Source organism: Brucella oryzae (assembly GCF_041929965.1).
Taxonomy (GTDB): domain Bacteria; phylum Pseudomonadota; class Alphaproteobacteria; order Rhizobiales; family Rhizobiaceae; genus Brucella; species Brucella oryzae.
In genome coordinates, this window is the sequence record NZ_JBHEEO010000003.1 from 114706 (window position 1) to 172376 (window position 57671).

Genomic DNA, 57671 nt, shown 5'->3' on the forward strand with positions numbered 1-57671 from the left:
CGAAGGACTGATGACGATCATCGTCAACGATCCGTCCAACCCGTACTGGTACACGGAAGGCGAGATCGCCAAGAAGACTGCTGAAGGTCTCGGCTACAAGGCTGTTGTCGGCGGCCACAAGGGCGACACCAACACCGAAAGCAACCTGATCGACACGGCTATCACCAACAAGTCGGTCGCCATCATTCTCGATCCGGCCAATGCGGACGGTTCGGTCGGTGCGGTCAAGCGTGCAATCGCCGCCAACATCCCGGTTTTCCTCGTCAACGCGGAAATCAACCAGGAAGGTCTGGCCAAGGCACAGCTCGTTTCCAACAACGCACAGGGTGCCGCTCTTGGTGCCACCCAGTGGGTCGAAAGCGTTGGCGACAAGGGCAAATATGTCGAGCTGTTCGGTTCACCATCGGACAACAACGCCGCAACGCGCTCGAACGGCTATGAAACCGTTCTATCGCAATATCCCGATCTGGTGAAGGCCGGTCAGGACGTTGCCAACTGGGACCGCACCCAGGGCCATGACAAGATGCAGGCTCTGCTTCAGGCCAATCCGGACATCATCGGCGTCATCTCCGGTAATGACGAAATGGCTCTGGGCGCAATTGCTGCTCTGAAGAAAGCTGGCAAGCTGGATCAGGTGAAGGTCGGTGGTTTCGACGGTTCGCCGGATGCGGTTGCAGCCATCAAGGCGGGTGAACTGCAGTACACCGTTCTGCAGCCGGTTGCCGTGTTCTCGGAAGCTGCCGTCAAGCAGGCCGACAACTTCATCAAGACCGGCAAGACCGGTGTGGATCATGAAAAGCAGCTCTTCGACTGCATTCTGATCACCAAGGACAATGTCGACAAGTACACCTCGCCGTTCGTTCTCGAACAGTAAGGTTTGAAAAGACGCATCCCGGAAGCCAATAGCGCTTTCGGGATGCGTATTCTGGAAGTCCCTCTCCTCAATAAAGTCCCATGCAATCACTCGCTGGATTTTGGGGCTGAAGACCGCGCAATATAAAGCCTATCAGGCGATTCCGAAGCTTTCGGAACGCGCAAGCAAGGGGACAAGTGACAGGCATGGCAGTGAGCAACAAAGCAAGCATTGACAAGCTGATGACGAATGGCCTCACGACGGGGCAGGTGCCGAACGATAGCCGGCATGCGCGTCAGCTGATCCGGCGCCAGCAGATTGCGGAAACTGTAATGGCCGAAGGCTCGATGCGTATCGAGGACCTCACCGAACGGTTCGGCATCAGCCTGATGACAGCGCATCGCGATGTCGATGAACTGGTAAGCCGTGGCTTGTTTCGCAAGTCGCGCGGCATCGTGTCGGCTGCGCCCACAAGCCTGATCGAGGCAAGCGATCTTTATCGCGTCACCCGCCAGTCGGAAGAAAAGAAACTGATCGCTGAAGCTGCAATGCAGTTCGTTGAGCCGGGACAGGCCATTTTCTTCGACGATTCCACCACTGTCCTGCAAATGGTGCCGCATCTGCCGGGCAAGGGACCGCTCACAGTTATTACCAACTCGCTGATCCTGATGAATGAGGTACGTGACATCAAGGATGTGACGCTGCTCGGTCTTGGCGGTCAGCTCTATAACTGGTGCAACGCATTCGTCGGCGGCATGACGATCCATGAAATTCGTCGTCTTCGCGCCGATGTGGCCTTCATTTCGATTGCTGCGATCACTGACGATCTTCTGTTCCACCAGTCGCCGGAAATGGTGGAGACCAAGCGCGCCATGCTGGACTGTGCCGCCAGGCGTATTCTTCTGGCCGATCACACAAAATTCGAGCGCCGGGCGCTGCACAATTTCGGTGCGCTCAGCGACTTCGATGTCGTGATTGTCGACGAAAAAACGCCCTTCGCGCATATCGAGCGCATGGAAGCGCAAGGCATCAACGTGGTGGTTGCCCGCGCTGGAACAGGCGGAAAGCAAGAATAGCCCGCGCATACTTATCAGGAATACGATACATGCCTTCTCTGCTCGGAATCGACAGCGGACTGACCGTCACCAAAGCCGTATTGTTCGATGTTGACGGAACCACCCTTGCCGTTGCCCGCCGCCGCGTGGCGCAATCGCTGCCGCGCCCGCGCCATGTCGAACGCGACATGGATGAATTCTGGAGTGCGACCGCCGATGCGATTGCGGAAGTCATCGCCAAAAGCGGGCGGCCTGCCTCCGATATTCTGGCAATCGCCACCACAGCGCATGGTGATGGCATCTACATGCTCGACAAGGATCGCCGTCCGCTTGGCGCAGGCATATTGTCGCTCGACAGCCGCGCTGTCGATGTTGCGGAGCGCTGGGTCAATAGTCCCGTTGCAGAGCAGGCCATAACCATCACCGGCCAGCTTCCCCATGCATCGGCACCATCGGCCATTCTGGCATGGGTGAAGGAAAACGAACCGGAACGCTATGGCCGCATTGCGCATGTGATCGCCTGCAAGGACTGGCTGCGCTTTTGCCTGACCGGCGATGTCGGCACGGATCGCACGGAAGCCTCGACCTCCTTCACCGATGTCAACACGCAGGAATATTCGAAAGAAGCGCTCGCCCTTTTCGGGCTCGATGCGCTTTGGGATGCCCTACCGCCCATGTCGCGTTCCGATGAAATCGTCGGCAGCGTCTCGGCTGAATGCGCGGAACGTACCGGCCTTATCGCCGGAACGCCGGTTGTTGGCGGCTTGCACGATGTCACCGCTTCAGCGCTTGGCGTCGGCGGGCTTGGCATCGGGACCGTTGCCGTGGTTGCCGGGACCTATTCCATCAACGAAACACTGTCTTCCGAACCGCGTGTCGACAAAAGCTGGTTCTGCCGCAACGGCATTGCGCCGGGCGAATGGAACAATATGTCGATCTCGCCCGCATCGACGGCCAATTATGACTGGTTCCTCGACAGGCTCTGCCCGGCAGAACGGCGCGAGGCGGAAGAAACAGGGCGCTCGATCCATGATATGCTGCGCCCGGAAATCGATGCGGCATTGGCGAAGCCTTCGACAGCGATGTTCCATCCTTATCTTTTCGGATCGCCCTATGGAGCGATGGCAAGCGGCGCCTTCTTCGGTCTGCGCGGCTGGCAGGACCGGGGCGACATGCTGCGCGCCGTATGGGAAGGCATTGCCTTCAATCATCGCATTCATGTCGATTACCTGAAGGACGGGTTTGCAATCTCCGCCGCGCGCCTCACCGGCGGCGTGTCGCGTAGCCCGGCTTTCGCGCAGATGTTTGCCAATGTCCTCGGTATGCCCGTTACCGTCACGGATACGGACGAGGCGGCGGCGTGGGGGGCTGCACTTTGCGCTGGCAAGGGGGCCGGTGTCTTTGCCGATGTCTACAGCGATCCGCGCGATCTCGACGCCATAGGCCGCACCTATGAACCGGATGCAGCGCGAAGCGCGCTTTATGAAAAGCGCTATCAGCTTTTCAAGGAGATCGCATCTGCGCTTGGGCCGGTCTGGCCAAAGATCGAAGCTCTTGCGGATTGAAGGACAAGGCGCGATGCGCCACAGACATAAAGACAGTAAGATGAATGACTTCGCAGGCAAAGCCGGAATGAAAAGCCGCATCGGACAACTGGAAGCCGAGGGCGTGGATGTGCTCATCCTTGGCGCTGGTGTTAATGGTGCGGGGCTTTATCGCGATCTTTGCGAGCAGGGCATAAGCTGCCTCATCGTCGACAAGGCGGATTTCGGTTCCGGCACAAGTGCTGCCCCGTCGCGGCTTATCCATGGCGGCCTGAAATATCTGGAAACCGGCGAGTTCGGGCTTGTGGCCCAGTCCACGCTGGAGCGCAATCTGCTTCTGAAAAATGCGCCGCACAATGTCGAGCCGCTGCCGACTTTCATTCCTGTCTTTTCGTGGACCAAGGGCATCACGGCGGCGCTGCGCACCCTGTTCGGCTCGACGACCGCGCCACGCAGCCGTGGCGCCGTGCTGATCAAGATCGGTCTGGCACTTTACGATTATTTTGGTGCGCGCGAGCGCGTCATGCCGCGTCACCGTTTTCTGCTGAAGGAGACGGCGACGAAGGAAATGCCCTATATCACGCCCGCAATCGTGGCGGGCGGCATCTATCATGATGCGAAGGTCAGCCAGCCGGAACGTCTGGTCTATGAACTTGTTAGCGACGGCTTGCGCGCTAATCCGAAAAGCGCTGCCGCCAATTTCACGACACTGGTTTCCGCTGATAACGGCGTGATCGGTTTTGAAGGACCGGACGGGGAGAAATTCTCGGTCAGGCCGAAGCTCGTCATTAATGCCTCGGGACCTTGGATCGACCGGGTCAATGCCGCGCTCGGCAAGCCGACAAAGATGATCGGCGGCACCAAGGGCTCGCATATCCTCATCGACCATCCCAAGCTGGTGGAAAGCCTGAATGGGCGCATGATCTATTTCGAGGCCGACGACGGACGCATCTGCCTCGTCTACGATTATCACGGTCTGGTGCTGGTGGGGTCCACCGATATTCCATCGGATGATCCGGACAATGTGCGCTGCGACGATCCTGAAACCGATTATTTCATCGACAGTCTGCGTTCGCTGCTGCCCAGCCTGCAATTCGACCGCAGCCAGATTGTCTACACCTATAGCGGCATCCGCCCGCTTCCGGCTTCCAATGCGTCCGAACCGGGCCTCATCAGCCGCGACCATTCCGCGCCCGTCATCGAGGCGGATAGCGAACGGCCATTCGCCATTATTTCACTTGTGGGCGGCAAGTGGACCACATTCCGCGGCTTTGCCGAAGAAGTGGCCGACAAGGTTATGGGCCGTTTCGACAAGACCCGGCGGGTATCGACGCGCAACCTTGCCATTGGCGGCGGTCGGGATTATCCGGCGGATGACCGCGCCCGCAAGGCCTGGGTGACGAAATATGCCACCGAGACACGGCTGCCCGCCGCTCGGGTTGAAACCCTCTTGAAGCGCTATGGCAGCACGGCTCTGCCGATCCTTCGCGCGGAAGCGGGTACGTCAGTCACGATGCTGCCGGATACCGACACGGTCAGCACGACGGAAATCGCATGGATCGCGCGCAACGAGCTTGTCGTGCATCTGGCGGATGTCGTTTTACGGCGCACCACGCTTGCAATCGATGGGGCGCTGACGACCGGAAATCTTGCTGCAATCGCCGATATTCTGGCGCGGGAGCTTGGCTGGGATGATGCGCGCAAGGCGCAGGAAATCGAGGCGGTCAAAACCGAGCTTGAGAAGCGGCATAATGTGATTTTGCAGGCGCGGCCCGCCAAAAGACGCTGACCCCTTGGTGGAGTTGATCTATGGTGCCTTGCCTGCGAACAGGAAAGGAAACGCGCCATGGATATCAAGCGAAACGGAACCGATCCTTCGGGAAAAGGCCCAGCCGACTGGTTTACGGGCAATGTCCGTATCGATCCGCTGTTTTCTCCCAATAATGCCCGGCGCGCTGCAGCTGCGACGGTGACATTCGAGCCCGGCGCCCGCACGGCCTGGCACACGCATCCGCTTGGCCAGACCCTGATTGTGACCGCAGGCCTTGGCCTTGTGCAGCGCGAGGGCGGGCCGATTGAGGAAATCCGGCCCGGCGATGTGGTCTGGTTCGAGCCGGGCGAAAAACACTGGCACGGCGCATCGCCCAATAATGCCATGACCCATATCGCTATTCAGGAACAGCTTGACGGCAAGGTGGTGGATTGGATGGAGCATGTCAGCGACATGCAATATGGCGGGGCGAAGTAAAATCCGCTCCGGTTTTGCGCAGCTTTCAGAAACCGGCACGCGCGATCAATGGTCCAGTCTTGCGCAAAACGCAAAGATGATTGCGCATATTGCGAAGAGATGTTTCCCGTTTCCCCTATCATGTTGTTTCCAATAAAAACAATGGGGAGAAGAGAATGAAGCACCTACTTCTTTTGCTTGCAGCAAGTGTCGCCAGCCTTGCCAGCGTGCATGCGCATGCCGCCGAAAGCGAAACCTGCAAGGCACCCAAATTTTCCGATGTCGGCTGGACCGACATTACTGCGACGACGGCGCTTGCCTCGCTACTGCTTGAAAAAGCCGGATACGAGCCGCAAACGACCATTCTTTCCGTGCCGGTCACTTTCCAGTCGCTGGAAAACGGGCAGATCGATATCTTCCTCGGCAACTGGATGCCGCTTCAGGAAGAAGCGCGCAAACCCTATCTGGACAGAAAGGCGTTTGAGCCGGCAGGCGTCAATCTGGAAGGCGCGAAAATCGGCCTTGCCGCAACGGGCAAGGATCTCGGCATCAGGAACTATGCCGATATCGCCAAGTTCAAGGACGAGCTTGGCGGCAAGATCTACGGTATCGAGGCCGGCAGCAGTGCCAATGCCACGATCCAGTCTATGGTTGAGAAGGACACGTTCGGCCTGAAGGATTTCCAGCTTGCCGAATCCAGCGAGCAGGCCATGCTCTCGCAGGTTCAAAATGCGGTGCGCAAGGACGAACCTATCGTGTTCTTCGCCTGGACGCCGCATCCGATGAATATTCGCTACAAGATTACCTATCTGGAGAATGGCGACAATCTGTTCGGCCCGGATGATGGTGCGGCAACCGTCGAAACTTTGACCCGCAAGGACTATGCAACCGACTGCCCCAATGTCTCTCGCTTTCTGTCGAACCTGAAGTTCAACACGGAGATGGAAAGCACGATGATGAACATGATCCTGAATGACGGCATGGAAGCCAGGGACGCCGTCACGAAATGGATCAAGGAAAACCCGGCGCAGCTTGATGCATGGCTCGATGGCGTGACCACTTTCGACGGCAAACCGGCACTTGCCGTGGTGAAGTCGGGTCTGGGCCTATAAGCTGATTGTTACTGCCGCAGCTTGCTCGGCGATTGACCGAAATGCCGCTTGAAAGCGCGCGACAGCGAACTGATCGACGAAAAACCGGTCTGTTCCGCTGTGTCCGCCATGGAAAGATGTGTATCGAGGATCAACCGCCGGGCCGCTTTGAGCCGGAGCGACAGATAGTAATTGCCTGGAGACTGCCCGATCACATTGGCGAACAGCAATTCAAGGCTGCGCGTCGAAAGGCCGAGCCTGCGGGCGATGCTCGTCACGGGGATCGGGCGGTCGATATGGGTTTCCATGATTTTTATGGCGTCCGCCAGCCGGGGTTCGCGGTTGAGCAGACGGCCAAGGGAAACGAGCGGCTGGGCATCGGAAGCCTGTTTCACCTCATCGTATATATAGAGGCTCGCCACATCCAGCGCGATGGAATAGCCATGGCGGGCGCGAATGAGTGCCAGCATCATGTCGAGCGCTGGCGCCGCCCCTCCGGTCGTCAGAAATGCCCCGTCCCGCACCCAGCGGTCCGATTGCATTTCGATTTCCGGGAAGCCCTGTGAAAATGCTTCCATATCCTCCCAATGTGTGGTCGCTTTGCGTCCGTTGAGCAGTCCCGCCTTTGCCAGCACCCATGATCCGGCCTCCACGCCGACGATAAGCCTCGACTGTCTGGCGGCGTGGCGCAACATGGCGAGAAGCTTCGGCGTCGCATGTTCCAATGCATGAAAGGCGCTGACAATGATCAGAATGTCCTGCGCGCCAGCCTCGAAACGGCCATTGGCCGCAACCTTGAGACCGCTCGATGTAACAGGATCGCTGCCGTCCGGCGACACCACCCGCCAGCGATAAAGCGAGCGACCCGTTACGCGATTGGCGCCGCGCATCGGGTCCAGCGTTGCAGCCAGCGACATCAGCGAACAATCCGGCAGGACCAGCAGGGTAACGCTCAGTTCTTCATCGGAAGGTTCAAAGATCATGCACTTCGCTCTTCGCCAAATCAATTTCGTAAAATGATAATCCCGGCATTTCGCGACCTGTCAAGCTTGGTGAAAATTGAGGGAAACGATCATGCCTTTAAAGCCTGCCCGCGAAATATTCATCACTGCTGCCGTCACCGGTGCCGGAGCCACCACGCACCGCTCGAACAAGGTGCCGATCACGCCGCGCCAGATCGCGGATGCGGCCATTGAAAGTGCCGAAGCAGGTGCCGCCGTCGCGCATATTCATGTGCGCGATCCGGAAACGGGTGAACCATCGCGCAAGCTTGAGCTTTTCCGCGAGGTTGTGGACCACATCCGGGCGTCCGGTGTCGATATCGTGCTGAACCTGACGGCAGGTGTCGGCGGCGATCTGGTCTTTGGATCGGCGGAAGCACCGCTGCCGCCCGATGCCGCCAAGACCGATATGGCGGGCGCGACGGAGCGGCTTGCCCATGTCGCTGAACTCTTGCCGGAAATCTGCACGCTGGATTGCGGCACGATGAATTTCGGTGAAGGCGATTATGTGATGACCAACACGCCCGCCATGCTCAGGGAAATGGCCGGGCAGATACAGCGGCTTGGCGTGCGCCCGGAGATCGAGATTTTCGACACCGGCCATCTGCCGCTTGCCCAATGGCTGCAGCAGCAGGGCCTGCTTGACGATCCGGTTCTGGTGCAATTGTGCATGGGTATTCCATGGGGCGCGCCCGACGATCTGGCGACACTGGTTTCGATCCTCCACAACCTGCCGGATAACTGGATTTTCTCGGCGTTCTCCATCGGCCGCAATCAGTTGCCCTATGCAGCGCTTGCCGTGCTGGCAGGTGGCAATATCCGCGTTGGGCTGGAAGACAACATCTGGCTGGACAAGGGCGTGCTGGCGTCGAATGGCGATCTGGTCGAGCGGGCCAAAGCCATCGCCGTCAATATGGGGACGAAGGTTCTGACGCCTGCCGAAGTCCGCGAAAAACTCAAGCTTACAAAGCGCTGGTGATATCCATGAACAGCCATCCTCCCAAGATTGCCTGTATCGGCAGCGGTGTCATCGGCAGCGGCTGGGCCGCGCGCTTTCTGCTCAACGGTTTCGATGTGGCCGTTTATGATCCGTCGCCCGATGCAAAGGCGACGACCGAACACATTCTCGACAATGCGCGCAAGGCGCTGGCGGCGCTGACCACCGTGCGCCTTCCGCAGGAGGGGCGACTGTCCTTTTCCGCTTCGCTGGCAGAGGCAGTGGCAGGCGCGGTGCTCATTCAGGAAAGCGTGCCTGAACGCCTCGACCTGAAGCTTGCCGTGATGGCGGAGATTGAAGCAGCCTGTGCAGACGATGCGCTGATCGCCTCGTCCACTTCCGGCTTTCTTCCAAGCAAGTTGCAGGCGGGGCTACGCCATCCGGAGCGCCTGCTGATCGCGCATCCCTACAATCCCGTTTACCTGTTGCCGCTGGTTGAACTGGTGCCGGGAGGCAAGACTTCCGTATCGATAATCGAAAGTGCGTCCGCGCTCTACCGCCAGACCGGGATGGAGCCGGTCGTGCTTGAGAAGGAGATCGACGCCTTTGTCGGTGACCGGCTTCTGGAAGCGCTGTGGCGCGAGGCCTTGTGGCTCGTGCGCGACGGTATCGCCACGGTCGAGCAGATCGACGATATCATCCGCTATTCGTTCGGGCTTCGCTGGGCGCAGATGGGGCTGTTCCAGACCTATCGCATTGCCGGTGGTCCGGCAGGCATGCGGCACTTCCTGGCCCAGTTCGGGCCTGCGCTGCAATGGCCATGGACGAAGCTGACAGATGTGCCCGATCTCGATGACAGCCTCATCAACCGTATCGCGGACCAGTCGGACGCGCAGAATGAAGGGCTTTCCATCCGCGATCTGGAGCGGATTCGCGATGAAAATCTGGTCGCCATCATCCGCGCGCTTGCGCAACAGCAAAACGGCAAGGGCTGGGGCGCGGGCGCACTTCTCAATGCCTATACAGCACGGCTCGATGCGGCTGCGGAGCCTTCCGAGGCGGGTTCCGGCCCATTGCGCCTTCTGGACGTGCGCGTGATCCCGGAATGGATCGACTATAACGGCCATATGACCGAACATCGTTATCTCGATGTATTCGGCCAGGCGACGGACAGGTTTCTGGCGCATATCGGTGTGGACGAAGCCTATCTGAAATCCGGTCACAGCTATTATACGGTCGAAACCCACATCATGCATCGCGGCGAGGCCAAGGCAGGCGATGCGCTGCATGTCGAAACGCAGTTGCTCTCCTTCGACGAGAAGCGCGCACATGTCTTTCACAGCCTCCGGCGTGGCGATACGGAAATCGCGAGTGCCGAGCAGATGCTGCTGCATGTCGATAGCAAGGCGGGCAAGGCGGTCGCCGCGAAGGCCGAAATTCTTGCCGCACTTGAGGGGCTTTCCCGCACGCATCGGGAGATGCCGACGCCGATTGCCGTCGGGCGGCATGTCGGCAGACGCGGCTGAACGGTTTCCGGTTCTTTCTCCGAAAATGAAGCGTCGGTTCCCGATCGGCGCTTTTTCTGTCCTTGCTTGACATTTAATCAATCGATTGATTAAATCTTGAAATGAGTACAACGAAACATAACCGCCAGGAGCCGCCATCGGTCGATCAGACACGAATGGCGCTGATCCATGCGGCCTTGCAGCTTTTCGGCTCAAAGGGATTTGACGCCACGTCGACCCGCGAGATTGCCGGTCTGGCCAAGGCGAATATCGGTTCCATTGCCTATCATTTCGGCAATAAGGAAGGGCTGCGACTGGCGGCAGCAGATTATATTGTTGAAACGATACAGGGCATTGCAGGGCAGGCGCTCGGACACCACGGTGTGATCAGTGCACCTGCCGAAACGAAGGAAACTGCCCGTGAGCAACTTGGTCTGGCGCTGGAGCGGATGACCTATTTCATCGTCGCACAGCCGCAATCAGGCGAGATCGTGCAGTTCCTTATGCGGGAACTCGCGCATCCGACGGCGGCGCTCGACCGCATCTATTCCGGGGTATTCGAGCCGACGCATAAAAGGCTTTGTGCCATATGGGAGGTCGCGACGGGTGAACCTGCCGAGAGTGAGGCCACGCGGCTTCTCGTCTTCACCCTGCTGGGGCAGGTTGTTTATTTCCGCATCGGTCGGGAGGCGGTGAAACGGCGCATGGGCTGGCCGACGATGGGCGAGGATGAGGCGGCTGCGGTCGCAGCAATCGCACGCCAGAATCTCATGGCTATTCTTGCAGTGAAGGACGCCGCCAAAGACGGCGAGGTGTTGGCATGAGCATTCTCTGCATTCTTCCTTTCGCCTCTTATCTTTTCGCTGCGTGCAGCGCCCAGCCCCTTGCGGTTGGCTATGTCGAGGGCGAATTCGTGCAGCTTGCACCACTGGAAGTGGCGCAGGTCCAGTCCGTGGCTGTCCGACGTGGTGATCGCGTCGAACCGGGCAAGCCGATAGCAAGGACGGAAGATGCGGATGCGAAGATCGCGGTCGCGCAGGCTGAGGCCGCACTGGCGCAGGCGCGAGCGCAACTGGCGGATTTGCAGGTTGGCAAGCGCCCCGATGAAATTGCCGTTCTGGAAGCGGCCGTCAGGACAGCCAATGCGCAGGCAGACGATGCCCGGCGAACGCTTTTGCGCACGCAGGACCTGACCAGGCGCGGGGTGATGACACAGGCACAGCTCGATGATGCCGCCACCAAGGTCGAAGTGGCTGAGGCCTCGATCAATCAGGCCACAGCCAATCTGGCGGTTGGTCGCTTGCCCGCGCGCCCGGAAGAGATCAAGGCGGCGGAAAATGCCGTCAAGAGCGCCCAAGCGCAGCTGGATTCCGCACGCTGGCATCTGACCAAGCGAACGATTGAAGCACCCGCACCGGGCCGGATCACCGATGTCATCCGCAATCCGGGAGATATTGCGGGTCCGTCCGCACCGGTGCTGACCATGCTGCCGGACGGTGCGGTCAAGCTGAAGGTCTACATACCGGAGGACAAGTTCTCGGCGGTGCGGGTCGGCGATATGCTGTCGGTGCGCTGCGATGGCTGTGCGCCCGGCCTGCAAGCCCGTGTGAGCTATGTTTCGCCCGATCCGGAGTTTACGCCGCCCGTCATCTATTCGCTCGAAACGCGCCAGAAACTTGTCTATCTCGTCGAGGCCCATCCGGTCGATCCCGCATCGCCTCTACAACCCGGCCAGATCGTGGATGTCGATCTGGCTGCGGATTGAGCGGGGGCGGCGATGGTCAACGTCATCGACGTCAAAGGTCTGGTCAAGCGGTTCGGCGATGCTACGGTCGTCGATCATGTGAGCATGTCGGTGGCCGAGGGCGAGATTGTCGGCTTTCTGGGGCCGAACGGTTCGGGCAAGACGACCACCATCCGCATGATGTGCGGGCTGTTGACGCCCGACGAGGGGGAAGGGCAGGTGCTTGGTTTCGATCTTCGCACCGAAGGGCTGAAGATCAAGCGAGAAGTCGGCTACATGACGCAGCGCTTTTCATTCTATGAAGACCTGACCATTGCCGAAAACCTTGAATTCGTTGCACGCCTCTACCGGCTGAAGCCGGTGAAGGAGCATGTGGCGCGCACGCTTGAGGAACTGGGCCTGACGTCACGCGGAGACCAACTGGCGGGCACGCTTTCCGGCGGCTGGAAGCAGCGGCTGGCACTGGCGGCCTGCATCATGCACAAGCCGAAGCTTCTGCTGCTGGATGAGCCGACCGCCGGGGTCGATCCGAAGGCGCGGCGTGATTTCTGGGACGAGATACATCGTCTGGCGGATGGCGGGCTGACTGTGCTCGTCTCAACCCACTACATGGATGAAGCCGAACGGTGCCACCGCATCAGCTATATTTCCTATGGCAAGCTATTGGCGACGGGAACCGTCCGCGATGTCATTGATAAGGCCGGGCTGACGACCTTCATCGTCAACGGTCCAAGGCTTGGCGAAGTGGCGCGGGAACTGGAGAGTGAAGCAGGTGTCGAGCAGGTTGCGCCTTTCGGCGCGACGCTGCATGTCGTGGGGTCGGACAGGAAGAAGCTTGAGGCGGCTCTGGAAAAGATCAGGCATCGTGGGGGCATTACCGTCGAGGCGGGTGAAACCAGCCTTGAGGATGTGTTCATCCAGTTCATGGCCAATGCCCAGGACAATATGTCGAAAGGCAGAAATTCCGGGAGCGGCAAGCCATGAACGGCTGGTTCTCATTCGGGCGTCTAGGCGCAATGCTGGTGAAGGAATTCATCCAGATGCGGCGCGATCGCATCACCTTCGCCATGATGCTGGTCGTTCCGCTGATGCAGCTTTTGCTCTTTGGTTTTGCCATCAACAACGATCCGAAGAGCCTGCCAAGCGCGCTGGTTGTGACCAGTCAGGACCACTATACGCGCGCCATGATTTCCGCGCTGGAAACAACAGGCTATTACCGCTTCGACCATGTGGTGCAAAGTGCGGCGGAAGCCGAGGCGCTGATCGCCAATGGCACGGTTTCCTTCGTGGTGACGATCCCGTCGGATTTTGCAAGGCGTGTCGATGCGGGCGAACAGCCGCAGATACTGATCGAGGCGGATGCGACCGATCCGTCGGTGGCAAGCGGCGCCATTTCCACGCTTGGAACCGTCGCAAGTCAGGCGCTCCTGCGTGAACAGGGCAAGCAGGCTGAGGCTGCAGATGCCGCGCGAAGCCAGCTAGAGGTCATCGTGCATCGGCGTTACAACCCGGAAGGCGTGTCGCAATACAATATCGTTCCCGGTCTTTTGGGTGTCATCCTGCAAATGACGATGGTGATGATGACGGCCATGGCACTGACCCGTGAGACCGAACGCGGCACGATGGAAAACCTGCTTGCTATGCCCGCCACGCCTGCTGAAATCATGCTGGGCAAGGTTCTGCCATTTCTGGTCGTCGGCGGTGTTCAGGTTGTGGTCGTGCTGGTCGCGGCCAAGCTTCTGTTCGGCGTGCCCTTTGTGGGGTCGCTGGCGCTTCTCCTGACTTGCGTGCTGATCTTCGTCCTGTCGCTAGTCCTGCTCGGCTACACGATCTCGACGGCGTCGCGCACGCAGATGCAGGCCATGCAGCTTACCTTCTTCTTCTTCCTGCCATCGCTGATGTTGTCCGGTTTCATGTTCCCGTTTCGGGGTATGCCCGATTGGGCGCAGACGCTGGGCGAGATTTTTCCGCTCACGCATTTTCTGCGGATCGTCCGTGCTGTCATGCTTAAGGGCGCCCACCTCTCCGACATTGCCGGAGAAGTGAACGCCCTCATATTCTTCGTGTTCCTGTTTGCGTCGCTGGCGCTTCTGCGCTTCAGGAGAACGTTGGATTAGCAGGCTGATGGAGCCAGCGCTGTTTTCGGGCGGCGAGACAGCGTGAACAACAGTCCTGCCGCTGCCAGAAGGCCGCCTGCGACCGGAATCGCTGCATAGCCATAGCCTGCGCTGATGACGCCGCCGCCAAGGGCCGCGCCCACCGCATTGCCGAGGTTGAACGCGCCGATATTGATCGATGATGCCAGCCCCGGCGCTTCCGATGCAGCCTGCATCACGCGGGTTTGAACTGGGGGAACGATTGCGAAAGCCGCCGCACCCCAGGCGAGCAGGCCGATTGCCGCACCGATATGGCTTCCCAGCAGAAACGGCAATGCCAGACTGATGATGGCAAGCGCTGCAAGAAATATCCGCGTTGCTCCATTGAGTGACCAGTCTGCGAGGCGCCCGCCGAGCGCGTTGCCAATGGTGAAGCCCACGCCAATGAGAATGAGCGCCAGCGTCACGAAACTTTCCGAAGCGCTGGTAAGGTCTGCCAGTACGGGTGCCACATAGGTGTAGAGCGTGAACATCGCGCCAGCGCCCATGACGGTCGTTGCGAGCGACATCAGCACGGTCGGGCGCATCAGGACGCCAAGCTCACGACGGATGTCGGGCATCTTGCCTGCCTCGCCACGCGGCAGCGAAAGCCAGAGCGCCGAGATGGCGAGCAGGCCCAGAACAGCAGTACCGGCAAATGACATGCGCCAGCCGATCTGCTGGCCAATCCATGTCGCTGCCGGGACGCCGCCGATATTGGCAATCGTCAGGCCCATGAACATGGTGGCAACGGCGCTTGCCCGCTTTTCAGGCGGCACGACACTGGCTGCAACAATGGAACCGAGGCCGAAAAATGCACCGTGATTGAGGCTCGTTACCAAGCGCGCTGCAAGCAGCGTCCAGTAATCCGGTGCGAGAGCCGACAGGATGTTGCCGAGCGTGAATATGCCCATCAGCAGCATCAGGGCCGTGCGTTTGCCGAACCGCCCGAAGGCAAGCGTCATGATCGGTGCGCCGACCATCACGCCGATAGCATAGGCGCTGACCAGAAGACCAGCTGTCGGGATGGAAACGTCAACGCCGTCGGCAATGACCGGCAGCAGACCCATCGGCGCGAATTCTGTGGTGCCGATACCGAAGGCACCGATTGCAAGCGCCAGAAGCGGCCAGTTGAAACCGGCCGCCTTCGTTGCGCTGTCATGAGACTTCATCGTGCTCATCATAGTCTCCGTTATTTGTCCCAGACTGGAGCCAGACCTTCAGGGCTGACCAGTCGTCCATCGGGGCGGGCGAGTCTGGAAATCGCGGTCATGTCTTCTGCGCTGAGCTCAAAGTCGAATATGTCGAAATTTTCAGCGACACGCTCGGGCTTGGCCGTCTTGGAAAGGGCGATAAAGCCACGTTCGATCAGCCAGCGCAGACCGACCTGAGCGGCCGTCTTGCCGTATCGAGCGCCAATGGCCTGCAAGATGGGGTCGCGCGGCACTGCGCCATCAGCCATGCCGTAATAGGCGGTGATGGCAACACCTGCTGCCCTTGCGGCGTCGGCTACGGCGTTCTGGTCGAGATAGGGGTGGACTTCGATCTGGTTGGTGACGATAGGTGCTGCACTGCGAAGGACAGACTCTTTCATCTGCGCGACATTCTGATTGCTCACGCCGATGAAGCGCGTCTTGCCTGCCGCTTGCACAGCGTTCAGCATGTCTATCTGGTCGGCAATAGCCACCTTGTCGGCAGGCCAGTGCAGAAGCAGGAGGTCGACCCGATCCACTTTCAGCTTGTCCAGGCTTTCGTCGACGGATGTACTGAATTTTTCGGGGCTATAATTATCGACCCAGACTTTCGTGGTGAGAAACAGGTCTTCGCGTCGTGCGCCTGCCTTTTCCAGTGCGCGCCCGAGAGCAGCCTCGTTCTGGTAGATCTGCGCTGTGTCGAAATGGCGGAAGCCAGCTTCCAGCGCCGCTGGAACAACGTTTTCCACTTCCGCATCCATCATGCGGAAAACACCGAAGCCGAGCGCGGGTATGGTCGCGCCGTGTGCGTTCACGATTTTCATATTATCTCCTGTCGATTGGCCTTCGGCGTTTCGCGTGAGGAGCGCGAGCTTGGGAGGCTCATGCTTCGGGCCGTCATTTTGTTGATCCTGTACCAAGCAGCTTTCGGTCAGGTTTGATTTCGTGAAGCAGAAATAGGATAATCGCGCGGACTTGAAAATCCGCTCGGAATCCACATTATCTGTGAAACGATTTCACAGATGGAGCGGGCAATGGATAATCGCGTTGGCGAAATGCAGGTTTTTATGCGGGTTGTTGAAACGGGTAGTTTCTCCGAAGCCGCCCGTCTTCTGCGTATGAACCCTTCGACCATCAGCAAGCTCATATCCCGTATCGAAGCAAGGCTCGGCGTGCGGCTTCTGGAACGCTCGTCCCGCCGCCTGTCGCTGACGACCGAGGGACAGATTTATTATGAGCGTAGTCAGGGACTGCTGCGCGATTTCGAGGCAGTCGAACGCGAGCTTTCGCAGGGCTCTGCGAGCACGGGCGGTACTGTGCGCGTCAACGCTTCTGTGGCACTGGGCACGCTGGCTCTGGAACCTTTGCTGCCGGAATTCCTGTCGGCCTATCCGAATATCGTGATCGACTTGTCTCTGTCTGATGAGCTGGTCGACCTTTATCTTGATCGCACCGATGTGGCTTTCCGTATCGGCACCTTGCCCAATTCCAGCATGATGGCGCGCAAGCTTGGTACGGCGCGGCGCAAGATCGTGGCGGCTCCCGCCTATCTGGAACGTTGCGGTACGCCGTTGACCATAGACGACCTTGCCGATCACAATTGCATCGGTTTCAATTTCCGCCGCGCCGCACCCGTCTGGCCGCTGAAGGAAAGCGGTCGCATCGTGGATCGCGCGGTCTACGGTTCACTGCTGGCCAATAACGGGGAAACGGTCCGGCGTATGGCGGTAGCTGGGCTGGGGCTCGCCCGGATTGGCGATTATCACGCGCGGAACGATCTCGCTTCTGGCGCTTTGGTGGAGGTTTTGGCCGAGGCGGTCGAGAACGACATAGAGGAAGTACACGCCGTGTTTCTTGGCGGCGCGCGACTGCCGCAACGAGTCCGTGTTTTCCTTGATTTTGTAGTGCCGCGTCTGCAGGCTTATCTTGCGACTTAATCGGGCCGATTTACTCGAATCATCGGCGATGATCCCCGGAAACGTCGAATTTCCGGCGCAAAACACGTGCTTCATCCAAAATAATTAGGTTTCCGATAGCCTAACGATTTCAGCTCGTTGCTGATATGCGCCCCTATGATCACGGGTTAGTGCTCCGCTTTTGTGTTGACTATTAACATTTCGTTAACCACAGTTTGTTGCAATATGTAACATAGCGTTACATTTCTTGATGTCGAACGAGGTGTGGATTGAGCAAAAACCGGCAGACCAGACAGCAATCCTTGCAGGCAAGGGGGAGGTCTGCCGTGGCTGACATGACGTCGTTCTGGGGGCTGATGCGTGCCTATTGGATTTCCGACCGCTGGAAGGAAGCCTGGGTTCTCACCATCGCAATCTTCCTGATAACGGCCTTCGTGAGCAAGACCACCGTATGGGTGGCCGAGGCCTCGGGCCTGCTCATGAATTCCATTGTCAATGTCAACACTGCGCCTGTTCAGCATCCTCTCATGACTATTGCCGCCAATGCGGGCATTCTCGTGCTGTTGATGCTGGCAAAGGACGTGATGCTGGTCGGCTCTCGCCATTTCCTGTCCACAACGCTGCACCGTAAGTGGCGCAAATGGTTGAACGACCAGTTCTCCACTGCGCTGTTGAACGGCAAGCACACGCATTTCCACCTGCAACAGGGTAGGGGCAAGGATCAGCCTGACAATATCGATCAGCGTCTGCAGGAATCGATCAAGGGCATGACCGGTGGCGCCATCGGCCTCGTCATGGGCATTGTCGGGGTGTTCCTGTCTGCTTTCTTCATCGGCCAGAAGCTGATCGAAATGTCCACGCATGTGGAGGGGCTGGATTTCCTCGGCAGCTATGGCAGCGCCGTTCTGGCCTTTGCTGCAATCGTGATCTATGTCCCGCTCGGAACGCTGATCGCGATCAAGATCGGCAAGCGACTGGAGCGTCTCAATCTCGGCATCCAGAAGGCCGAAGGTTCCTATCGTGGCGAGTGGACGACGCTGCTGCGTCGCAGTTTTCAGATTTCGGCATCCGGCGGCGAGGCCGTCCAGCGGTCGGTCAATGACCGTCTTTACAAGGATGTCGATGGCACCTGGAACCGGCTCAATCGTTTCGATGCCGCCTATCTCGCTTTCTCGCAGGCCTATGGTTTTCTGTCGAACCGTATCGTTGCCTATATTCCGGGTCTTTTGCCCTATATGAGCGGCTCCGTCAGTTTTCGGAACTATGTAACGGGTGCGGAACTCGTCGCGGCAATGATTAATGATTGTTCGTGGTTCATTCAGGTCATGCCGGCAATTGCCAATCTGCGCGCCAATGCGGGCCGTGTGATCGGCCTCGCGCAGGCAATCGAAAATGTTCAGGACCCGACCGAGTTCTACAGCCGATCCGGCATCAACCGCTTTGCTTTCGCTGAGCAGCATCCGCGCTTCGGCCTGTCGGTGCGCAATCTCACCCTCATGCAGGGACCGGACAGCGAAGCACCGTTCCTGCGCTCCGGCGTCATCAATATTCGTTCCGGCGACTGGGTTTATATGCGGGGCGAATCCGGCTCTGGCAAAACCTCCTTCGTCAAGGCGCTGAACGGCCTGTGGCCCTATGGCACCGGCGATATCATCTATCCGCAGAACGCCACCTCGCTTTATGCGACGCAGGAGGCCAAGTTCCCGTCTGTCACGCTGAAACAGCTTGTCAGCCTGCCCGCCGATGAAAGTCTGTTCAGCGATCTTGCTGTTGCTGCGGTGCTGCACGAGGCGGGGTTGGGCGAATTCATCGAGCGCATGAACGACGCCGATGCCGATGGTGCGCCGTGGGATATGGTTCTTTCCGGCGGACAGAAGCAGAAGATCGTGCTGGCGCGCATTCTGTTGCACAAGCCGTCGATCATCTTCCTTGACGAGGCAACAGGCGCCCTCGATCCGACTTCCAAGATGCGCTTCCATGAGGCGCTGAAGACGCGCTGCCCGCAAGCTATCGTCATCAGCATCATGCATGAGGACAAGCTGCCGCTGCTTGAAAACGGCCAAAACGTCTATTCGCATGTGCTGGATATCCGCAACGGCACTGTCTCGCTGCGTCCGGTTCACTTCGATACAATGCCGGATGTGGCTGTTGAAACGCCTCTCATCGCCGCTGAATAAAGCCGTAAGGTTGCAAAAGTCCAAATTTGGACTATATTCTGATCTGGACGATTGGAGGCAGCCATGGCCAGAAGCAATGCGGCGTTGAAGACAGTGATAGGCAAGGGGCCGGATATTCTCGACGCGGCCCGCTTTGCTCCTCATTCACGCAAGAGTTTGAGCGGGCCGGGCCTGCGCACGTTCCTTTCCATTGCCGATCTTTGGGGGCTGGACGAACAGCAGCGGCTCATGGTGCTGGGGCTGCCTTCGAGATCGACCTATTATAATTGGGTGAAGGCGGTGCGTGAACATCGCGACATTACGCTCGATGTGGATGTGCTGATGCGGCTATCCGCCGTGCTCGGCATTCATCAGGCTCTGGGTGTGCTTTACTCGGATGAGAAGGCTGGCATCCGCTGGTTACATACGCCCAATCAGGCTGGGGTCTTCGGCAGTCATCCACCGTTGAGCCTGGTAACAAGCGGCTTGCAGGATGGCTTGCTGACCGTCCGCCGGTTTCTGGATGCGGCGCGCGGCGGCCTTTACATGGAGCCGAACGAACTGGATCGCGAGTTTCGGCCTTATCGCGATGAGGACGTGGTGTTCTCGTGAGGCGCAATCCCGCCCCACAGCCAAGCTATCGCCTGATCCCGTCGCGTTTTCCGCCGATTGGTCTTTTTGACACGGTTGCTACTGCTGCCGATCTGGAAGCGGTGATGGAACTGGCAGGCTGGACGAATGATCGTCTTCTGACTGAGCGATTGCAGCGCCTTCCGCATGAGGAATGGGTGTTTGGCAGGCCCAATTCCAGCATTGTCATGGCGACGTTTCTCCATGTGGCGCCGGGCGGCATGCGCTTCAACGGGCCGGAACTCGGTGCCTGGTATGCGGCGGCGCGGCTCACCACCTCAGTCGTCGAGGTTGCGCACCACATGCGTCGCGAAACCGTTGCAACGCAGCAGGACGGTCTGGTGCGTACGTTTCGGGTCTATACGGCGAAGCTGGAAGAAGAGTTTGTCGATATATGCGGCGAGCAGGCAGGGTTACCCGCTGTCTATGATCCGACGGATTACGCGGCCTCACAGACATTCGGCGAAGAGATGCGCAGGGGAGGTGAGTTTGGAATTCTGTTCGACAGTTTGCGCCACGAAGGCGGCATCAATGCTGTCGCATTTCGCTCCAGCCGGATCGGGCAAGTAACGCAGGGCGATCATTACGAAATCACGGTCGAAAGAGCCTCGCAGCGCATTCAAGCGAAAAAGCTCAATAGTTGAAGAGGCTGGAGACTGAAGAGGCAGTCACTACCGTCCACCTGGATTGTTTCCCCAGAGAATTTCCCGAAAACCGCTTCGCACTTTTCGGGATGCACTCTAACGCTCCAGGTCACACGGCCCACTCCACATCCGTGGTAAAGGCAATCGTCAGCCAACGGTTCGGCCCTTCACCGCCAAGCGCGTCGCCGATTTCATCACGCAAGGCGTCCCACTCCTCAAGTTTTCGTGGTGGGAGATCTTGAGGTACGATGAAATAGAGTTCGATCTGCTTGCCACGACCGACCTTGGCGACATAAGCGCGATATGACAGAAAGCCGTTCCGTTTGACGAACTCTTCCGCAACCGCATCGACATGCTGTTTGAGATCAACGGGCGTAATCAGGAATATGTCGGCCAGTGCCTGCCTGATCGTGCCGATTGGCATGGGAATGATGACAAGACAAACGACCGCGAGAACGGCCGGATCGATATAGGGCGTCACCCAGCCGAGCTCGGTTCCCTCAATCGCGTAGCCGATCGAAAAAGCGACCAAAAGCGCCGCAGTAATCCCACCCGACATGATCCAGGCTTTGGCGTCGAGCGCCACGAAGTCAGATTTCAATGTGCGGTTTGCGCGCATTTCGAACCACGCCATGCCGAGACAGGCGATAAGCGCGAGGACCGCATAGAAAATCGCATAGCTGAATTCAAGTTCGCGTCCGCCATCCATAAGGCTGCCGATTGCGTTGATGAGTGCGTAGATCGCAACGCCGGTGAGCATCATGCCATTGAGGCCCAATACCATTGGCTCAAGATGCCAGAAGCCCATTGTGAAGCGATCGCGCAATTTTCCGCGCGGCTGTTCCGGCAAGGCAGAAAGGGCGATGAGGCGCGAGACGAGAAGGGCGAGCCCGCTCATCGCAGCATCGGCCAGCATGTAAACGCCATCAAACACGATAGAAAACGAGCCGGATAACAGGCCGAAAACGACGCCGAAACCAGCAACCAGGATAGTAACTGCTATGGAAATTTGAAGAATAGATTGTTCACTGCGCAATTTTTACTCCGATATAAACAGCATGCAACGCGGTCTGGTCTCGGATGTGCGTCTCTGCGTCCCGAACCAACTCCGCGTTGCACGCCAAATCTATACCAGTGGTGTGGATCTGACAAATCGCGTCAAATTTTTGGATATTCTTATGCCCATTCCGGCACTCGGGTTGCGGACTCGCGAAGGATCAGTTCGACGGGCCATAATTCATGAATGTCGGTGGCTGCGCGTCCGTCAAGTATGTCCATCACAAGGTCGGCGCAGCGTTTTCCTGCGGCACGCATCGATGAGCGCGTCGCGGTCAGGGACGGTACCATATTGTCGGCACTCAGAAACGAGATGACGTCGTCATGAGCGATGACAGAAATATCCTTGCCGATTGAAAGGCCGAAAGATCGTGCAGCGCGATAAATGCCAAGCGCAGTCATCATTGAACCGGCGACAAATGCCGTCGGTCGTGGATTGCGTTCCAGAAGCTTGTGTGCGAGTCGATAGCCGACCTCATCCGTGAAATCGCCGTGCTCGACAAGGTTCGGATCGAAAGTGATGCCCCTGTTTTCGAGAGCTTTCCGATAACCTTCGTCGCGGTGGAGTGAGAAGGTGAAACCGTAGCGACCGTTTATCATTGCGATATGATGATGCCCGAGATCGAGCAGGTGGGTAGTCGAACGATAAACCGCACCCTCATTGTCGATATCCAGCCAAGCGTGCGGAATGTCGGTATCAGACCGTCCGTGCACGAGAAAAGGCATGCCCAGTTCGTGCAGCATGCGGATGCGCTCGTCATTGGGTTTTGGAGACGTGACGATGATTGCATCAACTCGGTGGCTGGTGGCCAGGCGTCGGCAGAGTTGCACTTCATCATCGGTCCCATTATTGGCAATCGGGCTGACGAGAATGTCGACTTCATCCTGACTAAGCCGTTCCGCCATGCCGCGCATGAATTCGGCGAAGTGAAACTCGCTGTTGCGGCCCATCACAACGCCGATGGCACCGGCACGCCCCGTCACCAGCCTGACCGCATTGACGTTGGGTCGGTAACCGAGGCGGATAGCCTCATCCATGACCCGCTTTCGCGTGCTTTCCGCCACTTCAGGATAGCCGCTCAGTGCCCGGCTGACGGTCGTGGCTGAGAGGCCGAGATGTTTGGCGAATTCACGGAGTTTCATTTGGCTTTCGAACTATACAGGCAGGCAAGGCGGCGGATTATAGCCGCTTCCCTGCGATTAACAATTGGTTGGTCGAATTCTGTGCACCGCTGCAACATATAGGGTGCATGAAATCCAAACCGATTTCAAGTTTGTTTGAATCTCTGATCGAGAATGTTTGAAGAAATATATTTCTGAAGTTTTTATCAACAATGGGTCGACCATATAAGTCATTGAATTATATTACGTTAGAGCTAACTTCATACGAAGTGAAGCGAGGTGATAATCTTCGCCTTGACAGGAATGCGGTCCTCTGCGACCCTCTCTTTATCCAAACCGTTTTCGATTTTATCGAGATGCTTATAAAATGGATGGGAGGAGGGAGCGATGAAGGCTTTTCAGGTTCTGCTTGGGACATGCGTGGCGCTTGGTCTGGCGACAGTGAATGGTCATGCGGTGGAGATTTCCATCGCAGCAAATTCGACGGGCAATAACATCAAGTTCCTGCAGGAACAGGTTGTCAAATTCGAGAAAGATACCGGCAACAAGGTCAATATCGTTTCAATGCCGTCATCGAGCAGCGAGCAGTTCAGCCAATATCGTCTGTGGCTCGCAGCCGGGAACGCCGATATCGATGTCTATCAGACCGATGTGGTATGGGCGCCGCAACTGTCCGATCAGTTCATCGATCTCACGGAAGCGACGAAAGATGTGACGGGCGCGCATTTCCCCTCGATCATCGCCTCTCAGACGGTCAATGGGAAGCTGGTCGCACTGCCGTTTTATACCGACGCACCAGCCCTGTTTTACCGTAAGGATCTGCTCGAAAAATACAACAAGCAGGTTCCCAGGACATGGGATGAGATGACGGCGACCGCCAAGGAAATCATGGACAAGGAGCGGGCTGAAGGAAAATCCGATCTGTGGGGTTACGTGTTTCAGGGTAACGCTTATGAAGGTTTGACCTGTAACGCACTTGAATGGGTCAAATCGTCGGGTGGCGGCCAGATCGTCGAGGCTGACGGTACGATTTCCATCAACAACGAAAAGGCAGCGGCGGCCATCGATCGCGCCAAGGGCTGGATCGGCACGATCTCGCCGCAGGGCGTGCTTGCCTATCAGGAAGAGGAATCCCGAGGCGTCTGGCAGACCGGCAATGCCGTCTTCATGCGCAACTGGCCCTATGTTTATGCGCTTAGCAACAGTGCCGATAGCGGCGTGAAGGATAAATTCGATGTGGCCCCGCTTCCTTCTGGCGCCGAAGGCGAGCCGCCTGCCTCGACGCTTGGCGGCTGGAACCTTGCCGTTTCCAAATATTCCACCAAGCAGGATGCTGCCATCGCGCTTGTGAAATATCTGGCGTCGCCGGAAGTGCAGAAGGCACAGGCGGTCGAAATCTCGCGCTTGCCGACCATTGAAGCACTTTACGATGACAAGGATGTCATTGCAGCGCAGCCTTTCATGGCCAATTGGAAGCCCATTTTCCAGAATGCCGTGCCGCGCCCATCGGCTGCGACGAAGGTGAAATATAACGAAGTCTCATCAAAATTCTGGACTGCCGTGCACAAGACGCTCTCGGGCAACGGTACTGCGGCGGAGAATCTCGAAATGCTTGAGGTCGAACTGACTGAGCTGGAAGGCTCCGGCTGGTAGGGGACCAATCAAGCCGCGTTCGGGTTGTGCTCCCAAGCCCCAAACGGGCAGCCCGGACGCTTCTTTCTTCCTCAGCAGGACCAAGAGTGGGATCATGAAGGAGACTTCTCTCGATATTTCGGGGAATTCGGCCACAAAAAGCCGGGTTCACTCCGATCTGCGCGCGCAACGTATCCGATCGGCATGGGTGTTTCTCGCGCCCACATTGATTGTGCTGGCGCTGGTGGCAGGCTGGCCGCTGTTCCGGACCATATATTTCAGCTTTACCAATGCATCCTTGACGAGCCTTGGTGCTGCGGAGTTCGTCGGCTTTAACAATTATCTGTCCTGGGTGACGCTCAAGAGCGGACGTACCATCTATCGCGGTCTTCTCGCCGATCCTGCCTGGTGGGGTGCAGTCTGGAACACGATCAGGTTCACTATTCTGTCGGTCAGTCTTGAAACGATCTTTGGATTGATCGTCGCGCTGGTGCTGAACGCAAATTTCCGGGGGCGGGGGCTTGTGCGCGCCGCAATCCTGATCCCGTGGGCAATTCCGACGATTGTGTCGGCCAAGATGTGGGGCTGGATGCTCAATGACCAGTTCGGCATCCTCAATCATATCCTGCTCAATCTTGGTATCATCAGTCAGAAGATAGCCTGGACGGCTAACCCCGACACCGCGATGATCGCAATCCTGATCGTCGATGTCTGGAAGACGACACCTTTCATGGCGCTGCTTATTCTGGCGGGTCTGCAAATGGTGCCATCTGACATTTATGAAGCGGCGAAGATCGACGGTGTGCATCCGCTGAAAGTGTTCTGGCGTGTGACGCTGCCGCTGATTCGTCCGGCGCTGATGGTCGCGATCATCTTCCGTATGCTGGATGCCTTGCGCATCTTCGACCTGATCTATGTGCTGACGCCGAACAACGCGCAGACCAAGACCATGTCGGTTTTCGCGCGCGAAAACCTCTTCGACTTCGACAAATTTGCCTATGGCGCGGCAGCATCGACGATGCTGTTCCTCATCATCGCGGCCATCACCGTGCTCTACATGTTCTTTGGACGCGTGAACATCGCCAGCAGGGGAGAATAGAAGATGCGGTACATAAAGTTAGCTGGCTTCTATCTTCTGGTGGCGATCATCATTCTGGTTGCAGTGTTCCCGTTCTATTATGCGATTATCACCAGTGTGAAATCGGGAACGGCGCTGTTTCAGGTCGATTACTGGCCGACCAATTTCTCGATTGAGAACTATACCAGCGTGCTGATACAGGGCAGCTTCCTTCGCAGTCTCGGCAATTCGCTGCTGGTGGCTACAGTGGTCGTGGCGATCTCACTGCTGCTGGCGGTGACAGCGGCATATGCGCTGGCGCGTGTGAAATTTCGTGGTCGCGGACTGTTACTGCTCACCATTCTTTCGGTGTCGATGTTCCCGCAGATCGCCGTTCTGGCAGGCTTGTTCGAGCTGATCCGCTTCCTCGGCATCTTCAACACGCCGCTGGCACTGATCTTTTCCTATATGATCTTCACGCTGCCTTTCACAGTCTGGGTACTCACTACCTTCATGCGCGATCTGCCTATAGAGATCGAAGAAGCAGCCATCGTGGACGGCGCATCGCCATGGGTCATCATCACGCGGGTTTTCATGCCGCTCATGTGGCCCGCACTGGTGACGACGGGTCTGCTTGCCTTCATTTCGGCATGGAACGAGTTCCTGTTCGCGCTCACCTTCACCTCTTCGGGCAGCCAGCGCACCGTGCCTGTGGCTATCGCGCTTCTGTCCGGCAACAGTCAGTTTGAAATCCCCTGGGGCAATATCATGGCGGCTTCGGTCGTCGTTACGGTTCCCCTTGTCATCCTCGTGCTCATCTTCCAGCGGCGGATCGTGTCCGGTCTGACGGCAGGCGGCGTCAAGGGCTAGGAGTTTTATACATGGCAGAACTTCAGTTGCGCGATGTGCGCAAGTCTTTCGGCAACTTCGATGTCATCAAGGGCGTGGATATGGATATCCGGCCCGGCGAGTTCATGGTCTTCGTTGGCCCTTCCGGTTGCGGAAAGTCCACGCTGTTGCGCCTCATTGCGGGCTTGGAAGAAATTTCATCGGGAAGCCTCGCCATCGATGGAACAGTGGTCAACAGTTTCGCGCCGTCGAAGCGCGGCATCGCCATGGTGTTTCAGTCCTATGCGCTTTATCCGCATATGACGGTCTATGAGAACATGGCCTTTGGCATGCAGCTTGCGGGCAAGAGCAAGGATGAATGCAAAAGCCGCATTCACAAGGCCGCGGAGATGCTGCAGCTGACGCCCTATCTTGAGCGCCTGCCACGCCAGCTTTCCGGTGGGCAGCGGCAGCGCGTCGCGATTGGCCGCGCCATAGTGCGTGATCCGAAAGTGTTCCTCTTCGATGAACCCTTGTCCAACCTCGATGCGGCACTACGTGTGGCTACAAGGCTTGAGATCGCCAAGCTCCACCAGAGCATGGAAGACACCACCATGATCTATGTCACACACGATCAGGTGGAGGCGATGACGCTGGCCGACCGCATCTGCGTGCTGCGCGACGGACGGGTGGAGCAGATCGGAACGCCGCTTGAGCTTTACGAAAAGCCGAATTCACTTTTCGTCGCCGGATTCATCGGGTCACCGAAGATGAATTTCCTGACCGGCAGATATAGTGAGCCTTTTGGCGCGCATACGGTGGGCCTGCGTCCCGAACACCTCGCCATCGCGCCCGACGGAGGCCATTGGACCGGTCAGGTAATCCACACCGAAATCCTCGGTTCCGATACCTATGTCTATATCGATCTTGGTCTGGAGGAGCCGCTGGTGGTTCGCGAAAGTGGGGTAGCATCGCGCAGGTCAGGCGAGACGCTCTCGGTTTCCCCGACAGGGGAAAATATTCATCGTTTCGATGAAAAAGGCCGCGCTGTTTGACGCCGACCTCCCAAGCCTCGAGCATGATCCGACCGGAGCGAAACGAGGATCGATAAGATTATGCTTGAAATAGAAGAAGTTAGGGCGCCGATCCGATCCAATCAGATCAAAACGCGCTTTAACGGCACATGAGACAAATGGGCCGCGATGCCCGCAGCAAGGAGAATACTCGTGCCTATTCGTACCATCGTCTGGGGTGAAAACATTCACGAGCAGATCAATGAAACAGTGCGTTCGGTCTATCCGAACGGTATGCACAACACGATTGCCGAGGCGCTGAATGAGGACAGCGCAATCGAAGCGACGACTGCCACCTTGCAGGAACCGGAACATGGCTTGCCAGAAGCGCGCCTTGCTGAGACCGATGTGTTGGTCTGGTGGGGTCATAAGGATCATGGCGCGGTCAGCGATGCAGTGGTGGAGCGCGTGGCCCGACGTGTCTTCGAGGGGATGGGCCTTATCGTACTCCATTCCGGGCATTTCTCCAAAATCTTCAAGCGACTTATGGGAACGCCCTGCGCGCTGAAATGGCGTGAAGCGGGTGAGCGTGAACGGTTATGGGTGGTCAATCGCGGTCATCCGATCACGCAGGGGCTGGACGAGAATTTCGTGCTCGAGAACGAGGAAATGTATGGGGAACAGTTCTCCGTGCCTGAACCGCTCGAAACGGTTTTCATTTCGTGGTTTGCGGGTGGCGAAGTCTTCCGCTCGGGCATGACCTGGCGGCGCGGCGCGGGCAATGTATTTTACTTTCGGCCCGGCCATGAGACTTATCCCACCTATCACGACGCGAATGTGCGAACGGTTCTGCGCAATTCAGTCAAATGGGCTTACAATCCGCAAGCAGCATGGACAGGCATTCATACCGCCCCGAATGTACCCGTCGAGATGGCGCTGGAGCCGATCGTGGAGCGCGGGCCGAAATTGCACAAGGCCGGTGAGGCCGGTTATCGCTGAGGTGCATCATGCGTCTTCTTATTCTTGGAACAGGCGGCATGGCGAAAAACCATGCCGAAGCCTTCAAGGCCATCGAGGGCGTGGAGGTCGTGGCGGCTTGCGATGTTTCGGCGGTGCGCGTCGATGCGTTTTCAGAAAACCACGACATTCACAATCGTTTCACGCGGCTGGAGGATGCGCTGGAGTGGGATCGCTTCGATGCGGTTGCCAATGTGACCCCGGATGCCATCCATCATCCCACCACTCTGGCGCTGGTTGGCGCAGGCAAGCATGTCTTTTGTGAAAAGCCGCTGGCTGAAAGCTACGAGAAGGCTGCAGAAATGGCGGACGCTGCCGAGCAGGCGGGCGTGGTCAATATGGTCAACCTCACCTATCGCAATGTTGCGCCCTTGCAGAAGGCGCGCGAAATGGTAATGGCGGGTGAGATTGGTCAGGTGCGCCATTTCGAGGCGTCCTATCTGCAAAGCTGGTTGGTCTCGAAGACCTGGGGCGATTGGAAAACGGAGAGCAAGTGGCTCTGGCGACTTTCCACCCGGCACGGCTCCAATGGCGTTCTGGGCGATGTGGGTATCCATATTCTTGACTTCGCTACCTATGCCATCGGCAGCGATGTGGAGCGTGCGTCGGCGCGCCTCAAGACTTTCGAGAAGGCGGAAAACAACCATATCGGCGAATATGTGCTGGATGCCAATGACAGCTTCGTCATGATGGCGGAATATGCCAATGGCGCACTGGGTGTCATCCATGCAAGTCGCTGGGCAACCGGTCATCTGAATGAGCTGCGCCTGCGTATCCATGGCGACAAGGGTGCGCTGGAAATTCTCCACACGCCTACCGGTTCGAGCCTGCGCGGCTCCATCGGCGAGGATATTGAAACGCCGGTCTGGCGGGATATCGATGCGGGTACGGTAGAGACAAATTACCAGCGTTTTGCGCGTGCCGTGACCGATGTTGCGGAACTGGAACCGAGCTTCCGTCACGCCGCAAATCTGCAGCGCGTTCTTGACCATGCGATGAGCGTGGACAAGCCACTGCCGGAAGTGGTGAACGGATAGAACGGAAGCCCTCTCGGTATGACCGGGAGGGCTATCGGCTAGTGGTCTGATTCCGACATTTGAAACGGCATCTCATTCAGACGGGATTCAAATGTCAAATTCAGTCCACTAGCTGTCTTTGGTAAAGGTGTTGTCTACCTCACCACGGAAGAAGTCACGGCCATATATCAAAAGGCACAGGACAACACCGGTCGCAAAAGCCCATGCGGCACCGCGCGTGGCAAGAACTGCACCGACCACACCGGCAATGCCGAGATCGCGCTGGGAACGTGCTTCGAGAATGCCGACCCGGACCGAAACATATCCCTGAATAAGCAAAGTAAGGGCGAGTGCGACACCAAGTATCGGCTGCACCAGGGTGACGATCGGCATCAGGAACAGGCCGGTATTGGTGCCCCAGCGAAATGAGCCTGCGCCGCCGAAGATCGAATGCATTGCCTTCTTTCCTTGCGAAAAACGCTCGGTGATGACCACATGCATAGCTGACCAGAGCGGGCCGCACATGCATACATCCGGTCCAAGAACACTCATTGCAGCATTGCGCCCGCCAAAAATGAGATGCGCCCGGTCTGGGTTGTAGTCCACTTTTTCATCGGGGCGAGCTTCGTCGGCTTCCTTTAGAATGGCACGGCTTTGCAGGACATCGCCGAACACGACGATATAGGCTGCAAGCATGGTCGGGATTGCACTGAGAAACATCGAAAGTGGCGGCAAGCCAAGGCCGAAAACAGTATACTCACGCCAAAGCGTGGTGAAATCCGGACTTGTGATCGACCATTCGAGCTTTGGCCACTGTGCTTCGCCGAAGAGAGGAGCGATAATGACAGCGAGCAGAATAATCGGGAATACGCCGAGCTTTCCGATAATAGCGAGCACCGGATTTCTGTTCTTGATGCGCGCAAAATGGCGGGAAAAGATGACATAAAAACCAAGGCCGACGGCGATGGTGATCGTGAAGGGAAACGTATCGAAACGTCCACCAAGCTGGAAAACCGATATGACTGCGGCAAATCCTGCGCCGACTATAATGCCCGCCTTGATAGCGGCAGGAATGAGTTGCACCACGCGATGCGCCATGCCCGTCGCACCGATAAAAATCGAGAAGATGCCGAGCATCATTTGAAATGCGACCAGCGCATGGACGCGTTCCGGCCCTTCGGGGAATGTGGCGCAATAGGCCATCAAAAGTGGAATAGCAGGCGTGATCCAGCCCGGAACGACAGGGTCGCCCAGAAGATGGTGCGCGAGATAGAACAGCCCGTTCAGCACGACCACCGCAAGGGCAACTTCGAAGGGCATTCCAAGGAGCTCAGTCATGAGCGGGATGGCGGACAGATCCACCGCGCACATAAGCAGACCTTGAAAATAGTCAGGCCATTCGAATTTGTAATGGACGAAAGGCAATCGAATTTTGAACGGTCCGGCAGGCCAATAGGGCTGCTCCTGACCGTCGATGCGTTCAGTGCTCAATTTATTCTCCGGGGACATAAGGACAGACTGCGGAGAAGTGGCAGTCAGCTCACTTCCCCGGCGCCTGATCCGTCAGGTTGTTATGTTTGGTCAGAAAGCTTCGCGATAGAGTGCCAAAGCGTCGGCCTCGGTCACGTCAACCGGGTTATTGCCCAGAAGCCGGGTTTGCAGCATCGCGTCGCGTGCCAGCATTTCGAGGCTGTCCTCCGTCACGCCGACATCGCGTAGGCGACGCGGTGCGCCGGACTTGTTCATCAGCTCTTCCATATAGGTAACGAAGGCCGCCGAGCGCGCTTCCGTGGTGCCTTCCGATTTCTCCAGCAGGAGATCGCCAAGCTCTGCATAAAGCTTGGCTGCGCCCGCCATATTGTAGCGCAGTACCGGTCCCAGCATTAGCGCGTTGGAAAGGCCATGCGGCACATGATAATGACCACCTAGAGGATAGGCCAGTGCATGAACGGCACCGACAGGCGAATTGGAGAAAGCCTGCCCGGCATAATTGGCACCGAGCAGCATTGCCTCGCGGGCATGGCGATCATTGCCATGGCTGCACGCCGTGATCAGATTGGCCGAAAGAAGCTTCAGCGCTTCGCGGGCGAATGCGTCGGAGAGCGGGTTCTTCTTGATGCGGCTCGTATATGCCTCGATCGCATGGACCATGGCGTCGATACCGGTTGCAGCCGTATGAAGGGCAGGCAGACCACAGGTCAGTTCTGCGTCAAGGATAACGAAGTCAGCGTAAAGCTGACGGGCGACCACGCCCATCTTCGTGGTCTCGCCGGTCGTCAGAATGGTGATGTTGGTGACTTCTGATCCGGTTCCAGCCGTGGTTGGAATCTGGACCAATGGAAGACGGCTGCCCTGCACCTTGCCGATACCGTAGAGTTCGGAAAGTTTTTGTTCGGAGACAAGCAGCACTGCTGCGAGCTTGGCGATATCCATGGACGAGCCGCCGCCCAAACCGAGCACGAGGTTGCAACCGGCAGTTTTTGCTTGCTCGACGCAGGCGAACAGCACGGCTTCCGGTGGGTCGGCTACCACATCATCGAAAACGCTGATACCGAAGCCTGCTTTTTCCAGCGAGGCCAGTGCATCGTTAAGGACACCAGCCTTATGGAGCCCCTTGTCCGTCACGATCAGAATCTTGCGTTCGGAAAACCGTTCGCCGAGAATTTCGCCAAGGCGCTTTGCAGCGCTCCATTCGACGAGCATCGAGCCGACCGTATCGAACGAAAATGGCTTGATCTCTGTTGTCATCATTCCACCCTTATCACTTTCACCAGCGCCGAGGTCTCTCATTTCCTCACCGGCACACAACGCTGGGCTTATTCGGGAGACGCTTCTGTCTTGGGAAGGAAGCGCTCTCGTAGTTTTCCGATGCAGCCGATGCACCGGCGGTCCTGAAAGAAAAGTCTTGGGAGAAACCTTTCATTTGTTCAATATATTGAACAATGTTCAAAACTGGATGATCGTTACAGGATAAGAAGCCGGACTGTCAATTTCTCCCTTCGGCTAAGATGTCGAAATCAACTCTTAAAAGCTGTCCGGTGAGGTAGCTCAAAACATAAGTGATTGAAAATGTACCTGTCGTCCGTGTGTTCCACACGACTTTGTGATGCTTCAATCAAAATAACTTGCCGGACTTCGCCCAAGGCTGCGTTTGAACGTTGCGGCGAAAGCGCTTGTGCTTTGGTACCCGCAGTCCAGTGCGACGGTAACAACAGGCATGCCTGCAGCCAAAGCGGGCAGGGCAGCGAGCAATCGTGCCTGTTGTCGCCAGCGACCATAGGTCATTCCGGTTTCACGCTCGAAATGGCGCATGAAACTGCGCCTGCTCATGCCCATTCGACAGGCGGCGGCATCAAGGGTTAGTTCCGTATCGGGCTTCGATTGCAATGCTCCGCAAAGATCGCGGAATCGTTGATCGACGGGCATGGGTAGATTGAGGGGCTCTGCGGGGAGAAAGGTCAGTTCTTCCAACAAAAGTTCACTGATGCGCTGTGTAAGGGACGTGATGGCGCGATCCTGCAAATCAACCAGACGCAGGATCAACTCCCGCAATAAGGGCGAAACTTCCACTACGCCGCAGGACGAGGGGAGAGGCCGGGCAGCGTCGGGACGGACAAAGATAGTGCGAAACTGAACCGGTCCGTGGCTGCGCGTTGCATGTTCCACCATCGAAGGTACCCATACCGCGCGGTTGGGCGGTACGACCCATGTGCCATTCTCCGTTGTGACGGATACTACACCGGCGCGCGCATAGATCAATTGCGCATCCTGATGGCGGTGTGGTGGTCCGGCAAAGGCAGCATCATCTTGCGCCAGGGCAGACAGGCCAAGTGCAAGCGGTGGAGGGTAATTCAGCGACATGGGTTGACCCTTTTGCACTCTACAATGACCCGAATGCGCAAGAATGCCAACATCCAATCGTCTATGCTTAGTTAAAGAAGTTCATTTTCCAGAGAGCCAGACATTGCCCGTTTGCGCATGCCTTAAGACATTGGCTTCGACGGAGTTGAACGCTCCGGCCGGCGATGCGCGTCTCGCTTCCGTACTTCTTCTCCTTCGACTTACCGGCGACCGTTGGGCCTGATGGCATCCCGGCGGTCGTAGCCTGCCGTCAATCCCTCCGTTGTCGCAACCGCTGTTCAATACAGCCGAAGGAATTTTATTGTCATGATGCAGAACCCCGATATCAAATACCGCCCCTTCATTTCCCCGATCGAATTGCTGGATCGCCAATGGCCGAACCGGCGTTTGACGCAGGCGCCGCGCTGGGTGTCGACAGACTTGCGCGACGGCAATCAGGCGCTCGCCGATCCGATGGACGGTGAAAAGAAATTGCGTTTCTATCGCATGCTTCTGGAAATCGGTTTCAAGGAAATCGAAGTAGCATTTCCGTCTGCTTCGCAGACAGAGTTCAATTTTGTTCGACGTTTGATCGAAGATAATCTGATACCCGACGATGTGACCATTCAGGTGCTGACGCAATCGCGAGCCGACCTGATTGCACGTACTTTCCAATCCCTGCTCGGTGTGCAACAGGCTATCGTGCATCTTTATAACGCAACCGCACCGCTATTTCGCCGCGTGGTGTTCAAGATGGAAAAAGAGGAAATCATCGATCTGGCGGTCTGTGGTGTCACCGCCATGCTGGAAGAGAGTCGGAAACAGCCCGAGACATGCTGGACTTTCGAATATTCACCCGAAACCTTCTGCTTTACCGAGCCTGACTTTGCGCTGGAAATTTGCGAGCGTGTTCTGGATGTCTGGCAACCAACGCCGGAAAACAAGGCGATCCTGAACCTTCCTGCTACCGTTGAAGTTGCAATGCCAAATGTCTATGCAGACCAGATAGAGTGGTTTTGTCGCAATCTCTCACGCCGCGACAGCGTGATTATAAGCGTGCATCCACATAACGACCGGGGAACGGCGGTTGCCGCGACGGAACAGGCCCTGCTCGCTGGTGCAGACCGTGTTGAAGGTTGCCTGTTCGGCAATGGCGAGCGCACCGGCAATGTCGATCTCGTCACGCTGGCGCTGAATTTTTATACGCAGGGCATCGATCCGGAGCTTTATTTTCCGGAGTTGCGTTCCGTTGTGCGCACGGTCGAACATTGCAATGCCTTGCCGGTTCATCCCCGTCATCCCTATGCTGGGGAGCTGGTTCATACAGCTTTTTCCGGTTCGCATCAGGACGCGATCCGCAAGGGCTTCGCCGCCCATGAAAGCCGCAATGACGGCATATGGGAAATGCCCTATCTGCCCATCGATCCGAAAGATATCGGCGAAACTTATGAAGCCGTTATCCGTGTGAACAGTCAATCGGGCAAGGGAGGTGTGGCGTGGGTGCTGGAGCAGGATCGCGGACTGAAGCTGCCGCGTCCGCTGCAGATCGATTTTAGCCGCCGTGTGCAGGCATTTGCCGACGATACCGGCAAGGAAACGACTGCTGAAATGATCTGGTCGCTGTTTAGCGACATCTATCATATCAACGAGAACGCTGACTTCGAACTGCTGAACTACAGGGAAAGCAAACCGGCGCGTAGTGGGGAGGCACGTGTCTTTGTGGGGCGTATCCGGCATCTCGGCAAGGAAATCGCCATAACCGGGCGCGGCAATGGTTTGATGTCAAGTGCAATCTCGGCATTGCAGACCGGTTGTGGCATCGATCTGGACGTTGTCGACTATCACGAACATGCGTTGAAAAAGGGCGCCTACGCACAAGCTGCCGCCTACATTGAATGCCGGACGCATGACGGACGAAAAATCTTCGGGGTTGGAATCGATAACGACATCGCAACCGCGTCGATACGGGCGGTACTGAGCGCTGCCGCGAACTTCCCACGAGAGGTTTCTAAAAAGTGAGGACGAAAACGCGATTTGCACTTGACCTCAACTAAGGTTGAGGAATTAGAGAGGCATGGCCGATTATCTGGAGTATCGTCCATGCGCTTATCGCTTCTTCTTGTTCCTCTGGCTTTTTCTACCGCCCTTATTGTCTCGACAGCTGCCTTCGGCGATGAAGGCGATGTCGTGGCGGGAGAGAAACTCTTCAAACGATGCTCTGTCTGCCACACGGCAGATGCTGATGAGAGCAAGCGTGGCCCGTCGTTAAAAGGCGTCGTCGGACGCAAGGCCGCTTCCTATCCCGGCTATCCCTATTCGGATGCGATGCGTAAGGCAGCTGCCGAAGGCCTTGTCTGGAACGAAGGCGAACTGAAGAGTTTTCTCAAGAGACCCCAAGCCAAGGTGAAAGGTACCTGGATGGTGTTTGCTGGTCTGACCAAGGACAAGGATCTTGAGAACATGATTGCTTATTTGAAGCAGCATTCCGAGTAGCTGTTTCCAGCCGATGTGGCCGAGCGGGTATCCCGCCGCAAGGCCATGGCCGGTCGGAAACGCTGCGGGGCGTTTCCGACCGGTACTACATAGGTATTCAATCTGAAGGGTTCGCAAGATGTTGAACAGAAACGTGCTGCATATAGATCGCGACCCAATCGGCGCCGTTTCTAAACGAGAATTCGCGGACGCGATGTCGCGGATGGCGGCTACCGTGTCCGTGGTAACGGCGCATGACGCTGGTGAAGCCCACGGCCGCACGGTAACTGCAGTGCTATCGCTTTCGGCGGAACCGCCGATGGTTCTGGTGTCGGTAAAAAGCGATAGCGCGCTGGCTGCGGCAATCATGACTGATGGCGGTTTCTCGCTTGCCATGCTCGCAGAGGGCCAGGAAATGATCGGTGATGCCTTTGCAGGCAAGATACCGCATGCGCAACGTTTTCTGATCGGCGTGTGGGGCGAGTGGCCGTCAGGCAGACCGCATCTCTTTGGCGCTTCGGCCGCTATCGATTGTGAATTGGCGGGCAGCGTTCCAATTGCGGATCATACGCTCTTTGCCGGGCTGGTAACGAACACCGATCTGCCTTTGCACTCACGTCCATTGTTGTGGGCGCGTCGCAACTATCGCGCGCTGAGACATGACATGGATTTATGAGATGTCTTGCGTTGTTGTGGGGTAGCAGCCTACACAATCGGCATGATTGAGTTAGACGATATGGAACAATCCGGTCTCAAGAAAAGTCTCACCGTTGGTGACGTTTCGCGGCGTGCTGGCGTGGCTGTTTCGACAGTCCATTTCTATGAAACCAAGGGCCTGATTGAGGGGTGGCGTACAGAGGGAAATCAGCGTCGCTATCACCGTGCTGTGTTGCGCCGCATCGCTATCATCAAGATCGCGCAACGCGCAGGCATCCCTCTGGCGATCATTCGTGAAGCCCTGGCGGATCTTCCGCACGACCACGTCCCGACGGCAGAGGACTGGAAAGGCTTTTCGGAAGCCTGGAAAGATATGCTTCAGGAACGTATCGACAGTCTGATGCAGCTTCGCGATCAGATAACGAGCTGTATCGGTTGCGGTTGTCTCTCGCTTTCCGAATGCCCACTGCGTAATCCCGATGACGTCCTTGGCCAACAGGGTGCCGGTCCCAGAAGGTTGATGGTCAAGACGGACAATCCGATCTGACTTCCCAGCGTCCGAACCGAACCCTCCCGACCGCCATTGCGCTCGTTCGCCGTGGCGGTTTTTCCGTGGATTTGGGCCGAATTTCGGATCGTCCAGAACTCGGTGTTTGCAATGGAAATAGCCTATTGACCTCAATCAAGGTTGAGGTCCTATAAACCGGTCGGCAACAATTCAGTTCATGGAGGCCGACAGTGCAAAGTTCGATCGAAGAGACAATTCCGGCGGGGAATGCAGAACATAAGCCTGCGGGTTGGGGTGAGCTTCTAAGCGGCAAAAATGGCCTTTATGCCTTGGCTTTGGCGGGCGGCGTCACGCTTCATGCCGTGAACATGTATATTGCCACCACAGTCATGCCGAGTGTGGTGCAGGATATTGGCGGCATGGACTTTTATGCCTGGGCCACGACGTTGTTTGTTGTTGCCTCTATCTTGGGTGCCGCGCTCACTGCACGGCTCCTGAAAAGCGCTGGCCCCCGGGGCGCTTATGTGGTCGCGACCCTATTGTTCGCAGCCGGTACACTGATTTCATCCCTTGCCATCAACATGCCGGTCATGTTGGCGGGGCGGAGTGTGCAGGGGCTTGGCGGTGGGTTCCTCTACGCGCTTGCTTATGGTCTTACCCGTGTCGTGCTGCCCGAACGTCTGTGGGGGCGGGCGATAGGCCTCATTTCCGCAATGTTCGGCGTGGCAACGCTGATCGGGCCAGCAATAGGCGGCATCTTTGCCGAATATGGCGCATGGCGTGCTGCCTTCTGGTCCTTGCTGCCTGTTGCGGGTCTTTTCGCCGTGGTCGCGTTTGCGACCTTGCCGCGCTCGAGCTGGGACAAGAATGAACGCGTTTCCATTCCGGTTCTTCAGCTTATCCTGCTGACGGGCGCGGTCCTTGCCGTCTCGGCCGGCAGCCTGTCTCAGGAGACGCTATGGAAGATCGTTGGCCTGGGCGCTGCGATATTCATGATCGCCATCATCGCAGTCGTTGATCGCGACGCCAAGGCACGTCTCCTGCCGCGCCGTTCATTCAGTCTGTCGACCCCGCTGGGGGTGCTCTACCTTACGATCGCGCTTTTGATGCTCAGTATGCAGCCTGAAATCTACGTGCCTTATCTGCTTCAGCACCTTCACGGCCAGTCTCCGCTATGGGCGGGTTATCTGGCGGCACTGATGGCTATCGGCTGGACTATCGCTTCCTTCCTGAGTTCCAAATGGCAGGAGAAAGGTGGCGACAAGCTTGTCGTAGCAGGGCCTATTCTCGCGCTTGCCGGTCTCGTCCTGCTCGCCGTGTTTCTTCCGATCCATGGTAATGGTAACTGGTCGCTGCTCGCGCCCGTTTGCCTTGGGCTCATCCTGATCGGTTTTGGGATCGGCCTTGCCTGGCCAAGCCTTGTCACGCGCGTCTATCAGAGCGCTCCATCGACCGAGCAGGATCTTGCGGCGGGTGGAATGACGACCGTGCAGCTCTTCGCTATCGCCTTCGGAACGGCTTGCGCGGGCATGGTAGCTAATTTTGCGGGTATTGCCGTGCCCGGCGGCGTGGAGGGGGCGGCAAATGCCTCGCTCTGGCTTTCGGTGATTTTCGCGCTCGCGCCAGCAATCGCGGTTGCCGTGGCATTCAAGGTCATCCGGATTACCGGTGGAAAGGACTGATCGATGCCGCGTCTCATTGCTGATATTCTCGAGTCCCGCGCCAGTCTTTTGCTGGCGCGGATCGTCCTCACCTTCGTTTTCTGGTCTAGCGGTCTGGCCAAGCTCTTCGATTTCGGTGCCAATGCCGCAGAGATGGAAGGTCTTGGACTTTATCCTGGCTGGCTGTTCAACACTGCCACCCTGCTTCTGCAAATCGGCGGGTCGTTGATGATCATCCTCAACCGTGGCGCCTGGCTGGCTTGTGGTGCTCTTGCTGTCTTTACGATTTTTACTATTCCCATCGCTCATCCGTTCTGGGCGAAAGAAGGAGAAGAGGCGTTCCGGGATATGACGGTGGCACTGGAACACATATCGCTGATCGGCGGTCTCGCTATCGCCGCCATTCTATCGCGCAAGATCTAAATCACTAGACGCGCGGATTGCCCTGCCTGTACCTTGCCTGTCATCGGATCGACAGGCAGGGAGGGCCTCGCATGGATGTGACGATCATAACGGGAGCATCGGAAGGAATAGGTGCAGAAACTGCACGGCAGATTGCCCGGCGTGACCGCGCCAATGCTGCTCTTGTGCTCGCTGCGCGTAATGTGGAAAATCTGGAAAATCTGGCCGCCGAATTGCGGCAACTGGGCAGCTCGGCCCTTGTGATACCCACCGACGTAAAGGATCGCGCTGCCTGCATCGCCCTGATCGACAAGGCGGTTTCCGCCTATGGTCGCATCGATACGCTGATTGTGAATGCGGGCATGTCGGCCCATGCCAATTTTGCCGAGATCAAGCCGGATGATCTCGATTGGATGCATGACCTGATGGAGTTGAACTATTGGGGCAGTGTCTGGCCTATTCATGCTGCACTTCCGCATCTTGCCGCCAGCAAGGGGCGGATCGTTGCTGTTTCTTCTGTTGCCGGGTTGATCGGTGTGCCGGGGCGCACCGCCTATAGCGGAACGAAGTTCGCCCTCTCAGGCTTCTGCGAGGCGCTTCGCGCGGAACTGACCCCCAGCGGTATTTCCGTGACAATCGTCTATCCGGGTGTCGTCAAAACCGACATTCGCAAAGTCGGTTATGGTGCAAGCGGTGCCGCTCTTGGAACGAGCGGTGTGCGGGAAGATGACATGATGCCCGTCGAGGAAGCTGTGCGGTTGATGCTGGATGGCGTGGAGGCGCGCAAGCGTGAAGTGTTGATGACGCGCCAGATGCGATTCGGGCGGTGGTTGAAACTTATCGCCCCAACGCTGGTAGACCGCATGGCGCTCAAGGCGATTAAATCGGAGTTCAGACCGAAACCGATCAAACCCGCAAGATAAACAGCGATAATCCCTGCTATTCACAGGGCTGCCAGAATGGCCCGCTCATTTTACGTTTTGCCGCCAACTACCCGTTGACGGGATTTTTACTTCAGCTACTATATATAGTGTTCTAGGTTCTTTCGATTCGTTGGATCGAAAGCTAAGACGGGAATTCGGTGCGTTTCATCCATGATGGATGCGGCAATGCCGGAGCTGCCCCCGCAACTGTAAGCGGAGAGTTCTGTTCATCATGTCACTGGCTTTGGCTGGGAAGGCGGACAGAACGTTGATCCGTGAGCCAGGAGACCTGCCTTGAACGAGTACGTCCACGGGCGGGGTGTCCGGTTGGCGCGCAATTATGTGTGGCAAACTATTGCCTTGCCGATTGCTGCCCCGAACTTCCGCTTTGTTTTTACGCATTACCTTAAGCAAAGCCGCTTCGCACTTTTGCTGGAAATGCTCATAACTTCGGGGTGAAGTCCATGTTCAGTCTATTCAGTTTCGGTTCCGGTCCTCCCTTCGCGGCATAGTTTGTGCGGTCAGGCTGCTTATTTGCGGCTGGCCGATCCCCTGTCTTGTGTCTTTCAACGCGCATTTTGCGATGCGCGAACGGCTCTTTGCGTCCTCCCAACCAGCGAGAAAAAAATGAACGTTACCGTTTACAGCAAGCCCGCCTGCGTCCAATGCACGGCCACCACCCGCGCCCTCGACCGCCAGGGTATCGAATATGAAGTCATCGATATTTCCGCCGATGCCGATGCTTTCCATCTCGTTCAGGGCATGGGTTATCGCCAGGTGCCGGTGGTGGTCGCGGGTGAATCCCATTGGGCGGGCTTCCGGCCCGATATGATCAGCGCGCTCGCCTGAGGGCTGCGGTCACATGAGCCTGATCGTCTATTTTTCCAGCCGATCGGAGAATACGCATCGGTTTGTCGAGCGGCTTGGAATGCGGTCGAACCGTATCCCGATGGACGGTTCAGGCGGATTGCAGGTGCGTGAGCCGTTCGTGCTCGTGACGCCCACATATGGTGGCGGCGGCTCCAAGGGCGCTGTCCCCAAGCCTGTGATCCGCTTCCTCAACGACGAGAGCAACCGCTCTTTCATCCGCGGCGTGATTGCCGCGGGAAACAGCAATTTCGGCGAGGCTTTCTGTATCGCCGGCAACATTATCTCCGCCAAATGTCAGGTTCCCTATCTCTACCGCTTCGAGCTTCTGGGAACCGATGAGGACATTGGCAATGTCAAAAACGGGATGGAACGATTTTGGACACGGCAGACACGACCCTGATCCGGGAGCGCGAGGCATGGCCAGCGGTGCAGGATGCGCCTCTAGCGACAACTACCAACAGCAGCACACCGTCAAAATCCTCGGACGGGATGGATTATCACGCGCTTAACGCGATGCTGAACCTCTATGATGACGAGGGGAAAATCCAGCTTGATCGCGACCGGCAGGCTGCGCGGCAATATTTCCTCCAGCACGTGAACCAGAACACCGTCTTTTTCCATAACTTGCGGGAAAAGCTCGATTATCTGGTGACGGAAGGTTATTACGAACAGGACGTGCTGGACCAGTATTCCTTCAATTTCGTGCGCGATCTTTTCGACGAAGCCTATGCGAAGAAATTCCGGTTTCCGACCTTTCTCGGCGCATTCAAATATTACACCAGCTATACGCTGAAAACCTTCGACGGAAAGCGCTATCTGGAGCGCTATGAAGACCGCGTCTGCATGGTGGCGCTGGCGCTGGCACGCGGCAATGAGCAGCTTGCGCACGATCTGATGGAAGAGATCATTTCAGGCCGCTACCAGCCTGCGACGCCTACATTCCTCAATGCGGGAAAGAAACAGCGCGGCGAGCTCGTCTCGTGTTTTCTGCTGCGTGTCGAGGACAATATGGAGTCCATCGGCCGCTCCATCAATTCGGCTCTGCAATTGTCGAAACGGGGTGGCGGGGTGGCCTTGAGCCTTACCAATATTCGCGAGGCGGGCGCCCCTATCAAGCAGATCCAGAATCAGTCATCCGGCATCATTCCGGTGATGAAGCTTCTTGAGGATTCCTTTTCCTACGCCAATCAGCTCGGCGCGCGGCAAGGCGCTGGCGCTGTCTATCTGCACGCACACCACCCGGATATCATGCGTTTTCTCGACACGAAGCGGGAAAACGCCGACGAGAAAATCCGTATCAAAACCTTGTCGCTTGGTGTGGTCATTCCGGACATTACCTTCGAACTCGCGAAGAATAACGAGGATATGTACCTCTTCTCGCCCTATGATGTGGAGCGGGTTTACGGCGTACCGCTGACCGAGATTTCGGTCACCGAAAAATATCGGGAAATGGTCGATGAGGCGCGTATTACCAAGAAGAAGATCAATGCGCGCGAGTTCTTTCAGGTGCTGGCGGAAATCCAGTTCGAATCCGGTTATCCCTATATCATGTTCGAGGACACGGTGAATCGCGCCAATCCGATCGACGGACGCATCACCATGAGCAATCTCTGTTCGGAAATCCTCCAGGTGAGTGAGGCGAGCATCTTCGGCGAAGACCTTTCCTATGATCATCTCGGCAAGGATATTTCGTGCAATCTGGGTTCGCTCAACATTGCAGCAGCAATGGACTCGCCCGATTTCGGCAAGACCATCGAGACCTCCATCCGCGCTCTGACTGCAGTTTCCGATATGAGCCATATAGGTTCCGTGCCGTCGGTCGCCCGAGGGAATGATGAAAGCCATGCCATCGGTCTCGGCCAGATGAACCTGCATGGTTATCTCGCCCGCGAGCGGATTTACTACGGCTCGGAGGAAGGCGTCGATTTCACGAATATCTATTTTTATACGGTGACCTATCACGCAATCCGCGCATCGAACCGGATTGCGATGGAAACGGGGAAATCGTTCAAGGGGTTCGAGAAATCCAGATATGCGTCGGGCGAATATTTCGATAAATATACCGATCAGCTTTGGGAACCGGCGACCGAAAAGGTTCGCGAAATCTTCGAAAAGGCTGGCATTGCGATCCCGTCGCAAGACGACTGGCGCGACCTGAAAAACGCGGTGATGGAGGGCGGACTTTATAACCAGAACCTTCAGGCCGTGCCGCCGACGGGCTCCATCTCCTACATCAATCATTCAACATCCTCGATTCATCCGATCGTGTCGAAGATTGAAATCCGCAAGGAGGGCAAGATCGGTCGCGTCTACTATCCGGCAGCCTTCATGACCAATGACAATCTCGATTATTATCAGGATGCCTATGAGATCGGGCCGGAGAAGATCATCGATACTTATGCGGCGGCGACGCAGCACGTCGATCAGGGTCTGTCTCTGACATTGTTCTTCCGCGATACGGCAACCACCCGCGACATCAACCGCGCGCAGATCTACGCGTGGAAGAAGGGCATCAAGACTATCTATTACATCCGCCTGCGCCAGATGGCGCTCTCCGGCACGGAAGTGCAGGGCTGCGTTTCCTGCGCCCTCTGACCACTGGTGATGACCATGAATATTCAAGTGAAGACCAAGAACACGAAGCCTGCAGCCGTGCGCGCGATCAACTGGAACCGGATCGAAGATGAGAAAGACCTTGAGGTCTGGAACCGTCTGACCGGCAATTTCTGGCTGCCGGAAAAAGTGCCGCTTTCCAATGACATTCAGTCATGGGAGACGCTGAAACCGCAGGAAAAGCAGCTGACGATCCGCGTTTTCACTGGGCTGACGCTTCTCGACACGATCCAAAACGCAGTCGGCGCAGTGAAACTGATGGATGATGCAGCGACACCGCATGAAGAAGCGGTGCTGTCTAACATCTCCTTTATGGAGGCAGTTCATGCGCGGTCTTATTCGTCGATCTTCTCGACGCTGTGTCTGACGCCGGATGTTGACGATGCCTATCGTTGGTCCGAGGAAAACGAATTCCTGCAGCGCAAGTCTGTCCTGATCCTGGACCAGTATCGCGCGGATGATCCGCTGAAAAAGAAGATCGCCAGTGTCTTTCTGGAGAGCTTTCTGTTCTATTCTGGCTTTTATCTGCCCATGTACTGGTCGAGCCGGGCAAAGCTGACGAATACGGCCGATCTTATCCGGCTCATCATTCGGGATGAAGCCGTGCATGGCTATTACATTGGTTATAAATTCCAGCGCGGACTGGAGCGGCTGAACGAAGAGCAGAAGCAGACGATCAAGGATTTTGCCTTCGAGCTTCTGCTGGAACTTTACGACAATGAAGTTCGCTACACCGAGGCGCTCTACGATGGTGTTGGCTTGACCGAAGACGTCAAGAAATTCCTGCACTACAACGCCAACAAAGCCCTCATGAACCTCGGCTATGAGGCACTCTTCCCGGCTGAAGCATGCAAGGTCAACCCGGCGATTCTGTCCGCTCTTTCGCCGAATGCGGACGAAAACCACGACTTTTTCTCCGGTTCCGGCTCGTCTTACGTCATCGGCAAGGCGGTCGCGACCGAGGATGAAGATTGGAGTTTCTGATCTCATCTCGGCGCCGTGTGATACCGGCGCCGAAACCTTCCGCTACGGACATGACGTTGACGTTACGGTCTTGTTTTGCGACACATGCATGATGCAGACCGCTATTACAATCGATCAGGACTATCTCGTAACACGGCTCAAGGCGCTTCTTGCCATACCCAGCCCCACCGGCTTTACCGACGAAGCCGTGCGTTACGTTGCGCGAGAGCTTGAGCATCTTGGGCTTGAGGTTATGCTGACGCGCCGGGGTGCTATTCGGGCGCGCAGGGCGGGCCTCACGGAGAGACCGGCACGCGGGATTGTATCGCATGTCGATACGCTCGGCGCGCAGGTAAAATATCTGAAGGAAAACGGGCGGCTGGAGCTGGTTTCCATCGGCAACTGGTCGGCACGTTTCGCCGAAGGTGCCCGCGTTTCTATCTTCTCGTCCAAAGGAATTTATCGCGGTTCGATCCTGCCGCTGAAAGCTTCCGGCCATACATTCAATGAGGAAGTCGATACGCAGCCGGTCGGTTGGCCCTATGTCGAACTCCGTGTCGACGCGCTCGCCCGAAATCGTGATGATCTGCTGCAGCTCGGTATCGATGTCGGTGACATAGTGGCTGTCGATCCCGCGCCCGAATTCATCGATAATGGCTTCATTGTCTCGCGCCACCTCGATGACAAGGCAGGTGTCGCCATCATGCTTGCGGCTCTCGAAGCGATGCAGAGAGCCAATGTGGAAACACCGGTCGACAGCTATTGGCTGTTTACGATCGGCGAGGAAGTTGGGGTGGGTGCTTCTGCGATTGTTGTGCCGGATATTGCCTCGCTGGTTGCTATCGATAATGGCACCACCGCACCGGGCCAGAATTCATCGGAGTTCGGTGTTACGCTCGCCATGGCGGACCAGACTGGACCGTTCGATTACCATCTGACGAAGAAACTCCACGAGCTATGCGGAGAGCATGACATTCAGGTCCAGAAGGATGTGTTCCGCTATTACCGGTCCGATGCCGCCTCTGCGGTCGAGGCAGGACATGATGTGCGCACGGCTTTGCTGACCTTCGGTGTCGATGCCTCGCATGGTTATGAGCGCATTCATCTGAGTGCGCTGACTTCCATTGCCAAACTTACGGTTCACTACGCGATGAGCGAAGTCGAGATCAAGCGCGATGCCGAGGAAACCGCCAAGGGCCTCAAAGGTTTCACGCATCAGAAATCGACCAAGGCAGAGCAGGATTTGAGACCGGAGGATACGCCTGCAGAATAGGCTCTGAACTTTCTGAAATCACAAGCGGGCTCAGGCCCGTTTTTTAGTCTCGCAAAAATTAATTATGATAATTCATTGATAGTCGTTGATTTATGCCTATAAATTAGAGTCTGACGGATTTGACAAATGAAGGGGAACCCTATGAGAAGGTTATTCCGTGCCGTCCTGACTGCTATGGCGCTTTCAGTCGCTGGGGCCGGCACAGTCGCGCTGGCGCAAACGCCGCCCAATGTGCTGATTGTCGGGCAGATTGCAGAGCCGCAATCGCTCGATCCGCATACAGTCACGGCCACCAATGATTTCCGCATCCTCGTCAATATTTATGACGGCCTTGTGCGCTACAAGGACGGAACGCTGGAAGTTGAACCAGCTCTGGCGGAAAGCTGGACGATTTCGGATGACGGAAAAACCTATACGTTCAAGCTGCGTCAGGGCGTAAAGTTCCATGACGGATCGGATTTCAATGCCGAAGCCGTCAAGTTCAACTTCGACAGAATGCTGAAGGAAGATCATCCGTTTTATAACACCGGGCCATTCCCGCTCTCGTTCAACTTCTCGTCCATTGATGCAGTCAATGCGCTTGACGAACACACTGTTGAATTCAAGCTGAAGGAACCTTTTGCGCCGTTCCTGTCCAATCTGGCCTACCCAACCGGCCTGATCGTTTCACCGGAGGCGGTCAAGAAATACGGTAAGGAATTTGGTCGTCACCCATCAGGCACAGGTCCGTTCAAGTTCGCCGAATGGCAGTCGGGCCAGCGTGTGGTGGTCGAACGCAATCCCGATTATTGGGATAAAGCGCCAGCATTGGAAGCAATCGTGTTCCGTCCGATCACCGATGCTAATACCCGTGTCGCAGAGATGATGGCTGGCGGGCTGGATGTCATGGTGGAAGTTCCGCCGGATAATCTTGCCACTTTCAAGCAGGATGCAAATTTCGCGGTTGCCGAACAGGCAGGCCCTCATGTCTGGTTCACCATCCTGAACGCGAAAAGCGGTCCGTTCGCGGATAAGAAAGTGCGTCAGGCGGCTAACTATGCGGTCAACAAGCAGGGGCTTGTCGACAATGTTCTGCAGGGGTCCGCAACCGTCGCTGCGGGGCCGATTCCGCCAGCCTTCAACTGGGTCGAGAACAAAACCGAACCCTATCCCTATGATCCGGAAAAGGCCAAGGCGCTCCTTGCCGAAGCTGGTGCAAGCAATCCCGAGATAACGTTTTACGTAACGGAAGGCGGGTCGGGTATGCTCGATCCAATCACCATGGGGGCCGCAATACAGGCCGATCTTCAGGCTGTGGGCTTCAAGGTCAAGATTGAAACCTATGAGTGGAACACCTTCCTTGGCAGGGTCAATCCGGGACTGGAGGGCAAGGCCGATATGGCAGAGATGGCGTGGATGACCAATGATCCGGACACGGTGCCCTATCTGACGCTTCGCAGCGATGCATTGCCGGACAAGGGCGGCTTCAATTCCGGTTACTATTCCAACCCCAAAGTGGATGAGCTTCTGGAAAAGGCGCGGTCATCGACCGATCAAACCGAGCGCGGCAAGCTTTATGGCGAAGTGCAGAGCATCGTCCATGACGATGCACCATGGCTGTTCGTGGCGAACTGGAAACAGAACGCAGTCACCACTGCTGCCGTCAAGGGTTTCAAGCTGCAGCCGTCCTTCCTGCTGCATTTGAAAGACGTTACCAAGGAATAAGCGAGGAGGGCATTCATGCCAGCCTATATCCTCAAGCGACTTTTGGCCGTTGTTCCTGTGTTGCTCGGGCTCTCGATCATCGTTTTTCTTGTCATGGCAATGATCCCGGGTGACACGGCAACCGCGTTGCTCGGATCATACGCAACACCGGAAAATGTAGAGCGGATCAATCGCGATCTCGGTCTCGACAAGCCATTGCTGCAACAATACTTCATCTGGATGAGCAATCTCCTGCATGGAGATTTCGGGCGTTCCTTCGTGCTCAATCGTCCGGTGCTGGACGAGGTTTTCGAACGTTTTCAGGCTACACTCGTCCTCGCGGGCGTAGCACTGGTGCTCTGTTCTGTGTTCGGGCTGCTTGCAGGCATCGTTTCGGCAGTGCGCCAGTTCGGATGGGCGGATAGGACGATCACTTTCATCGTGCTTGCCGGAATTTCCATTCCTTCATTCTGGTTGGGACTGCTCCTGATCTATCTGTTCGCGGTTCATTGGCGCATTCTGCCAGCCTCCGGCATGTATGCCGTTTATGGCGGCGGTGACCTGAAGGATCTGCTATGGCATCTGATCCTTCCCGCCACGACGCTGGCCGTGGTGGCGGCAGGCGTGATCGCGCGTCTGACCCGCAGCGCGATGCTGGAAGTGCTTCGCCAGGACTATATCCGGACGGCCCGGGCCAAAGGTCTCAACGAACGTCGCGTGATTTACGGTCATGCGTTTCGCGCCGCACTGGTCAGCGTCATTCCCGTTATAGGTATTCAGGCAGGTTTCGTTCTGGGTGGCGCTGTCTACATCGAGACCGTGTTCCAGTGGCCGGGTATCGGCGCCATGCTGGTGAAAGCCATTTCCACCCGCGATATTCTGCTGGTGCAGGGTGGCGTACTTGTGGTCGCCGCCAGTTATGTCCTCTTCAATCTGCTGGCTGATGTCATCCAGACCATGCTCGATCCAAGGATACGCTCATGAGCGCGCTTCCAGAAATTTCTGCCGCGCCAGTGGCTGGTCGCATGTCCTCCTGGCGTCTCCTGATGAGCAATCGTCTGGCAGCTTTCGGCCTTTTTCTACTGGTCCTGATCTGCCTTGTCATTTTGCTGGCTCCGGTTCTTCCGCTTCCCGATCCCGATGCCACTTCTCCCGCAATGCGATTGAAACCCATATTCAGCGAGGGGCATCTTCTGGGAACGGATCAGCTCGGGCGCGATATATTGAGCCGTGTCATATGGGGCACGCGGGTTTCTGTGGCGGTTGGTTTTGCAGCGACGCTGATTGCAGCAATTATCGGTTCTGCTATCGGGCTTGTGGCTGGCTATGCGGGCGGACGAACCGACAACCTGATGATGCGCGGCATCGATATGCTGATGGCGTTTCCCTATATTCTGCTGGCATTGGCTATCGTGGCGGTGCTTGGACCCGGTCTGATGAATGCTCTCTATGCGATTGCAGTGGTCAATATTCCGTTCTTCGCGCGTAATGTTCGCGGGGTTACGCTTGGTCTCGCGCATCGTGAGTTTATTGATGCTGCCCGGCTCTCCGGGAAAAGTCCGGTTTCGATCCTGTTAAGCGAAGTGCTGCCCAATGTGCTGCCGGTTATCGTCATTACCATGTCCACAACCGCAGGCTGGATGATCCTTGAAACGGCGGGCTTGAGCTTTCTCGGTCTTGGTGCACAGCCGCCGCAGGCCGATCTCGGCTCCATGCTTGGTGAGGGACGTGCCCAACTGTTCAATGCCCCGCACGTCTCCATCGTGCCGGGCTTGATGATTTTCCTGCTGGTCATCAGTCTCAATGTATTGGGAGACGGAGTGCGTGATGTTCTCGATCCGCGATTGCGCTCGGGTGCGCTGGCGCGGCCGGGAGCGGTAACCGATATTGCCAAGGACCGTTCATCACCCGTAATCAGGGATAGTGGCAACGCTCTTTCGATTGCGGGTTTGGAAACGGGCTTTGTCAATGGCGGGCATTTCACCCCCGCTGTCCGCAATGTTTCACTGGAGCTTGAACGCGGCGAATGTCTCGGTCTGATAGGGGAGAGCGGATCGGGCAAGAGCGTAACTGCTTTGTCGGTGATGGGGCTGGTGGCATCCCCACCCGGACTTATCCGCAATGGTGCGATCTATCTCGGTGACCGGGACGTTCTTGCAATGTCTGAAACCGAGTTGACGGCGGCACGGGGCGCAAGAGTTGCCTACGTGTTTCAGGACCCGCTGACGACCTTGCATCCCATGTATCCGATCGGACGGCAGGTCGAGGAAGCGATTGCAGCGCATCGGCGGATTGGAGCCAGCGAGCGGCGGGAACAGGCGATTGCGCTTCTTGACAAGGTTGGCATTCCGGATGCTGCGGAGCGGGCTAATCACTATCCGCACCAGCTTTCAGGTGGCCAACGCCAGCGTGTAGGCATTGCCATGGCTTTGGCCAACGATCCCGATATCATTATTGCAGATGAGCCGACCACGGCGCTCGATGTCACCGTACAGGCGAGGATTCTCGAATTGCTGCGTGATCTCCAGCGCGAGCGCGGCATGGCTCTCCTGTTTATCACCCATGATTTTGGAGTGGTTTCGGAGATTTGCGACCGCGTGGCGGTAATGAAAGGTGGCGAGATTGTCGAGACAGGCACGACATCTGAAGTTCTTTCCAACCCGCAGCACATCTATACGAGACGCTTGATAGCCTGCGTTCCCGAACTTGGGCAGGGCGCCGGTTTCCTGGATCGTGTGGCGGGTCTCTTCAAGCGAGAACACGGAAAGGCGGCAGGATGAGCGAAAATGCGATCAGCGTTCGGGAACTCACCAAAACCTTCGGTGGCGGACGAACACTTCTGGGGAAAGAGCGTCACAAGGTCGAGGCCGTTAAAAATGTTTCGTTCGATCTGAGAAGCGGCGAGACATTGGCGATTGTCGGTGAAAGCGGATCGGGCAAAAGCACGCTCGCCCGAATGCTTGTCGGTCTGACAGAACCGACGGGCGGTACGATGACAATTGCTGGCCGCGATGCGCATGAATTGCGAAATTCCGGTGCGCGGGCGTTCGGCAAGGTCATACAATATGTCTTTCAGGATCCTGTTGCTTCGCTCAATCCGAGAAAGACGATCCGGCAGATATTGGAAACGCCTCTCAAGCTTCTGAACGGGTTGGATTCCGCTCGACGGAAACAACGCATGATCCAGTTGCTGGACGCCGTTCAGATGCCGAAGGATACGCTGGAACGCTATCCGCACGAATTTTCAGGCGGGCAGGCACAACGTATCGCCATTGCGCGAACGCTGGCTGCCGAAGCGGAAATCGTGGTGCTCGATGAACCGGTTAGCGCATTGGACGTCTCTGTTCAGGCGCAGGTTCTTTTGCTTCTGGATCAATTGAAGAAAGAGTTCGGTCTCTCCTATCTCTTCATCAGTCACGACCTAGCTGTGGTGGAAGCCATCTCCGACAGGGTTGCGGTGATGTATTTCGGGGAAATCGTTGAGGAAGCGACCGCAAGCGATCTTTTTGCCAGACCGGAACATGCCTATACACGACAACTCGTGGAAAGCGCACCGCGCATCAGGAGAGAGTAGCAAGATATGGTCAGGACGGGCCGGAATTCCGATCACCAACCGCAATCGCGTACGAGGGAGGCCAAAGCCCGTCGGCGACCCGAGGAGATCGCCGACCGTATCAAGGATGTTATCCGTTCCGATGCATTGAAACCGGGAGATCGACTGCCACAGGAAAAGGAACTGATTGATCAGTTCAAGGCCGCCAAGGGGACGGTGCGCGAAGCGATGAAGGCGCTGGAGACGCAGGGGCTGATTTTTACGCGCAGCGGCCCCGGCGGTGGCGCTTTTGTGGCTGAACCTTCTGCCCAGCACGCAATGGAAATGCTGGGGAGCTATTTTTTCTTCGACCAGCCGAGCCTTGCCGAAGTCTACGCCATCCGCAAGCTTCTCGAGCCAGAGGTTGCGGCCATCCTGTCAGGAAGATTGACTGACGATGACATTGCCCGGCTGGAAAATACAATGCGGGTCTATGACCGCCCGCCGGTCGATCTCGACGACCAGTATCGCCAGCGTGTCGCGGAGCTGGATTTCCATTCGTTGCTGGCGCAGCTTTGTCCCAACCGTTTGCTGGGTTTCATCTGTGGATTGACCCATAATTTGTTGCGAAGCCTACCAATCGCACGTGCAATCTATGCCGATCCGACACCAGCCTCACGTGAGGAAGGGCTCATCTTTCAGCATCGATTACTGACGGCGCTCGTTGAAAATCGCAGCGAAGATGCCCGTTGTATTGCGTATGAGCATATGGTGTCTGCCGAAAGATATATGCTTTCCAAGGAGGGATCGATCAGGGAAACGGTGTAACGGGCCCAAAAAGTTGGGAACCATCCCGGCGCTCCCGCATTAGCAATTATGCAGGCCGCCGCCATAACAGATGCGACGGCCTTGTTTGTTTGTGAACGACAATGGAGGTTTCGACCCTTTTTATGTGTGGTATTTGCGGAGAAGTCAGGTTCGACGGTGGTTCGCCGTCAGTTTCGGCAGTCTCGAAAATGGCGGATGTGCTCAGTCCTCGTGGACCGGACGCATCCGGGATTGTGATCCGGGGCAATATCGGTTTCGGACACCGAAGACTAAGAATCCTCGATCTCTCCGAAAAGTCGCAGCAGCCTATGATCGATGCCGATCTCGGCCTGACACTAGTGTTCAATGGCTGCATCTATAATTTTCGCGAATTGCGCACCGAACTGGAACAGAAGGGCTATAAGTTCTTTTCCGATGGCGATACGGAAGTCATTCTCAAGGCTTGGCATGCATGGGGCGAAAATTGTATTAAGCGCTTTCTCGGCATGTTTGCCTTCGCCATCCATGAGCGTGATACGGGCAGAATTATCCTCGCGCGTGACAGGTTTGGCGTTAAACCGCTCTATCTGGCCGAAGTGAACGGTGCCTTGCGGTTCGCATCTTCGCTGCCCGCTCTGGTCAAGGCTGGTGGCATCGACACGTCGATAGACCGCGCAGCCTTGCACAATTACATGAGCTTTCACGCCGTCGTGCCGCCACCGCGCACGATCTATAATGGTGTTCGAAAGCTCCCCCCGGCTACGATCCGCGTCTACGAACCAAATGGCAGTTTCAGCGACAGTATTTATTGGCAGGCGCCTTATCGCCGACTGCCCGGCGACGGCGCATTGAACCGCGAGGAATGGCAGGAGCAATTGCTCGCCATGCTGCGTGTCGCTGTCAAGCGCCGGATGATTTCCGACGTGCCGGTCGGCGTGCTTTTATCCGGCGGGGTGGATTCCAGCCTGATCGTCGGTCTGCTTGCTGAGGCCGGTCAATCGGGCCTGATGAGTTTTTCAGTTGGCTTTGAGGAAGCAAACGGGGAAAAAGGCGACGAATTTGTCTATTCCGATCTGATCGCCGAGCATTTTGGCACCGAACATCATAAGATTTTTGTGCCCTCGGCAGATCTCATGGATGCCCTGCCGGGAACGATCGCGGCAATGTCCGAACCAATGGTGTCCTATGATAATGTCGGCTTCTACCTCCTTTCCAAGGAGGTTTCGAAGCATATCAAGGTTGTCCAGTCGGGGCAGGGGGCAGATGAAGTTTTCGGCGGCTATCACTGGTATCCACCGCTAGTCGATTCCAACGATGTCGTCAGCGACTATGCCAAAGGGTTCCGTGACCGCTCGCATGACGTTCTCGCCACGCAGCTATCGCCGGAATGGATGCCGGAACGTGATTACAGTCAGCAATTTCTCGAAGAATATCTGCTGCAGGATGGCGCCGACACGCCTGTCGACCGTGCCTTGCGGCTTGATACGAATGTGATGCTCGTGGATGATCCGGTCAAGCGTGTGGACAACATGACGATGGCCTGGGGGCTTGAAGCGCGGGTGCCATTTCTGGATCATGAACTGGTCGAGCTTGCCGCCCGCATTCCGCCGGAGGAAAAACTGCGTGACGGCGGCAAGGGTATCCTTAAGGATGTGGCGAGGAAGGTCGTTCCAAGCGAAGTCATTGACCGCAAGAAGGGATATTTCCCGGTGCCGCAACTCAAATATATCGCCGGGCCTTATCTCGATATGCTTCGCGATGCCCTCTCTTCACAAAAAGCGAGGGAGCGCGGACTTTTCCAGCGCGATTATCTTGAACGCCTGTTTGCAAAGCCGTCTGAACACATCACGCCATTGCGTGGTTCGGAACTGTGGCAGGCCGGCCTCCTCGAAATGTGGCTTCAGACCCAGGAGGCATGAAATGCGGAAAACCGGTGAGGTGGATATGACCCGGCAGAAAGCGAAAGGTCGCAAAGCCTTTTCGCACCGTCTTACGCGCTTGCGTACACCTGAAAGCGCAGGCTTTTATCAGGAACATGCGCACGGCCATGACAAGGCGGGAAGCGAAGATCGCAAGCAGGATGTGGTTGTCGATTGCGGCTGGGGTCGACTACTTTTCGCGCAGACCTTCGAGACCAATGAAGCCATAGTGGAAGCATTGCGGGGGGAAGCGCCAGCGAGCCGCGATATCGTCTTTTACGTCAGCGATCCTCATGTACTGCTGTCACTCGCACCACATGAGATATTTCTCGATCCGTCGCATACATACCGGATTGAACTTGCGACCTATCGACCGGGCGGGCGACGGATACGTGGCATCACCATACGTCGCGCAGTCTCCGAAGTGGACGCGGAAGGCATCAACGCCGTCTATGCGGCCTGTGGCATGGTTCAACTGCGTCCCGACTTTTTCTCATCGGAGCGAGACAACCGTGCTGTTACTTATTTCGTGGCTCAGGACGATGCTACCGGCGAAATTGTTGGCACTGTAACGGGCATCGACCATCAGCGCCTTTTTGATGATCCTGATCGCAGTGCTTCGCTTTGGTGTCTTGCAGTTCATCCTCAAGCGCGGCAGCCGGGTATCGGTGAAAAACTGGTGCGAAAACTTGCCGAGCATTTTCAGGCTCGCGGTTTGAGCCATATCGATCTCTCGGTTCTGCATGACAACGAAAACGCCATAAGGCTCTATGAAAAGCTGAAGTTTCGCCGCGTTCCGCTCTTCGCGATAAAGCGTAAGAACGCAATCAACGAGAAATTTTTCGCCTCGCATCTGGAAACCTTCGATGCGCTCAATCCCTATGCTCGCATAATCGTGGATGAAGCGGTGCGTCGTGGTATTCAGGTTGAAATAACCGATGCTGAAGGCGGCTTTTTCCGCCTCTCCTATGGCGGGCGTTCCGTCCATTGCCGTGAGAGCTTGTCTGAAATGACATCGGGTGTAGCGATGTCAATCTGCGACGACAAGGCCGTGACGCGGCGCGTCGTCGAGAAGGCTGGTCTGACAGTGTCGGAGCAGATTGCGGCCGAAGCGGACGATGATGCGCTGGAAGCTTTTCTAAAACGTCACGGCAAGCTGGTGGTGAAACCAGCCCGGGGCGAACAGGGAAGAGGAATTTCTGTTGGCATTTCGACTATGAAAGACCTGCGAACGGCAATTAAACAGGCGCGAACCGTGTGCGACCGCGTGCTGCTAGAGGCGTGTTTTGAAGGCGAGGATCTACGGCTGGTGATTATCGACTACCAACTCGTTGCGGCAGCTGTTCGTCGCCCGCCGCGGGTAGTAGGGGATGGCAAGGCAACCATCCGCAAGCTTATCGAGATACAATCGCGTAGACGCGCTGCGGCGACCGGTGGGGAAAGCTGTATTCCCGTCGATGCGGAAACGAAAAGGTGCCTTGAGGAGCAAGGGTTGTCTCTCGCATCCGTTCTAGAAGACCGCCGCGAGATCACGGTGCGGAAGGCCGCTAATCTTCATGCAGGGGGTACGATCCATGATGTGACCGGAACCGTCCACCCGGACCTGGTTGGCGCAGCATGCGAGGCTGCACGAGCAATCGGCATTCCCGTTGTCGGGATCGATTTCATGGTCAAACAGCCCGAATTGACGGACTATATCTTTGTTGAAGCTAATGAACGTCCGGGGCTTGCCAATCATCAGCCGCAACCCACTGCCGCCAAGTTTGTCGATTTGCTATTCCCAGGTTCAAGATAATAATAGTTTAGAGGAATCTAAACTGCAAAATGTTCGCCGAAAAATTACTCCGGCGAACCTGAAACTATGCAAACTTCAAGCAGTATGATGTAATTTAACCATTGAGGAAATTTAAGCAGAAGTTGTATTCAGCAAATCAATTATTGATTGTAACGGGAAAATTCATTTTTCATTTGGTTTCTGCCTCTATCCCTTTACGACAAGGGCCTTGGGCGAAAGAGGGTGATCGAACCGTATTCACGCCTGAGCGGAAAAGGGCTGAAAATGGACACGCGGGGGCAGAACAGCAAGGATGTGCCGCTGGCAGTCGATCTGGACGGAACTCTGGTTTCGACCGATCTGCTGTGGGAGGGTATTTTTCTTCTTTTGAAGAGGAACATCCTGTTCGTCTTCATGCTGCCGGTGTGGCTGTTCTCAGGCAAGGCATATCTCAAGCGACAGGTGGCTGAGCGCGTAACGCTCGATGCATCGCGACTTCCCTACCGAACCGAGTTTCTGGAATTTCTGCGTAGCGAACATGGGTTGGGGCGGACTTTGGTGCTGGCAACAGCTGCCGCTGAACCGATGGCCAAGGCTGTTGCGTCTGAGCTTGGGATTTTCAGCGCTGTCTATTCAACATCCGGTACGACCAATCTTTCGGCACAGCGCAAGGTTGATCTGCTTGTCGAGCACTATGGGCGACAGGGATTCGACTATGCCGGAAATGATCGTGATGACCTGCCGGTTTTCGATGCAGCCCGACAGGCGATCGTTGTCGCACCTGATCGTGCAGCGGCACATTTTCAGCAACGGACTGGCTGCAAATTTTTCAGTGGCGAAAAACCGACTATTAGAACCTATGTTCGTATGCTGCGTGTTCATCAGTGGCTGAAGAATCTGCTTGTCTTTGTGCCGGCCATTCTGGCGCATGACATATTGAAACCAGACGTGTTGATTGCGTCTTGTCTGGCATTCATCGCCTTCTCTGCTACAGCGTCTGCGATCTATATCGTTAATGATATTGTTGATCTTCCGGTGGATCGAAGACATGCGCGAAAAAATCAGCGCCCTTTTGCAAGCGGACAGATATCCATTCCTTTTGGTCTAAGCGTTGCGTCGCTGTTGTTGATTCTAATGGCTTTCGTCTGTTTCTTCCTTCCACCCGCTTTCACGCTCGCAATTGTCACCTATCTGGTTTTCACAACCGCCTATACCTTCGCTTTGAAGCGCATGTTGTTGGGAGATGTGATTTGTCTCGCGGGGCTTTACAGCCTGCGGCTTTTGGGAGGGTCGGCGGCTGCCTATATTCCGCCATCGTTCTGGCTGATGGCTTTTGCCATGTTCTTCTTTCTGTCGCTGGCACTGGTGAAGCGCTATGTCGAGTTGCAGGGCGCTACAGTGACAGAAAAGGACCGGATTTTGGGGCGAGGCTACCGCCCTGAAGATCGCGATATTATTGGGCAGTGTGGGGTTGCGGCTGCATTTACCGCAGCACTGGTTCTGGCGCTTTATATCAATAGCGATGCCGTCAAGACGCTCTACACCTATCCCTGGCTGATATGGCCGCTCGGTCCGATCGCACTCTATATCAATGTGCGCGTTTGGATATTGGCACATCGAGGCGACATGGATGACGATCCGGTCCTCTTTCTCGCCAAGGATTGGCGCAGCCAGCTAGTTATCGTGCTCGGCGCTGTATTAGTTCTTGTGGCCGGAATGCGCTGATGGAACATGCTTTCGACAGTTTCGGGCGTATTGACCGGCGAAGGCGGCAATACCTTCCGCTGGAGAGACTGGAGACTGGTTTCACGCAGGCCTTGCCGGGCAATGCGAGCCTGTTGCCGTTCGGAAATGGTCGTTCCTATGGCGATAGCTGTCATAATGATGCGAGCTTTCTCGTGCCTATGCAGGTACGAAAAAGGATACTGTACTTCGATCCCGATATGGGATTGCTAACGGCTGAGAGCGGCGTGCTCTTGAGTGAAATCATCGCTCATGTCGCATCGCATGGTTATTTCCTGCCTGTCACACCCGGCACCCAGTTTGTGACGCTCGGCGGTGCCATTGCCAATGACGTTCATGGTAAGAACCATCACCGGCAGGGGACTTTCGGGTGTCATGTTGAGGGGCTGGATCTGCTTCGCTCGGACGGTGTCCATTACAGATGTTCCGATGCGGAAAATATTGACCTGTTCCGGGCCACAATCGGCGGGATGGGACTGACCGGATTAATCCTTCGCGCAACGATCCGGCTCATGCGGGTGGATGGCCTCGACGTCGAAGAAAAGGTTCTGCCTTTCCGCGATCTTGATGCATATTTCGATATGGCCGAGGCGGCGGATCATGAAAATGAATATGCTGTTGCATGGCTCGACCAGCTTTCTAACGGTCGAGGCTTGCTG

Annotated in this window: 51 protein-coding genes and 1 riboswitch (2 of these 52 only partly in view); of the genes, 43 read left to right on the forward strand and 8 right to left on the reverse strand. The window is 56.6% G+C overall.

The features are described from left to right. The 6 genes from JNC70_RS04010 to choX all read left to right on the forward strand — a co-directional run. Window positions 1-874 carry the 3' portion of a D-ribose ABC transporter substrate-binding protein gene (locus tag JNC70_RS04010; RefSeq protein WP_010660875.1) on the forward strand. The gene continues 74 nt to the left of window position 1, outside the view, so 874 of the gene's 948 nt are visible here — the last part of the coding sequence; the start codon falls outside the window, past its left edge; it ends in the stop codon at window positions 872-874. A gap of 185 nt (window positions 875-1059) precedes the next feature. Next, window positions 1060-1929, forward strand: coding sequence for a DeoR/GlpR family DNA-binding transcription regulator (locus JNC70_RS04015; RefSeq protein WP_104755617.1), 870 nt, complete (start codon window positions 1060-1062; stop codon window positions 1927-1929). Window positions 1930-1958: 29 nt separating this feature from the next. Then, complete coding sequence (locus tag JNC70_RS04020; RefSeq protein ID WP_104755616.1) at window positions 1959-3473, forward strand: FGGY-family carbohydrate kinase; 1515 nt, start codon at window positions 1959-1961, stop codon at window positions 3471-3473. 40 nt (window positions 3474-3513) lie between these two features. Next, entirely contained in the window at window positions 3514-5241 is a 1728-nt protein-coding gene (locus JNC70_RS04025) for a glycerol-3-phosphate dehydrogenase/oxidase (protein ID WP_104755615.1), read from the forward strand. 57 nt (window positions 5242-5298) lie between these two features. Further along, window positions 5299-5700: a (R)-mandelonitrile lyase gene (locus JNC70_RS04030; RefSeq protein WP_104755614.1), complete on the forward strand. Its 402-nt coding sequence runs from the start codon at window positions 5299-5301 to the stop codon at window positions 5698-5700. Window positions 5701-5855: 155 nt separating this feature from the next. Continuing rightward, window positions 5856-6791: a choline ABC transporter substrate-binding protein gene (gene choX / locus JNC70_RS04035; protein WP_104755613.1), complete on the forward strand. Its 936-nt coding sequence runs from the start codon at window positions 5856-5858 to the stop codon at window positions 6789-6791. 8 nt (window positions 6792-6799) lie between these two features. Here choX and JNC70_RS04040 read toward each other — a convergent pair whose 3' ends face one another. Beyond that, entirely contained in the window at window positions 6800-7753 is a 954-nt protein-coding gene (locus JNC70_RS04040) for a GlxA family transcriptional regulator (RefSeq protein ID WP_104755612.1), read from the reverse strand. 91 nt (window positions 7754-7844) lie between these two features. Between JNC70_RS04040 and JNC70_RS04045 the strand changes: the two genes are divergently transcribed. The 6 genes from JNC70_RS04045 (at window position 7845) to JNC70_RS04070 (ending at window position 14074) form a co-directional block, all read left to right on the forward strand. Next, the gene (locus JNC70_RS04045) at window positions 7845-8750 is read left to right on the forward strand and encodes a beta-keto acid cleavage family enzyme (RefSeq protein WP_104755611.1); all 906 of its coding nucleotides are present in this window, start codon (window positions 7845-7847) and stop codon (window positions 8748-8750) included. A 5-nt stretch (window positions 8751-8755) separates the two neighbouring features. Continuing rightward, the gene (locus JNC70_RS04050) at window positions 8756-10234 is read left to right on the forward strand and encodes a carnitine 3-dehydrogenase (protein WP_104755610.1); all 1479 of its coding nucleotides are present in this window, start codon (window positions 8756-8758) and stop codon (window positions 10232-10234) included. Window positions 10235-10335: 101 nt separating this feature from the next. After that, window positions 10336-11037, forward strand: a complete 702-nt coding sequence (locus JNC70_RS04055; protein WP_104755609.1) for a DUF1956 domain-containing protein — start codon at window positions 10336-10338, stop codon at window positions 11035-11037. Beyond that, entirely contained in the window at window positions 11034-11978 is a 945-nt protein-coding gene (locus tag JNC70_RS04060) for an HlyD family secretion protein (RefSeq protein WP_104755608.1), read from the forward strand. Before JNC70_RS04055 ends, JNC70_RS04060 begins: the two co-directional genes overlap by 4 nt. Window positions 11979-11990: 12 nt before the next feature. Continuing rightward, window positions 11991-12941: an ABC transporter ATP-binding protein gene (locus JNC70_RS04065; protein ID WP_104755607.1), complete on the forward strand. Its 951-nt coding sequence runs from the start codon at window positions 11991-11993 to the stop codon at window positions 12939-12941. Beyond that, entirely contained in the window at window positions 12938-14074 is a 1137-nt protein-coding gene (locus JNC70_RS04070; protein WP_104755606.1) for an ABC transporter permease, read from the forward strand. Before JNC70_RS04065 ends, JNC70_RS04070 begins: the two co-directional genes overlap by 4 nt. Here the strand turns inward: JNC70_RS04070 and JNC70_RS04075 are convergent. Then, window positions 14071-15273 carry an MFS transporter gene (locus JNC70_RS04075; RefSeq protein ID WP_104755605.1) on the reverse strand — a complete coding sequence of 401 codons (1203 nt, stop codon included), beginning with the start codon at window positions 15271-15273 and terminating at the stop codon, window positions 14071-14073. The two genes, JNC70_RS04070 and JNC70_RS04075, sit on opposite strands and share 4 nt — an antisense overlap. A gap of 11 nt (window positions 15274-15284) precedes the next feature. Next, window positions 15285-16109: an aldo/keto reductase gene (locus tag JNC70_RS04080; protein ID WP_104755604.1), complete on the reverse strand. Its 825-nt coding sequence runs from the start codon at window positions 16107-16109 to the stop codon at window positions 15285-15287. Between the two features lie 210 nt (window positions 16110-16319). Between JNC70_RS04080 and JNC70_RS04085 the strand changes: the two genes are divergently transcribed. The 4 genes from JNC70_RS04085 to JNC70_RS04100 all read left to right on the forward strand — a co-directional run bounded on the left by JNC70_RS04085 (window position 16320) and on the right by JNC70_RS04100 (window position 20631). Next, window positions 16320-17222, forward strand: a complete 903-nt coding sequence (locus tag JNC70_RS04085) for a LysR substrate-binding domain-containing protein (RefSeq protein ID WP_104755603.1) — start codon at window positions 16320-16322, stop codon at window positions 17220-17222. Window positions 17223-17527: 305 nt separating this feature from the next. Further along, on the forward strand, window positions 17528-19378 hold the full coding sequence (locus tag JNC70_RS04090) for an ABC transporter ATP-binding protein/permease (protein WP_167394058.1): 1851 nt from the start codon (window positions 17528-17530) through the stop codon (window positions 19376-19378). Window positions 19379-19441: 63 nt separating this feature from the next. Then, the gene (locus JNC70_RS04095) at window positions 19442-19969 is read left to right on the forward strand and encodes an MbcA/ParS/Xre antitoxin family protein (protein WP_104755601.1); all 528 of its coding nucleotides are present in this window, start codon (window positions 19442-19444) and stop codon (window positions 19967-19969) included. Then, complete coding sequence (locus JNC70_RS04100) at window positions 19966-20631, forward strand: RES family NAD+ phosphorylase (RefSeq protein ID WP_104755600.1); 666 nt, start codon at window positions 19966-19968, stop codon at window positions 20629-20631. Before JNC70_RS04095 ends, JNC70_RS04100 begins: the two co-directional genes overlap by 4 nt. Before the next feature lie 109 nt (window positions 20632-20740). Here the strand turns inward: JNC70_RS04100 and JNC70_RS04105 are convergent, their stop codons facing one another. Both JNC70_RS04105 and JNC70_RS04110 read right to left on the reverse strand, forming a co-directional pair. Continuing rightward, the gene (locus tag JNC70_RS04105; RefSeq protein ID WP_104755599.1) at window positions 20741-21667 is read right to left on the reverse strand and encodes a cation diffusion facilitator family transporter; all 927 of its coding nucleotides are present in this window, start codon (window positions 21665-21667) and stop codon (window positions 20741-20743) included. 140 nt (window positions 21668-21807) lie between these two features. Beyond that, entirely contained in the window at window positions 21808-22830 is a 1023-nt protein-coding gene (locus tag JNC70_RS04110; protein ID WP_104755598.1) for a substrate-binding domain-containing protein, read from the reverse strand. 366 nt (window positions 22831-23196) lie between these two features. Between JNC70_RS04110 and JNC70_RS04115 the strand changes: the two genes are divergently transcribed. The 6 genes from JNC70_RS04115 to JNC70_RS04140 all read left to right on the forward strand — a co-directional run bounded on the left by JNC70_RS04115 (window position 23197) and on the right by JNC70_RS04140 (window position 29393). Then, window positions 23197-24462: an ABC transporter substrate-binding protein gene (locus JNC70_RS04115; protein WP_104755597.1), complete on the forward strand. Its 1266-nt coding sequence runs from the start codon at window positions 23197-23199 to the stop codon at window positions 24460-24462. Between the two features lie 94 nt (window positions 24463-24556). Then, complete coding sequence (locus JNC70_RS04120) at window positions 24557-25540, forward strand: carbohydrate ABC transporter permease (protein ID WP_245414753.1); 984 nt, start codon at window positions 24557-24559, stop codon at window positions 25538-25540. Between the two features lie 3 nt (window positions 25541-25543). Beyond that, the gene (locus JNC70_RS04125; protein ID WP_245414752.1) at window positions 25544-26368 is read left to right on the forward strand and encodes a carbohydrate ABC transporter permease; all 825 of its coding nucleotides are present in this window, start codon (window positions 25544-25546) and stop codon (window positions 26366-26368) included. A gap of 11 nt (window positions 26369-26379) precedes the next feature. After that, a complete protein-coding gene (locus tag JNC70_RS04130) occupies window positions 26380-27381 on the forward strand; it encodes an ABC transporter ATP-binding protein (RefSeq protein ID WP_104755596.1) in 1002 nt (333 codons plus the stop codon). 171 nt (window positions 27382-27552) lie between these two features. Further along, window positions 27553-28338 (forward strand): ThuA domain-containing protein, encoded by a 786-nt coding sequence (locus JNC70_RS04135; protein WP_104755595.1) that lies wholly within the window; start codon window positions 27553-27555, stop codon window positions 28336-28338. Between the two features lie 8 nt (window positions 28339-28346). After that, window positions 28347-29393: a Gfo/Idh/MocA family protein gene (locus JNC70_RS04140; RefSeq protein ID WP_104755594.1), complete on the forward strand. Its 1047-nt coding sequence runs from the start codon at window positions 28347-28349 to the stop codon at window positions 29391-29393. A gap of 108 nt (window positions 29394-29501) precedes the next feature. Here JNC70_RS04140 and JNC70_RS04145 read toward each other — a convergent pair whose 3' ends face one another. The 3 genes from JNC70_RS04145 to JNC70_RS04155 all read right to left on the reverse strand — a co-directional run bounded on the left by JNC70_RS04145 (window position 29502) and on the right by JNC70_RS04155 (window position 33233). Then, on the reverse strand, window positions 29502-30863 hold the full coding sequence (locus JNC70_RS04145) for a hypothetical protein (protein ID WP_208623450.1): 1362 nt from the start codon (window positions 30861-30863) through the stop codon (window positions 29502-29504). Window positions 30864-30953: 90 nt separating this feature from the next. Next, complete coding sequence (locus tag JNC70_RS04150; protein WP_104755592.1) at window positions 30954-32123, reverse strand: iron-containing alcohol dehydrogenase; 1170 nt, start codon at window positions 32121-32123, stop codon at window positions 30954-30956. Between the two features lie 360 nt (window positions 32124-32483). After that, the gene (locus tag JNC70_RS04155; RefSeq protein ID WP_104755591.1) at window positions 32484-33233 is read right to left on the reverse strand and encodes an AraC family transcriptional regulator; all 750 of its coding nucleotides are present in this window, start codon (window positions 33231-33233) and stop codon (window positions 32484-32486) included. Between the two features lie 306 nt (window positions 33234-33539). On the opposite strand from JNC70_RS04155, the gene leuA reads away from it, so the two are divergent. The 21 genes from leuA to JNC70_RS04260 form a co-directional block, all read left to right on the forward strand. Beyond that, window positions 33540-35231, forward strand: coding sequence for a 2-isopropylmalate synthase (gene leuA / locus JNC70_RS04160; RefSeq protein WP_104755590.1), 1692 nt, complete (start codon window positions 33540-33542; stop codon window positions 35229-35231). 81 nt (window positions 35232-35312) lie between these two features. Then, window positions 35313-35705 carry a c-type cytochrome gene (locus JNC70_RS04165; RefSeq protein ID WP_211693765.1) on the forward strand — a complete coding sequence of 131 codons (393 nt, stop codon included), beginning with the start codon at window positions 35313-35315 and terminating at the stop codon, window positions 35703-35705. 118 nt (window positions 35706-35823) lie between these two features. Next, window positions 35824-36360, forward strand: a complete 537-nt coding sequence (locus JNC70_RS04170) for a flavin reductase family protein (protein ID WP_104755589.1) — start codon at window positions 35824-35826, stop codon at window positions 36358-36360. A gap of 60 nt (window positions 36361-36420) precedes the next feature. Beyond that, window positions 36421-36888: a redox-sensitive transcriptional activator SoxR gene (gene soxR / locus JNC70_RS04175; protein ID WP_104755588.1), complete on the forward strand. Its 468-nt coding sequence runs from the start codon at window positions 36421-36423 to the stop codon at window positions 36886-36888. A gap of 191 nt (window positions 36889-37079) precedes the next feature. Next, a complete protein-coding gene (locus JNC70_RS04180) occupies window positions 37080-38531 on the forward strand; it encodes an MFS transporter (RefSeq protein WP_104755587.1) in 1452 nt (483 codons plus the stop codon). A gap of 3 nt (window positions 38532-38534) precedes the next feature. Beyond that, window positions 38535-38933, forward strand: coding sequence for a DoxX family protein (locus tag JNC70_RS04185; protein WP_104755586.1), 399 nt, complete (start codon window positions 38535-38537; stop codon window positions 38931-38933). A gap of 71 nt (window positions 38934-39004) precedes the next feature. Then, window positions 39005-39835, forward strand: coding sequence for an SDR family oxidoreductase (locus JNC70_RS04190; protein ID WP_104755585.1), 831 nt, complete (start codon window positions 39005-39007; stop codon window positions 39833-39835). A 97-nt stretch (window positions 39836-39932) separates the two neighbouring features. Further along, window positions 39933-40146, forward strand: a riboswitch (cobalamin riboswitch). Between the two features lie 316 nt (window positions 40147-40462). Next, complete coding sequence (gene nrdH / locus JNC70_RS04195; protein ID WP_061346668.1) at window positions 40463-40684, forward strand: glutaredoxin-like protein NrdH; 222 nt, start codon at window positions 40463-40465, stop codon at window positions 40682-40684. A 13-nt stretch (window positions 40685-40697) separates the two neighbouring features. Then, a complete protein-coding gene (nrdI, locus tag JNC70_RS04200; RefSeq protein ID WP_061346667.1) occupies window positions 40698-41105 on the forward strand; it encodes a class Ib ribonucleoside-diphosphate reductase assembly flavoprotein NrdI in 408 nt (135 codons plus the stop codon). Continuing rightward, entirely contained in the window at window positions 41081-43300 is a 2220-nt protein-coding gene (gene nrdE / locus JNC70_RS04205; protein WP_104755584.1) for a class 1b ribonucleoside-diphosphate reductase subunit alpha, read from the forward strand. The genes nrdI and nrdE overlap by 25 nt, the downstream gene beginning before the upstream one ends. Window positions 43301-43315: 15 nt before the next feature. After that, window positions 43316-44302, forward strand: coding sequence for a class 1b ribonucleoside-diphosphate reductase subunit beta (gene nrdF / locus JNC70_RS04210; protein ID WP_104755724.1), 987 nt, complete (start codon window positions 43316-43318; stop codon window positions 44300-44302). A 91-nt stretch (window positions 44303-44393) separates the two neighbouring features. Next, entirely contained in the window at window positions 44394-45554 is a 1161-nt protein-coding gene (locus JNC70_RS04215; RefSeq protein WP_104755723.1) for an osmoprotectant NAGGN system M42 family peptidase, read from the forward strand. Between the two features lie 141 nt (window positions 45555-45695). Further along, window positions 45696-47258 carry an ABC transporter substrate-binding protein gene (locus JNC70_RS04220; protein ID WP_104755583.1) on the forward strand — a complete coding sequence of 521 codons (1563 nt, stop codon included), beginning with the start codon at window positions 45696-45698 and terminating at the stop codon, window positions 47256-47258. Between the two features lie 15 nt (window positions 47259-47273). Further along, window positions 47274-48221 carry an ABC transporter permease gene (locus JNC70_RS04225; protein WP_104755582.1) on the forward strand — a complete coding sequence of 316 codons (948 nt, stop codon included), beginning with the start codon at window positions 47274-47276 and terminating at the stop codon, window positions 48219-48221. Further along, a complete protein-coding gene (locus JNC70_RS04230; RefSeq protein WP_104755581.1) occupies window positions 48218-50017 on the forward strand; it encodes a dipeptide/oligopeptide/nickel ABC transporter permease/ATP-binding protein in 1800 nt (599 codons plus the stop codon). Before JNC70_RS04225 ends, JNC70_RS04230 begins: the two co-directional genes overlap by 4 nt. Continuing rightward, window positions 50014-50811, forward strand: a complete 798-nt coding sequence (locus tag JNC70_RS04235; protein ID WP_104755580.1) for an ATP-binding cassette domain-containing protein — start codon at window positions 50014-50016, stop codon at window positions 50809-50811. The genes JNC70_RS04230 and JNC70_RS04235 overlap by 4 nt, the downstream gene beginning before the upstream one ends. Before the next feature lie 6 nt (window positions 50812-50817). Beyond that, a complete protein-coding gene (locus JNC70_RS04240) occupies window positions 50818-51597 on the forward strand; it encodes a FadR/GntR family transcriptional regulator (RefSeq protein ID WP_104755579.1) in 780 nt (259 codons plus the stop codon). A 122-nt stretch (window positions 51598-51719) separates the two neighbouring features. After that, window positions 51720-53495: an N-acetylglutaminylglutamine amidotransferase gene (locus JNC70_RS04245; protein WP_104755722.1), complete on the forward strand. Its 1776-nt coding sequence runs from the start codon at window positions 51720-51722 to the stop codon at window positions 53493-53495. 1 nt (window position 53496) lies between these two features. Next, the gene (gene ngg, locus JNC70_RS04250; RefSeq protein WP_104755578.1) at window positions 53497-55290 is read left to right on the forward strand and encodes an N-acetylglutaminylglutamine synthetase; all 1794 of its coding nucleotides are present in this window, start codon (window positions 53497-53499) and stop codon (window positions 55288-55290) included. A 264-nt stretch (window positions 55291-55554) separates the two neighbouring features. After that, window positions 55555-56994 (forward strand): UbiA family prenyltransferase, encoded by a 1440-nt coding sequence (locus JNC70_RS04255; protein WP_104755577.1) that lies wholly within the window; start codon window positions 55555-55557, stop codon window positions 56992-56994. Continuing rightward, window positions 56994-57671, forward strand: partial view of an FAD-binding oxidoreductase gene (locus tag JNC70_RS04260; RefSeq protein WP_104755576.1) — the 5' portion only. It continues 636 nt past the right edge of the window; 678 of the gene's 1314 nt are visible here — the first part of the coding sequence; its start codon is at window positions 56994-56996; the stop codon falls past the right edge of the window. The genes JNC70_RS04255 and JNC70_RS04260 overlap by 1 nt, the downstream gene beginning before the upstream one ends.

Coding starts and splice junctions, on each gene's coding strand:
- JNC70_RS04120 (WP_245414753.1), top strand. CDS start 24,557: ATGAAGGAGACTTCTCTCGATATTTCGGGGAATTCGGCCACAAAAAGC.
- JNC70_RS04255 (WP_104755577.1), top strand. CDS start 55,555: ATGGACACGCGGGGGCAGAACAGCAAGGATGTGCCGCTGGCAGTCGAT.
- JNC70_RS04215 (WP_104755723.1), top strand. CDS start 44,394: ATGCAGACCGCTATTACAATCGATCAGGACTATCTCGTAACACGGCTC.
- JNC70_RS04225 (WP_104755582.1), top strand. CDS start 47,274: ATGCCAGCCTATATCCTCAAGCGACTTTTGGCCGTTGTTCCTGTGTTG.
- JNC70_RS04110 (WP_104755598.1), bottom strand. CDS start 22,830: ATGAAACTCCGTGAATTCGCCAAACATCTCGGCCTCTCAGCCACGACC.
- JNC70_RS04245 (WP_104755722.1), top strand. CDS start 51,720: ATGTGTGGTATTTGCGGAGAAGTCAGGTTCGACGGTGGTTCGCCGTCA.
- JNC70_RS04220 (WP_104755583.1), top strand. CDS start 45,696: ATGAGAAGGTTATTCCGTGCCGTCCTGACTGCTATGGCGCTTTCAGTC.
- JNC70_RS04150 (WP_104755592.1), bottom strand. CDS start 32,123: ATGATGACAACAGAGATCAAGCCATTTTCGTTCGATACGGTCGGCTCG.
- JNC70_RS04085 (WP_104755603.1), top strand. CDS start 16,320: ATGGATAATCGCGTTGGCGAAATGCAGGTTTTTATGCGGGTTGTTGAA.
- JNC70_RS04065 (WP_104755607.1), top strand. CDS start 11,991: ATGGTCAACGTCATCGACGTCAAAGGTCTGGTCAAGCGGTTCGGCGAT.
- JNC70_RS04050 (WP_104755610.1), top strand. CDS start 8,756: ATGAACAGCCATCCTCCCAAGATTGCCTGTATCGGCAGCGGTGTCATC.
- nrdH (WP_061346668.1), top strand. CDS start 40,463: ATGAACGTTACCGTTTACAGCAAGCCCGCCTGCGTCCAATGCACGGCC.
- JNC70_RS04185 (WP_104755586.1), top strand. CDS start 38,535: ATGCCGCGTCTCATTGCTGATATTCTCGAGTCCCGCGCCAGTCTTTTG.
- nrdF (WP_104755724.1), top strand. CDS start 43,316: ATGAATATTCAAGTGAAGACCAAGAACACGAAGCCTGCAGCCGTGCGC.
- JNC70_RS04080 (WP_104755604.1), bottom strand. CDS start 16,109: ATGAAAATCGTGAACGCACACGGCGCGACCATACCCGCGCTCGGCTTC.
- JNC70_RS04060 (WP_104755608.1), top strand. CDS start 11,034: ATGAGCATTCTCTGCATTCTTCCTTTCGCCTCTTATCTTTTCGCTGCG.
- leuA (WP_104755590.1), top strand. CDS start 33,540: ATGATGCAGAACCCCGATATCAAATACCGCCCCTTCATTTCCCCGATC.
- JNC70_RS04055 (WP_104755609.1), top strand. CDS start 10,336: ATGAGTACAACGAAACATAACCGCCAGGAGCCGCCATCGGTCGATCAG.
- JNC70_RS04155 (WP_104755591.1), bottom strand. CDS start 33,233: ATGTCGCTGAATTACCCTCCACCGCTTGCACTTGGCCTGTCTGCCCTG.
- JNC70_RS04125 (WP_245414752.1), top strand. CDS start 25,544: ATGCGGTACATAAAGTTAGCTGGCTTCTATCTTCTGGTGGCGATCATC.
- JNC70_RS04235 (WP_104755580.1), top strand. CDS start 50,014: ATGAGCGAAAATGCGATCAGCGTTCGGGAACTCACCAAAACCTTCGGT.
- JNC70_RS04030 (WP_104755614.1), top strand. CDS start 5,299: ATGGATATCAAGCGAAACGGAACCGATCCTTCGGGAAAAGGCCCAGCC.
- JNC70_RS04165 (WP_211693765.1), top strand. CDS start 35,313: ATGCGCTTATCGCTTCTTCTTGTTCCTCTGGCTTTTTCTACCGCCCTT.
- JNC70_RS04015 (WP_104755617.1), top strand. CDS start 1,060: ATGGCAGTGAGCAACAAAGCAAGCATTGACAAGCTGATGACGAATGGC.
- JNC70_RS04140 (WP_104755594.1), top strand. CDS start 28,347: ATGCGTCTTCTTATTCTTGGAACAGGCGGCATGGCGAAAAACCATGCC.
- nrdI (WP_061346667.1), top strand. CDS start 40,698: ATGAGCCTGATCGTCTATTTTTCCAGCCGATCGGAGAATACGCATCGG.
- soxR (WP_104755588.1), top strand. CDS start 36,421: ATGGAACAATCCGGTCTCAAGAAAAGTCTCACCGTTGGTGACGTTTCG.
- JNC70_RS04095 (WP_104755601.1), top strand. CDS start 19,442: ATGGCCAGAAGCAATGCGGCGTTGAAGACAGTGATAGGCAAGGGGCCG.
- JNC70_RS04020 (WP_104755616.1), top strand. CDS start 1,959: ATGCCTTCTCTGCTCGGAATCGACAGCGGACTGACCGTCACCAAAGCC.
- ngg (WP_104755578.1), top strand. CDS start 53,497: ATGCGGAAAACCGGTGAGGTGGATATGACCCGGCAGAAAGCGAAAGGT.
- JNC70_RS04070 (WP_104755606.1), top strand. CDS start 12,938: ATGAACGGCTGGTTCTCATTCGGGCGTCTAGGCGCAATGCTGGTGAAG.
- JNC70_RS04230 (WP_104755581.1), top strand. CDS start 48,218: ATGAGCGCGCTTCCAGAAATTTCTGCCGCGCCAGTGGCTGGTCGCATG.
- JNC70_RS04115 (WP_104755597.1), top strand. CDS start 23,197: ATGAAGGCTTTTCAGGTTCTGCTTGGGACATGCGTGGCGCTTGGTCTG.
- JNC70_RS04190 (WP_104755585.1), top strand. CDS start 39,005: ATGGATGTGACGATCATAACGGGAGCATCGGAAGGAATAGGTGCAGAA.
- JNC70_RS04045 (WP_104755611.1), top strand. CDS start 7,845: ATGCCTTTAAAGCCTGCCCGCGAAATATTCATCACTGCTGCCGTCACC.
- JNC70_RS04130 (WP_104755596.1), top strand. CDS start 26,380: ATGGCAGAACTTCAGTTGCGCGATGTGCGCAAGTCTTTCGGCAACTTC.
- JNC70_RS04025 (WP_104755615.1), top strand. CDS start 3,514: ATGAATGACTTCGCAGGCAAAGCCGGAATGAAAAGCCGCATCGGACAA.
- JNC70_RS04170 (WP_104755589.1), top strand. CDS start 35,824: ATGTTGAACAGAAACGTGCTGCATATAGATCGCGACCCAATCGGCGCC.
- JNC70_RS04040 (WP_104755612.1), bottom strand. CDS start 7,753: ATGATCTTTGAACCTTCCGATGAAGAACTGAGCGTTACCCTGCTGGTC.
- JNC70_RS04075 (WP_104755605.1), bottom strand. CDS start 15,273: ATGAGCACGATGAAGTCTCATGACAGCGCAACGAAGGCGGCCGGTTTC.
- choX (WP_104755613.1), top strand. CDS start 5,856: ATGAAGCACCTACTTCTTTTGCTTGCAGCAAGTGTCGCCAGCCTTGCC.
- JNC70_RS04240 (WP_104755579.1), top strand. CDS start 50,818: ATGGTCAGGACGGGCCGGAATTCCGATCACCAACCGCAATCGCGTACG.